The 43,660-nt window shown below is 76.8% G+C and carries 45 protein-coding genes (1 of these 45 only partly in view); 29 read left to right on the top strand and 16 right to left on the bottom strand.

What is annotated here, in order from left to right; all coding sequences use genetic code 11:
- The first annotated feature begins 344 nt into the window (after positions 1 to 344).
- The 14 genes from ACI79X_RS15100 to gcvP all read left to right on the top strand — a co-directional run bounded on the left by ACI79X_RS15100 (position 345) and on the right by gcvP (position 14,753).
- Complete coding sequence (locus ACI79X_RS15100) at positions 345 to 1,352, top strand: zinc metalloprotease (RefSeq protein ID WP_457026227.1); 1,008 nt, start codon at positions 345 to 347, stop codon at positions 1,350 to 1,352.
- A gap of 101 nt (positions 1,353 to 1,453) precedes the next feature.
- A complete protein-coding gene (locus ACI79X_RS15095) occupies positions 1,454 to 2,332 on the top strand; it encodes a PP2C family protein-serine/threonine phosphatase (RefSeq protein ID WP_457026226.1) in 879 nt (292 codons plus the stop codon).
- Between the two features lie 125 nt (positions 2,333 to 2,457).
- Positions 2,458 to 4,524, top strand: coding sequence for an elongation factor G-like protein EF-G2 (locus ACI79X_RS15090; RefSeq protein ID WP_457026225.1), 2,067 nt, complete (start codon positions 2,458 to 2,460; stop codon positions 4,522 to 4,524).
- Positions 4,525 to 4,595: 71 nt separating this feature from the next.
- Entirely contained in the window at positions 4,596 to 4,940 is a 345-nt protein-coding gene (locus ACI79X_RS15085; RefSeq protein WP_457026224.1) for a TfoX/Sxy family protein, read from the top strand.
- A 144-nt stretch (positions 4,941 to 5,084) separates the two neighbouring features.
- Complete coding sequence (locus ACI79X_RS15080; protein WP_457026223.1) at positions 5,085 to 5,783, top strand: CDP-alcohol phosphatidyltransferase family protein; 699 nt, start codon at positions 5,085 to 5,087, stop codon at positions 5,781 to 5,783.
- 41 nt (positions 5,784 to 5,824) lie between these two features.
- On the top strand, positions 5,825 to 6,712 hold the full coding sequence (locus ACI79X_RS15075) for a DUF881 domain-containing protein (protein ID WP_457026222.1): 888 nt from the start codon (positions 5,825 to 5,827) through the stop codon (positions 6,710 to 6,712).
- 3 nt (positions 6,713 to 6,715) lie between these two features.
- On the top strand, positions 6,716 to 7,048 hold the full coding sequence (locus ACI79X_RS15070) for a small basic family protein (protein ID WP_073419795.1): 333 nt from the start codon (positions 6,716 to 6,718) through the stop codon (positions 7,046 to 7,048).
- Positions 7,045 to 7,995 (top strand): DUF881 domain-containing protein, encoded by a 951-nt coding sequence (locus ACI79X_RS15065; protein WP_457026221.1) that lies wholly within the window; start codon positions 7,045 to 7,047, stop codon positions 7,993 to 7,995. Before ACI79X_RS15070 ends, ACI79X_RS15065 begins: the two co-directional genes overlap by 4 nt.
- An 85-nt stretch (positions 7,996 to 8,080) precedes the next feature.
- Positions 8,081 to 8,476 carry a glycine cleavage system protein GcvH gene (gcvH, locus tag ACI79X_RS15060; RefSeq protein ID WP_457026220.1) on the top strand — a complete coding sequence of 132 codons (396 nt, stop codon included), beginning with the start codon at positions 8,081 to 8,083 and terminating at the stop codon, positions 8,474 to 8,476.
- Between the two features lie 257 nt (positions 8,477 to 8,733).
- Positions 8,734 to 9,252, top strand: a complete 519-nt coding sequence (gene odhI, locus ACI79X_RS15055) for an oxoglutarate dehydrogenase inhibitor Odhl (protein ID WP_175562821.1) — start codon at positions 8,734 to 8,736, stop codon at positions 9,250 to 9,252.
- 5 nt (positions 9,253 to 9,257) lie between these two features.
- Positions 9,258 to 10,043, top strand: a complete 786-nt coding sequence (gene ftsR / locus ACI79X_RS15050) for a transcriptional regulator FtsR (protein ID WP_457026219.1) — start codon at positions 9,258 to 9,260, stop codon at positions 10,041 to 10,043.
- A gap of 89 nt (positions 10,044 to 10,132) precedes the next feature.
- Positions 10,133 to 10,612, top strand: coding sequence for a bifunctional nuclease family protein (locus ACI79X_RS15045; RefSeq protein ID WP_073419798.1), 480 nt, complete (start codon positions 10,133 to 10,135; stop codon positions 10,610 to 10,612).
- A 256-nt stretch (positions 10,613 to 10,868) separates the two neighbouring features.
- Positions 10,869 to 11,444 carry a MerR family transcriptional regulator gene (locus tag ACI79X_RS15040; RefSeq protein WP_457026218.1) on the top strand — a complete coding sequence of 192 codons (576 nt, stop codon included), beginning with the start codon at positions 10,869 to 10,871 and terminating at the stop codon, positions 11,442 to 11,444.
- A 306-nt stretch (positions 11,445 to 11,750) separates the two neighbouring features.
- On the top strand, positions 11,751 to 14,753 hold the full coding sequence (gene gcvP / locus ACI79X_RS15035; protein WP_457026217.1) for an aminomethyl-transferring glycine dehydrogenase: 3,003 nt from the start codon (positions 11,751 to 11,753) through the stop codon (positions 14,751 to 14,753).
- 82 nt (positions 14,754 to 14,835) lie between these two features.
- Here gcvP and ACI79X_RS15030 read toward each other — a convergent pair whose 3' ends face one another.
- Positions 14,836 to 15,477 (bottom strand): DUF5701 family protein, encoded by a 642-nt coding sequence (locus tag ACI79X_RS15030; RefSeq protein ID WP_457026216.1) that lies wholly within the window; start codon positions 15,475 to 15,477, stop codon positions 14,836 to 14,838.
- A 112-nt stretch (positions 15,478 to 15,589) separates the two neighbouring features.
- Here ACI79X_RS15030 and ACI79X_RS15025 point away from each other — a divergent pair, with 112 nt between their 5' ends.
- The gene (locus ACI79X_RS15025) at positions 15,590 to 16,501 is read left to right on the top strand and encodes a hypothetical protein (protein WP_457026215.1); all 912 of its coding nucleotides are present in this window, start codon (positions 15,590 to 15,592) and stop codon (positions 16,499 to 16,501) included.
- Positions 16,502 to 16,527: 26 nt separating this feature from the next.
- On the opposite strand, the gene ACI79X_RS15020 is transcribed toward ACI79X_RS15025, so the two are convergent.
- On the bottom strand, positions 16,528 to 16,731 hold the full coding sequence (locus ACI79X_RS15020; RefSeq protein WP_457026214.1) for a DUF5999 family protein: 204 nt from the start codon (positions 16,729 to 16,731) through the stop codon (positions 16,528 to 16,530).
- A 246-nt stretch (positions 16,732 to 16,977) separates the two neighbouring features.
- Positions 16,978 to 17,940, bottom strand: a complete 963-nt coding sequence (gene coaA / locus ACI79X_RS15015; RefSeq protein WP_457026213.1) for a type I pantothenate kinase — start codon at positions 17,938 to 17,940, stop codon at positions 16,978 to 16,980.
- Positions 17,941 to 18,053: 113 nt separating this feature from the next.
- On the opposite strand from coaA, the gene ACI79X_RS15010 reads away from it, so the two are divergent.
- Positions 18,054 to 18,851 carry a GNAT family N-acetyltransferase gene (locus ACI79X_RS15010; RefSeq protein WP_457026212.1) on the top strand — a complete coding sequence of 266 codons (798 nt, stop codon included), beginning with the start codon at positions 18,054 to 18,056 and terminating at the stop codon, positions 18,849 to 18,851.
- 38 nt (positions 18,852 to 18,889) lie between these two features.
- On the opposite strand, the gene ACI79X_RS15005 is transcribed toward ACI79X_RS15010, so the two are convergent.
- On the bottom strand, positions 18,890 to 19,786 hold the full coding sequence (locus ACI79X_RS15005; RefSeq protein WP_457026211.1) for a serine hydrolase: 897 nt from the start codon (positions 19,784 to 19,786) through the stop codon (positions 18,890 to 18,892).
- Between the two features lie 73 nt (positions 19,787 to 19,859).
- Positions 19,860 to 20,405 (bottom strand): YbhB/YbcL family Raf kinase inhibitor-like protein, encoded by a 546-nt coding sequence (locus ACI79X_RS15000; protein ID WP_457026210.1) that lies wholly within the window; start codon positions 20,403 to 20,405, stop codon positions 19,860 to 19,862.
- Positions 20,406 to 20,568: 163 nt separating this feature from the next.
- Between ACI79X_RS15000 and ACI79X_RS14995 the strand changes: the two genes are divergently transcribed.
- Both ACI79X_RS14995 and ACI79X_RS14990 read left to right on the top strand, forming a co-directional pair.
- The gene (locus ACI79X_RS14995; RefSeq protein ID WP_457026209.1) at positions 20,569 to 21,300 is read left to right on the top strand and encodes a beta-phosphoglucomutase family hydrolase; all 732 of its coding nucleotides are present in this window, start codon (positions 20,569 to 20,571) and stop codon (positions 21,298 to 21,300) included.
- Positions 21,297 to 23,669: a glycoside hydrolase family 65 protein gene (locus ACI79X_RS14990; protein ID WP_457026208.1), complete on the top strand. Its 2,373-nt coding sequence runs from the start codon at positions 21,297 to 21,299 to the stop codon at positions 23,667 to 23,669. Before ACI79X_RS14995 ends, ACI79X_RS14990 begins: the two co-directional genes overlap by 4 nt.
- 81 nt (positions 23,670 to 23,750) lie before the next feature.
- Here the strand turns inward: ACI79X_RS14990 and pdxR are convergent, their stop codons facing one another.
- Entirely contained in the window at positions 23,751 to 25,196 is a 1,446-nt protein-coding gene (gene pdxR / locus ACI79X_RS14985) for a MocR-like pyridoxine biosynthesis transcription factor PdxR (protein WP_457026207.1), read from the bottom strand.
- A 57-nt stretch (positions 25,197 to 25,253) separates the two neighbouring features.
- Here pdxR and ACI79X_RS14980 point away from each other — a divergent pair, with 57 nt between their 5' ends.
- Positions 25,254 to 26,249, top strand: coding sequence for an EamA family transporter (locus tag ACI79X_RS14980; protein ID WP_457026206.1), 996 nt, complete (start codon positions 25,254 to 25,256; stop codon positions 26,247 to 26,249).
- Here ACI79X_RS14980 and ACI79X_RS14975 read toward each other — a convergent pair.
- Positions 26,155 to 26,859, bottom strand: coding sequence for a M50 family metallopeptidase (locus ACI79X_RS14975; protein ID WP_457026205.1), 705 nt, complete (start codon positions 26,857 to 26,859; stop codon positions 26,155 to 26,157). The two genes, ACI79X_RS14980 and ACI79X_RS14975, sit on opposite strands and share 95 nt — an antisense overlap.
- A 188-nt stretch (positions 26,860 to 27,047) precedes the next feature.
- Between ACI79X_RS14975 and ACI79X_RS14970 the strand changes: the two genes are divergently transcribed.
- Positions 27,048 to 27,653, top strand: coding sequence for an antibiotic biosynthesis monooxygenase (locus tag ACI79X_RS14970; protein WP_457026204.1), 606 nt, complete (start codon positions 27,048 to 27,050; stop codon positions 27,651 to 27,653).
- Between the two features lie 245 nt (positions 27,654 to 27,898).
- Here ACI79X_RS14970 and ACI79X_RS14965 read toward each other — a convergent pair whose 3' ends face one another.
- Both ACI79X_RS14965 and ACI79X_RS14960 read right to left on the bottom strand, forming a co-directional pair.
- Positions 27,899 to 28,687: an ABC transporter permease gene (locus tag ACI79X_RS14965; protein WP_457026203.1), complete on the bottom strand. Its 789-nt coding sequence runs from the start codon at positions 28,685 to 28,687 to the stop codon at positions 27,899 to 27,901.
- 25 nt (positions 28,688 to 28,712) lie between these two features.
- Entirely contained in the window at positions 28,713 to 29,672 is a 960-nt protein-coding gene (locus tag ACI79X_RS14960; RefSeq protein WP_457026202.1) for an ATP-binding cassette domain-containing protein, read from the bottom strand.
- A 120-nt stretch (positions 29,673 to 29,792) separates the two neighbouring features.
- Between ACI79X_RS14960 and ACI79X_RS14955 the strand changes: the two genes are divergently transcribed.
- Positions 29,793 to 30,563, top strand: coding sequence for a TetR/AcrR family transcriptional regulator (locus tag ACI79X_RS14955; RefSeq protein WP_457026201.1), 771 nt, complete (start codon positions 29,793 to 29,795; stop codon positions 30,561 to 30,563).
- Positions 30,564 to 30,665: 102 nt separating this feature from the next.
- Here the strand turns inward: ACI79X_RS14955 and ACI79X_RS14950 are convergent, their stop codons facing one another.
- Entirely contained in the window at positions 30,666 to 31,028 is a 363-nt protein-coding gene (locus tag ACI79X_RS14950) for a VOC family protein (protein WP_457026200.1), read from the bottom strand.
- Between the two features lie 54 nt (positions 31,029 to 31,082).
- Positions 31,083 to 31,937: an ABC transporter permease gene (locus tag ACI79X_RS14945; protein WP_457026199.1), complete on the bottom strand. Its 855-nt coding sequence runs from the start codon at positions 31,935 to 31,937 to the stop codon at positions 31,083 to 31,085.
- Positions 31,938 to 32,007: 70 nt separating this feature from the next.
- Between ACI79X_RS14945 and ACI79X_RS14940 the strand changes: the two genes are divergently transcribed.
- Both ACI79X_RS14940 and ACI79X_RS14935 read left to right on the top strand, forming a co-directional pair.
- Positions 32,008 to 32,955 carry an ABC transporter permease gene (locus ACI79X_RS14940; protein ID WP_457026198.1) on the top strand — a complete coding sequence of 316 codons (948 nt, stop codon included), beginning with the start codon at positions 32,008 to 32,010 and terminating at the stop codon, positions 32,953 to 32,955.
- Between the two features lie 593 nt (positions 32,956 to 33,548).
- Positions 33,549 to 33,788 (top strand): hypothetical protein, encoded by a 240-nt coding sequence (locus ACI79X_RS14935; protein ID WP_457026197.1) that lies wholly within the window; start codon positions 33,549 to 33,551, stop codon positions 33,786 to 33,788.
- A 73-nt stretch (positions 33,789 to 33,861) separates the two neighbouring features.
- Here ACI79X_RS14935 and ACI79X_RS14930 read toward each other — a convergent pair whose 3' ends face one another.
- Complete coding sequence (locus ACI79X_RS14930) at positions 33,862 to 34,293, bottom strand: hypothetical protein (RefSeq protein ID WP_457026196.1); 432 nt, start codon at positions 34,291 to 34,293, stop codon at positions 33,862 to 33,864.
- A 107-nt stretch (positions 34,294 to 34,400) separates the two neighbouring features.
- Here ACI79X_RS14930 and ACI79X_RS14925 point away from each other — a divergent pair, with 107 nt between their 5' ends.
- From ACI79X_RS14925 to ACI79X_RS14905, 5 genes are all read left to right on the top strand, one after another.
- Positions 34,401 to 35,177: a glycerophosphodiester phosphodiesterase gene (locus ACI79X_RS14925; protein ID WP_457026195.1), complete on the top strand. Its 777-nt coding sequence runs from the start codon at positions 34,401 to 34,403 to the stop codon at positions 35,175 to 35,177.
- Positions 35,174 to 36,082, top strand: a complete 909-nt coding sequence (locus ACI79X_RS14920) for a lysophospholipid acyltransferase family protein (protein WP_457026194.1) — start codon at positions 35,174 to 35,176, stop codon at positions 36,080 to 36,082. Before ACI79X_RS14925 ends, ACI79X_RS14920 begins: the two co-directional genes overlap by 4 nt.
- Before the next feature lie 46 nt (positions 36,083 to 36,128).
- A complete protein-coding gene (locus ACI79X_RS14915) occupies positions 36,129 to 37,481 on the top strand; it encodes an MFS transporter (protein ID WP_457026193.1) in 1,353 nt (450 codons plus the stop codon).
- Entirely contained in the window at positions 37,478 to 38,224 is a 747-nt protein-coding gene (locus tag ACI79X_RS14910; protein ID WP_457026192.1) for a thymidine kinase, read from the top strand. The genes ACI79X_RS14915 and ACI79X_RS14910 overlap by 4 nt, the downstream gene beginning before the upstream one ends.
- Positions 38,225 to 38,423: 199 nt before the next feature.
- Positions 38,424 to 38,768: an RNA polymerase-binding protein RbpA gene (locus ACI79X_RS14905; protein ID WP_456873244.1), complete on the top strand. Its 345-nt coding sequence runs from the start codon at positions 38,424 to 38,426 to the stop codon at positions 38,766 to 38,768.
- 89 nt (positions 38,769 to 38,857) lie between these two features.
- On the opposite strand, the gene ACI79X_RS14900 is transcribed toward ACI79X_RS14905, so the two are convergent.
- The 4 genes from ACI79X_RS14900 to ACI79X_RS14885 form a co-directional block, all read right to left on the bottom strand.
- Entirely contained in the window at positions 38,858 to 39,358 is a 501-nt protein-coding gene (locus ACI79X_RS14900) for an FxsA family protein (protein WP_457026191.1), read from the bottom strand.
- Between the two features lie 64 nt (positions 39,359 to 39,422).
- Positions 39,423 to 40,217 carry a polyprenol monophosphomannose synthase gene (locus ACI79X_RS14895; RefSeq protein WP_457026190.1) on the bottom strand — a complete coding sequence of 265 codons (795 nt, stop codon included), beginning with the start codon at positions 40,215 to 40,217 and terminating at the stop codon, positions 39,423 to 39,425.
- Positions 40,214 to 41,851 (bottom strand): apolipoprotein N-acyltransferase, encoded by a 1,638-nt coding sequence (gene lnt, locus ACI79X_RS14890; RefSeq protein ID WP_457026189.1) that lies wholly within the window; start codon positions 41,849 to 41,851, stop codon positions 40,214 to 40,216. Before lnt ends, ACI79X_RS14895 begins: the two co-directional genes overlap by 4 nt.
- Before the next feature lie 186 nt (positions 41,852 to 42,037).
- On the bottom strand, positions 42,038 to 43,546 hold the full coding sequence (locus ACI79X_RS14885) for an amidohydrolase (protein ID WP_457026188.1): 1,509 nt from the start codon (positions 43,544 to 43,546) through the stop codon (positions 42,038 to 42,040).
- 88 nt (positions 43,547 to 43,634) lie between these two features.
- On the opposite strand from ACI79X_RS14885, the gene ACI79X_RS14880 reads away from it, so the two are divergent.
- Positions 43,635 to 43,660 carry the 5' end (the start) of a GNAT family N-acetyltransferase gene (locus ACI79X_RS14880; RefSeq protein WP_457026187.1) on the top strand. 502 nt of this gene lie beyond the right edge of the window, so only the first 26 of its 528 coding nucleotides appear in the window; its start codon is at positions 43,635 to 43,637; the stop codon falls past the right edge of the window.

The raw sequence follows: 43,660 nt of genomic DNA, 5'->3' as shown, positions 1-43,660 counted from the left end.
CCCCCCCCCCCCCCCCCCCCCCCCCCCCCCCCCCCCCCCCCCCCCCCCCCCCCCCCCCCCCCCCCCCCCCCCCCCCCCCCCCCCCCCCCCCCCCCCCCCCCCCCCCCCCCCCCCCCCCCCCCCACGGCGAGGTCGGCGGACCGGGCCGGCGCCACTCCCCTACCGTTATCCCCAACTCAATGCACTGACGTGTCACGCAGCTGTTCACGCCGGCTCGGCGGGGGAGCGGCGCCCGTCACGGTCGGTGACCGGGCGGGTGAGCTGTGACACGCCCGGCGGAACCGGCCGGTTCCGCCTGTGGTTGGCTCCGCGCACCCGTCCCGCCCCTCCCTGGAGGAGAACCCATGACCCGGTTGCGCCGGACCGCCCTCACCCTCGGCGCCGCGGTGGCGCTGGCCCTGACGACCGCCCCGGCGGCCGGCACGGTCGCCGCCCTGCCCGCCGACGCCGCGGCCTGCACCGACGCGCACGGCGCCGACGCGCACGCCGGAGACCTGCACGCCGACGGCGTCTCGCACGGCACCGAGGAGGCGCGGGTCCGCCCCGGCGCCACCCGCGGTGAGCCCAACGCCGTCTCCGCCGACCAGGCCGCCGCCCTGGGCAGGCCGAAGGTCCGCCCGGTCCTCCCGGCCGCGTCGGTGACGATCGAGACCGTCTTCCACGTCATCACCGCCGCGCCGCTCACCGAGGCGCAGCGGGCGCAGCGCCTGCAGCAGATCGCCGCCCAGGTCGAGGTCCTCAACGACGCCTACTCCGGCGAGGGTGCGGCCGCCGAGTCGCCCGACACCCCGTTCCGGTTCGCGTACGACCCCGCCGACACCGACTTCGTCGCGAACCCGGCCTGGGCGGCGCTCGAGCCGGGCAGCCGGGAGGAGCGGGCCGCGAAGTCTGCGCTGCGCGAGGGCGGCCCGGCCACCCTCAACGTCTACGTCGCCCCGATCGGCGGTGGCCTGCTCGGCTACGCGACGTTCCCGCAGTCGGCCAAGGGCGGCCAGCTGTGGCGCGACGGCGTCGTCGTCCTCGACGAGTCGATGCCCGGCGGCACCGCGGCGCCCTACAACGAGGGCGACACCGGCACCCACGAGGTCGGCCACTGGCTCGGGCTGTTCCACACCTTCCAGGGTGGCTGCACCGGCCCCGGCGACCACGTGCCCGACACCCCGGCCGAGGCGGGCCCGGCGTTCGAGTGCGAGGCCGACGCCGGTCGCGACAGCTGCCCCCGCGACCCGGGCCTCGACCCGATCTCCAACTTCATGGACTACACCGAGGACTTCTGCATGGACCGGTTCTCGGCCGGCCAGGTCGCCCGCATGAGCAACGCGTGGGAGGCCTACCGGGTCCCGGTGGTCTGACCCGCCGTCCGTCGTCGCGCCGCCCGCGGGGGACGCCCTCCCCGCGGGCGGCGCGCGCCGTTCCCCTCCTCGTGCAGCCGCGGCGGTCCATGCTGTCGCCCGTGACCGCCCCCTCCGTGCCGCTGCCGTGGTTCCCCGCGGCGCAGGCGCCGGGCGGCCCGCCCGCGCCGCGGCCCGCGGGCACCGGGCTCGGCCGGCTCGTCCTCGACCCCGCCGCCGCGTCCCTGGCCGGGCCCCGGGGTGAGGACCAGGACGCCGGCTACGCCGGCGCCGACCTGCTGGTGGTGGCCGACGGCGTCGGCGGCGGCAACGGCGGGGCCACCGCCGCGCGGCTGGCCGTCGCCGAGGTCACCGCGCACCTGGCCGCCGCCCGGACGGCCGGTGGGGACGCGCTGCCCGACGCCGGCCTCGCCGCCGCGCTCGCCGCGGCCGACGCCGCCGTGCGCGCCGCCGCCGCGGCCGACGCGGCGCTGCGCGGCATGGCCACCACCTGCACCGCCGCGGTGCTCACCCGCGACGGCCGGGTCGTCGTCGCGCACGTCGGCGACAGTCGCGCCCACCTGCACCGCGACGGCGTGCTCACCCGGCTCACCACCGACCACAGCCTCGTGCAGTCGCTGGTGGACTCCGGGGACCTGACGCCGGAGGAGGCCCGGGCCTCGCCGATGCGGTCGATCCTGCTGCGCGCCCTCGGCGGCTCGCAGGACCCCGGCCCCGCCGACCTGATCGCCGTCGCCGCCCGGCCCGGCGACCGGCTGCTGGTGTGCTCCGACGGCCTGTCCGGCGTCGTCCCCGCCGACACGCTCGCCCGCGTGCTGTCGGCCGAGCGGCGCCCGGCGGCCGCCGCGTCCCGCCTCGTGCTCGCCGCCCTGGCCGCCGGCACCCGCGACGACGTCACCGCCGCCGTCGCCGACGTCACCCCCGCCGGCTGGGCCACCACCGCCGGGCCCGTCCTGGTCGGGGCCGCCGGCCGCGGCTGAGCGACGGGGGTCTTGCCCGGCAGCGCCTCGCCGGGGCAGGGTTGTGACCCAGACCACACCCTGTCGACCCCGGGAGGTCACCGTGCCCGACACCGACCAGGACGGCGACCGGCCCGGAGGCCCCCGTGGGTAGGGACGTCCCCGCGGCGCCCGCCCCGCGCGAGGCCGCCCGGGTGCGCAACGTGGCGCTCGTCGGCCACGCAGGCGCCGGCAAGACCACCCTCGCCGAGGCCCTGCTCGCCGCCACCGGCGCGATCCCGCGCGCCGGCCGGATCGAGGACGGGACCACCTGCCTCGACAGCGACGAGGTCGAGGTGCGGCAGCAGCGCTCGGTCACCCTCGGGGTGGCCACCGTCGAGCACGACGGCACCCGCATCACGCTGCTCGACACCCCGGGCAGCCCCGACTTCGTCGGCGAGCTGCGGGCGGGCCTGCGCGCCGCCGACTCCGCCCTGTTCGTCGTCTCCGCCGTCGGCGGCGTGGACGCCACCACCGTGCAGCTGTGGGAGGAGTGCGCCGCCGTCGGCATGCCCCGCGCGGTCGTCATCACCCAGCTCGACCGGGCGCGCGCCGACGTCGAGGAGACCGTCCGGCTGTGCCAGACGCTGCTCGGCGACGGCGTGTACCCCGTGCACCTCGTCGACCGCGGCCCCGACGGCGCCGTGCAGGGCGTGGTCAACCTCCTGCAACCCGGCGCCCAGGCCCCCGACGCCGACCGCCTCCGCGGCGAGCTGATCGAGGGGATCATCGGCGAGAGCGAGGACGAGGCGCTCATGGAGCGCTACCTCGCCGGCGACGAGCTCGTGCAGGGCGACCTGATCAGCGACCTCGAGACCGCCGTCGCCCGCGCCCACTTCCACCCCGTGCTCTGCGCGGCACCCCTGCAGGGCATCGGCCTCGACGCGCTGCTCTACCTGCTGGTCAACGCCTTCCCGTGCCCGTTCGAGCACGGCTGCCCGCCGGTCACCCGGCCCGACGGCTCCCCGGCGCCCGCGCTGGCCTGCGACCCCGGCGGCCCGCTGGTGGCCGAGGTGGTCAAGACGACGACCGACCCCTACCTCGGCCGGGTCTCCCTGCTGCGGGTGTTCTCCGGGACGCTCACCCCCGACACCCCGGTGCACGTCTCCGGTCACGGCGGCGCCGACCGCGGGCACCCCGACCACGACGCCGACGAGCGGGTCGGCGCGATCTCCTCCCCGCTGGGCGCGGCGCTGCGCCCGGTGGCCTCCTGCCCGGCCGGCGACGTCTGCGCGGTCACCCGGCTGGCCTCGGCCGAGACCGGCGACACCTTGTCCTCGCCCGGCGACCCCCGCCTGGTGCCGCCGTGGACGCTGCCGGTGCCGCAGCACCCGGTCGCCGTCGAGGCCGCCTCCCGCGCCGACGAGGACCGGCTCGGCCCGGCGCTGGCCCGGCTGGCCGCCGAGGACCCGACGCTGCGGGTGGAGCGCTCCCGCGACACCGGGCAGCTGCTGCTGTGGTGCGTGGGCGAGGCGCACGGCGAGGTGCTGCTCGAGCGGCTGCGCACCCGGCACGGCGTCGCGGTCACCACCGTCCCGGTGCGCGTGCCGATGGTCGAGACCCTCGCCGGGCCGGCGCGGGCCACCGGGCGGCTGGTCAAGCAGTCCGGCGGGCACGGGCAGTACGCCGTCGTCGTGGTCGAGGCCGAGCCGGGGGAGCCCGGCTCCGGCATCTCCTTCGAGCAGCGCGTCGTCGGCGGGGCGGTGCCGAACCAGTACCACGGCAGCGTGGAGAAGGGCATCCGCGCGCAGTGCGCCAAGGGCATCGAGGGCGACCGGCCGCTGGTCGACGTCCGGTTCGTGCTCGTCGACGGGAAGGCGCACTCGGTCGACTCCTCCGACGCGGCGTTCCAGTCCGCCGGCGCGCTGGCCGTGCGCGAGCTCGCCGCCGCGGCCGGCACCCGGGTGCTCGAGCCGTGGTGCGAGGTGGCCGTCGTCGTCCCCGGCGAGCACGTCGGCGCGGTGATGAGCGACCTGTCCTCCCGGCGGGCCCGGGTCACCGGCAGCGACGCCGACCCCGACCGGGACCGCACCACCGTCCGCGCCGAGGTCCCCGAGATCGAGCTGCTCGGCTACGCCGGCGCCCTGCGCTCGGTCAGCCACGGCACGGGCTCGTTCACCCGACGGCCGCTGGGCCACGAGCCCGCCCCGGCCTCGCTGCTCGTCCCGGCATGACCCCTCCCCGCGCGGGGGCGGGCCGTGCCAGGATCGGCCGCGGACCCGGTCCCGCACGGAGGAGACGGTGCATGCCCCACGACGCCGAGCTGGCCCAGCGCGTCCGCCGGGCCCTCCCCGGGGGACGGGAGGTCCGGGAAGTGGCGATGTTCGGCGGGCTCGCGTTCATGGTCGACGGGGCGATGGCCGTCTGCGTCTCGACCGGCGGGGGCGCTCTGCTCGCCCGGGTGTCCCCGGAGCGCGACGCCGACTACCTGGCGCGGCCGGGAGCCCGGCGGGCGGAGATGGGGGAGGGGCGGTCGATGGGCGCGGGCTGGATCGCCGTCGACGACGCCGCCCTCGCCCGGGACGCGGACCTGCGCTCCTGGCTCGACGCCGCCCTGCAGCGCGACGCCGGGCGGAGCCGGCGCCGCTGACCCGGGGCGTCGACCGGGGCCGCGACCGCGACCGCCGCGCTGCCCGGGGACGGCCCGGGCGGCGGGGCCGCCGGTGCGCCGCGCCCGGGGATGTCGCCGCGGGACACTAGCCTCGGCAACGGTGTGCAGCGGGGTGGAGGAGCAGTGACGTCGTCGCAGGGTCCGTCGGCCGCCGTCCCGGCGTCCGCGGGCCGTCCCGTCCCGGACGCCGGGGCGGGCTCCACCGTGTCCGACCGCAACGAGCTGCCCGACCGGGTGTGGACCGTCCCGAACGCGCTGTCGGTGCTGCGGCTGCTCGGCGTGCCGCTGTTCCTGTGGCTGCTGCTCGGGCCGGAGGAGGACGGCTGGGCGGTCGTCGTCCTCATGGTCTCGGGCGTCACCGACTGGGCCGACGGCAAGCTCGCCCGGCTGCTCGGCCAGTCCAGCCGGCTCGGCGCGCTGCTCGACCCGGCCGCCGACCGCCTCTACATCGTCGCCACGCTGGTCGCCTTCGTGCTGCGCGACGTCGTCCCGCTGTGGCTGGTCGCGGTGCTCGTGGGCCGCGAGTTCGTCCTCGGGCTGATGCTGCTGCTCCTGCGCCGCGCCGGCTACCCGCCGCTGCAGGTGCACTACCTCGGCAAGGCGGCCACCTTCCTGCTGCTCTACGCCTTCCCGCTGCTGCTGCTCGCCAGCGGCGGCGGCGGGTGGTCGTGGGTGGCGCCGTTCGCCTGGGCCCTGACGATCTGGGGCAGCGCCCTGTACGTGCTCGCGGGGCTGCTCTACGTCGTCCAGGTCCTCGGCCTGCTGCGCGCCGAGCGCGCCGGCGCGGCCCCCGCGGGCACCGGACCCCGCCCGGGGCCGTGACCGCGCCCGGGCCCCGGCCCCGCGGGAGCGGGCCGCGGTCGATGGGCGCCTCGCTGCTCGACCAGGTCCTCGCCGAGACCCTCGACCCCGCGTACGCGCAGGCCGCCGCGGCGCGGGCCGCCCGCGCCGCCGAGGGCGCGCCCGGGTCGCCGCCGTGGCGGCGCCGGCTCGGGCCGGTCGCCGTCGCCGCGACCATGGCCGCGGCCGGCCTGCTGTTCGCCGTCACCTACGACCAGGCCGCCTCCGGCGCCGAGGGCCGGGAGGAGCGGCGGGCCGTGCTCATCGAGGACATCCAGGCCCGCTCGGCGACCACCGACGACCTCGCCGCCGAGCTCGAGCGCCTGCGCCGGGAGGTCACCGGCGCCCGCGACGACGCGCTGGCCGCCAGCGCCGTCGGCCAGCGGGCCCTCGACGACCTCGACGCCGCCGAGCTCGCCGCCGGCCTGGACGCGGTCAGCGGGCCGGGCCTGGTGGTCACCCTGGCCAACGCCGAGCCCGACGCCGACGCCGACCCGGTCGGCGGCTCGGCCACCGAGGACGAGCGCGGCCGCGTCCAGGACGGCGACCTGCAGCTGGTGGTCAACGCCCTGTGGGCCGCCGGCGCGGAGGCGGTCAGCATCAACGGCCAGCGGCTCGGCCCCACCACCGCGATCCGCTTCGCCGGGGAGGCGGTCCTCGTCGACTTCCGCCCCGTCACCAACCCCTACCTCGTCAGCGCGATCGGCGACCCGGACGAGCTCCGGTCCCGGTTCCTGGCCAGCCCGGAGGTGAACGCCCTGGCGGTCATCTCCGAGTCGTTCGGCCTGCGTTTCGAGTTCGCCCAGGAGGACGAGCTGTCCGTGCCCGCCGGGGGAGTCCCCGAACTGCGATCCGCCGAGCCCTACTCCGGGGTGCCGGCCGAGGCCGCCGCCGGCGGCGCGGGGGGCTGAGCCGTGATCCCCGTGATCGGCCTGGCCGTCGGCATCGCGCTCGGCCTCGTCCTCGACCCGACCGTCCCGCTGTGGCTGCAGCCCTACCTGCCGATCGCCGTCGTCGCGGCGCTCGACGCGGTGTTCGGCGGCGCCCGCGCCCGGCTCGACGGCGTCTTCGACGCGAAGGTCTTCGTGATCTCGTTCGTGTCCAACGTCGTCGTCGCCGGGCTGATCGTCTTCCTGGGCGACCAGCTCGGCGTCGGCGCGCAGCTGTCCACGGCCGTCGTCGTGGTGCTCGGCATCCGCATCTTCGGCAACGCCGCGGCCATCCGCCGGCACCTGTTCCGGGCATGACCGGCGACGGGCGTCCCGAGCGCGAGCCGGAGGGCGCGGTGCCGGAGGGCGCGGTGCCGGAGGGCGCGGTGCCGGAGGAGACCGTGCCGGAGGAGACGGCGGTGGAGCCCGTGGGGCCACCGCCGGACGACGCCCGCGACGGGACGACGGAGCGGCCCGCCGGCGCGGCGGAGGAGGAGGCGGTGGCGCACCCGTCCCCGGAGTCCACCCCGGAGCCTGCTGAGGAGCCCACCGCGGCACCGGCGGCCCCGCCCCGGCGACGGCGGCAATCACTGGTCGCCGCCTCCCTCATCGCCGTCCTCACCGTGCTGCTCGGCTTCGCCATCGCCGTGCAGGTGCGCAGCACCGACACCGGCGAGGCGCTCGAGGGCGTGCGCGAAGAGGACCTCATCGGCATCCTCGACGACCTCGACGCGCAGGAGGAGCGGCTGCGCGCCCAGATCGCCGACCAGCGCGCCGCCCTGCGCGAGCTGTCCGACAGCGACAGCCAGGCCGCCGCCGCGCTCGAGGACGCCACCTCCCGCGCCGACGCGCTCGCCATCCTCAACGGCACCGTCGCCGCCGAGGGCCCCGGGCTGGTGATCACCATCCGCGACCCCGAGAGCCAGGTGCGCGTCGCGGACCTGCTCGACGCGGTCCAGGAGCTGCGCGGCGCCGGCGCGGAGACCATGCAGATCGACGGCGTCCGGATCGGCGTGTCCACCGCCGTCACCGGCACCCCGGGCGCCCTGCGCGTCGACGGGCGGCCCGTGGAGGCCCCCTACGAGGTCGTCGTGATCGGCTCCGCGCAGGACCTGCGGACGGCGATGAGCATCCCCGGCGGCGTCGTCGACCGGGTCGGCCGGCAGGGCGGCAGCGTCGACATCGAGCAGCGCGACCGGGTCGTGGTGGACGCGTTGCGGCCGCTCGACGAGCCTCAATACGCTCAGCCGGACCCCGGCGACTGATGAAGGACCTCCCTGCCTCCCACCGCTCGCAGGCTCGCGGCGGGCCCCTGCAGGCAGGCCGAGCGACCCCCTGGAGACTTGCCGCATGACGACCACCCCGGACGACCGCCGCTACACCGACCAGCACGAGTGGGCGCTGGTCCAGGACGGCAGCGTCGTCCGCGTGGGCATCACCGACCACGCCCAGGACGCGCTCGGCGACATCGTGTTCGTCCAGCTGCCCGAGGTGGGGGAGGAGGTCGGCCCCGGCAACCCGATCGGCGAGGTGGAGTCGACCAAGTCGGTCTCCGACGTCTACTCGCCGGTCCCGGGCACCGTCTCCGCGGTCAACGAGGCGCTCGGCGACGCGCCCGAGACCATCAACGCCGACCCCTACGGGGACGGCTGGCTGGTCGAGATCACCGTGTCCGGCGACGCCGCCGAGGCGACCGCCGGCCTGCTCGACGCGGCCGCCTACCAGGCCCTGGTCGACGCGTCCTGACCGCCCCCGCCGAGGCCGGCCCCCCCGGGACGATCACTATGCTGCCCCCGGGAACCGGCCCTCGGCCGGGCCGCTGGGACAGGTGTGACGTCGCCCCGACGTCCGGTTGACCCTCGGTCCGACCGCTGGTTCCATGACCAACGGCCCGCCGTGCGCCGCACGGCAGCCGACCCACGACGGCACCGACCGGACCGTCGTCCGCCGGCCGCCCGCGGACTCGCTCGCGGCGGTGCCCCCTGCACCGGAGGAGAACAGACGTGCACTGCACTCGCTGTGGCCACGACAACCCCGAGGGCAGTCGCTTCTGCGCGCAGTGCGGCGCCGCCCTCTCCCAGGAGCGCGTGGGCGAGTCGACCAGCGTGATCCCGAAGGTCGGCGGCGAGGACACCACCGACGTGCCCGAGGTGAGCGAGCCCGCCGCGGACGCCCACGCCGGCGCCGTCGAGTCGCTGCCCGCCGGGTCGGCCCTGTTGGTCGTCAAGCGCGGCCCCAACGCCGGCAGCCGGTTCCTGCTCGACCAGGACGTCACCACCGCCGGCCGGCACCCCGACAGCGACATCTTCCTCGACGACGTGACCGTCAGCCGCCGGCACGTGGAGTTCCACCGCGAGGGCGGCGGCTTCTCGGTGCACGACGTCGGCAGCCTCAACGGCACCTACGTCAACCGCGAGCCGGTCGACGTCGCGACCCTGGCCGGGGGTGACGAGGTGCAGATCGGCAAGTTCCGCCTCGTCTACCTCACCGGCCCGCGCACCGGCGAGCCCGCGGCCCGCTGACCCGCGTGCCCGGAGCGCCCGCCGGTGCGTCCGGGGACGGCGCCGACGCGCGCACGCCGCGCCTGGCCATCGGGGCGGTGCTGACCGCGCTGCGCGACGACTTCCCCGACGTCACCATCAGCAAGATCCGGTTCCTCGAGGCGGAGGGCCTGGTGTCCCCGGAGCGCACCGCCTCGGGGTACCGGAAGTTCTCCCGGGCCGACGTCGAGCGGCTGCGGTACGTGCTCACCGCCCAGCGGGACCACTACCTGCCGCTCAAGGTCATCAAGGAGCACCTCGAGGCGCTCGACCGCGGGCTGCCGGCACCCGGTGCCGGCAGCCCGCCGCCGGCCGCCCCGGAGGTGGCGGCCGCGCCCGCGGGGCCGCGGACGGGGGAGCCGGCGGGGATGCCGACCGGGATGCCGACCGGCGGCGCCGCGTCGGGCCCCATGGACGCCGCGGAGTTCGCCGCCGCGGCCGGCCTGGACCCCGGCCAGCTGGCCGACTGCGTCCAGTACGGCCTGCTGGTCCCCGACGCCGACGGCCGCCACCCGGCGGCCGACCTGCCGGTCGCGCGCGCCGCCGCGGGCCTGGCCCGGCACGGCATCGAGGCCCGGCACCTGCGCTTCTTCCGCACCGCCGCAGAGCGCGAGGCCGACCTCGTCGAGCAGCTGCTCGCGCCGGTGCTGCGGTCGCGCGCGGAGGGCGCGCGGGACCGCGCGGCGGAGAAGCTGGCGGAGCTCTCGGCGCTGTCGGTGCAGCTGCACCGGGGGCTGCTGGAGGCACGCCTCCGGGGTCTCCTGCGCCCCTGAGTCCGGCGTACGGTGGACAGGCCCGGGAGGCCCGCCGTCCGTGCCGCACCGGTGACCACCCGTACCGCCGCAGCTGAGGGAGCCCCACCGTGCAGGAACTCAGAGTCGTCGGGGTCCGGGTCGAGCTGCCCGGCAACCAGCCGATCCTGCTGCTCAAGGAGACGCAGGGCGAGCGTTACCTGCCCATCTGGATCGGCGCCGTCGAGGCCGCCGCGATCGCGTTCGAGCAGCAGGGTGTCCGCCCGGCACGGCCGATGACCCACGACCTGCTCCGCGAGGTCGTCCGCACGCTCGGCGCCACCCTGGAGGCCGTGAACATCACCGAGATGCGCGACGGCATCTACATCGCCGAGCTCGTCTTCGGCGACGACCGGGTCGTCAGCGCCCGCCCGTCGGACGCGGTCGCCCTCGCCGTCCGCACCGGCGCGCCCATCTACGGGGCCGAGGACCTGCTCGACGAGGTGGGGATCGAGATCCCCGACGAGCAGGAGGACGAGGTCGAGAAGTTCCGCGAGTTCCTCGACCAGATCTCGCCGGAGGACTTCGGCGCCGGCTCCGGCTCGGCCTGAGCCCGCGGGACGGGTGGGACCCCGTCCGCCTCGTCCGTCACACGAGCCCCACCCGGCACGCGCCGGCTACAGCAGCCGCACGGAGCTGCCGATACCCCCCGACCGGGGTGAGTGCGGCGACACGCCGCTCCCGTCAGTTGACCGCCCTGGTGGCCCGGCTTACGGTCGCGGACGACACCGGTGTGATCCGAGGGGAAGCGGATCGGACCGGAGTGGCCGTCGCGCCCGCGACGGCACGCGAAGGAGGACCGCTGTCGTGAGCGACCAGAGCGAGGGCTCCCAGGGTCAGCTCTTCAGCGACGCCGCCGTGGGGGCGACGGACTACGACGAGGTCGACACCGACCTCGTCGGGTACCGCGGCCCGACGGCGTGTGCCGCCGCCGGGATCACCTACCGCCAGCTGGACTACTGGGCCCGTACCGGCCTGGTCGCCCCGTCGGTCCGCAGTGCGACCGGCTCGGGGACGCAGCGGCTGTACTCGTTCCGGGACATCCTGGTGCTGAAGGTGGTCAAGCGGCTGCTCGACACCGGGGTGTCGCTGCAGAACATCCGCAAGGCCGTCGACCACCTGCGCAACCGCGGCATCAAGGACCTCGCCAACGTCACGCTGTTCAGCGACGGGGCCACGGTCTACGAGTGCACCTCGGCCGAGGAGGTCGTCGACCTGCTCGCCGGCGGGCAGGGCGTGTTCGGCATCGCCGTGTCCGGCGCGCTGCGCGAGCTGTCGGGCGAGCTCGCCGAGCTCCCGGCCGAGCGGCTCGACGGCGCCCCGCTGGTGGCCGCCGACGACGAGCTGGCGATGCGTCGCCGGCGTCGCGCCCAGCCCGCGTAGTCCCGCGCGGTCCTCCGGACCCGCACCGCGCTGACATCGCGGTCCTGCCGGACCGCACCGCGGCCACGTGCCGTGCCCCGGGTGCCCGGAGCCCGTCCGCGACCGCTCCTCGGGGGACCCTCCGGGCCCCGCTCGTCGAGTCACCCCCGCAGGGCGGCTCACGTTCCGGCGTCCCCGTCCTGCGTCCCGTCCCTCCTCGGGGGACCCTCCGGGCCCCCGCTCGGCGGGGCGGGCGCATCCGGCATGCGACATGCGTCCCGTCCGGGCCGGGACGGGTGCCGGGGAGCCGCTGGTAGCGTCGTGACAATGGCGGACGCTGTCGCTGGCCCCCTCCCGTCACTCCGGTCGCTGAGCCCCGCGGGCTCGTTCGCGGCCCGTCACATCGGCCCACGGGCCGACGAGACCGCCGCGATGCTCGAGGTGGTCGGGTACGACTCGCTGCAGTCGCTGGTCGACGCGACCGTGCCCGAGGCCGTCCGCGACCGCGACGCGCTGAGCCTCCCCGCCGCCGCCGACGAGGCCGCCGTCCTCGCCGAGCTGCGCGAGCGGGCGGCGGCCAACCGGGTGACCGTCCCGATGATCGGCCTCGGCTACTCCGGCACCGTCACCCCGGCGGTCATCCAGCGGAACGTCCTCGAGAACCCCGCCTGGTACACCGCCTACACGCCCTACCAGCCCGAGATCAGCCAGGGCCGGCTCGAGGCCCTGCTGAACTTCCAGACGATGGTCGCCGACCTCACCGGCCTGCCCGTCGCCGGCGCCTCCATGCTCGACGAGGCGACCGCTGCCGCCGAGGCCATGACGCTGGTCCGCCGGGCCGGGCGGGCCAGGCCCGGCGCGGTGTTCGTCGTCGACGCCGACACGCTGCCGCAGACCCTCGCGGTGCTGCACACCCGCGCCGAGCCGCTGGGCATCCCCCTGCACGTCGCCGACCTGAGCGGCGGCTGGCCCACCGACCTGCCCGAGGCCGGCGCGTTCGGCGTGCTGCTGTCCTACCCCGGCGCGAGCGGCGCCGTCCGCGACCACCGCGCCCTCGCCGAGGCCGCGCACGCCGCCGGTGCGTCGGTCGTCGTCGCCGCCGACGTCCTGGCCCTCACCCTGCTCGAGGCACCCGGCGAGTGGGGCGCCGACGTCGCCTGCGGCAGCACCCAGCGCTTCGGCGTCCCCCTCGGCTACGGCGGCCCGCACGCCGGCTACCTGTCGGTCCGCGAGGGCCTGGCCCGCCAGCTGCCGGGCCGGCTGGTCGGCGTCTCGGTCGACGCCGACGGCGACGTCGCCTACCGGCTGGCCCTGCAGACCCGCGAGCAGCACATCCGCCGCGAGAAGGCGACCAGCAACATCTGCACCGCCCAGGTGCTGCTCGCCGTGATGGCCGGCGCCTACGCCGTCTACCACGGTCCCGAGGGGCTCACCGCGATCGCCGCCCGCGTGCACCGCAGCGCCCTGGCGCTGGCCGGGTGGCTGCGCGCCGGCGGCGTCGAGGTCGTGCACGACTCGTTCTTCGACACCGTGCAGGCCCGCGTCCCCGGGCGGGCGGCCGAGGTGGTCGCCGCGGCCGCCGAACGGGACGTGGACCTGCGGCTGGTCGACGCCGACACCGTCGCGGTCGCCTGCGACGAGACGACGACCCCGGCCGTGCTGCGGCTGGTCGCCGACGCCTTCGGGGTGGCGGTGGACCTCGTCGACGTGCATGCCGCGCTCGACGACGACGGCCCCGACGCGCTGCCCGACGAGCTGCGCCGGCGCACCCCGTTCCTCACCCACCCGGTCTTCTCCGCGCACCGCTCGGAGACGGCGATGATGCGCTACCTGCGCTCGCTGTCGGACAAGGACCTGGCGCTGGACCGCACGATGATCCCGCTGGGCTCGTGCACCATGAAGCTCAACTCCGCGGTCGAGATGGCCGCCATCACCTGGCCGGAGTTCGCCGGGCTGCACCCCTTCGCCCCAGCCGACCGGGCCCGCGGCTACCGGCAGCTGATCGACGAGCTGTGCACCTGGCTCGCCGAGATCACCGGCTACGCCGCGGTGAGCGTGCAGCCCAACGCCGGCTCGCAGGGCGAGTTCGCCGGGCTGCTGGCCATCCGCGGTTACCACGCCTCCCGCGGCGAGTCGCACCGCGACGTCTGCCTCATCCCGAGCTCGGCGCACGGCACGAACGCCGCCAGCGCCGTCATGGCCGGCATGCGGGTGGTCGTGGTGGCCTGCGACGAGGCCGGCAACGTCGACGTCGCCGACCTGCGCGCCAAGATCGACCAGCACGCCGAGCGGCTCGCGGCGATCATGATCACCTACCCGTCGACGCACGGGGTGTTCGAGACCGAGATCCGCGAGATCTGCGCCGCGGTGCACGACGCCGGCGGTCAGGTCTACGTCGACGGCGCGAACCTCAACGCGATGGTGGGGCTGGCGCGGCCGGGCCGGTTCGGCTCCGACGTCAGCCACCTCAACCTCCACAAGACGTTCTGCATCCCGCACGGCGGCGGCGGCCCCGGCGTGGGCCCGATCGGCGTCCGCGAGCACCTGGTGCCGTTCCTGCCGGGGCACCCGCTGGTCGACACCGGCGGGCAGGGCCCGGCGGTGTCGGGGGCGCCGTTCGGCTCGGCCGGCATCCTGCCGATCTCCTGGGCCTACCTGCGGCTCATGGGCCCCGACGGGCTGCAGCGGGCCACCGAGCACGCGGTGCTGGGTGCCAACTACCTCGCCGCCCGGCTGCGCGAGCACTTCCCGGTGCTCTACGCGGGGGAGCACGGGCTGGTCGCCCACGAGTGCATCCTCGACATCCGGCCGCTCACCCGGGCCACCGGCATCACCAACGACGACATCGCCAAGCGGCTCGTCGACTTCGGGTTCCACGCCCCGACGATGAGCTTCCCGGTGGCCGGCACGCTGATGGTCGAGCCGACCGAGAGCGAGGACAGGGACGAGCTCGACCGGTTCGTCGAGGCGATGGTGGCGATCCGCGGCGAGATCGAGAAGGTCGCGTCGGGCGAGTACGACCGCGAGGACAACCCGCTGCGCAACGCCCCGCACACGCTCAAGATGCTCGCCGGCGAGTGGGAGCGGCCCTACCCGCGGTCGGCGGCGGTGTTCCCGGTGTCCTCGCTGACCACCCGCGGCTACCTGTCGCCGGTGCGCCGGATCGACCAGGCCTTCGGCGACCGCAACCTGGTGTGCTCCTGCCCGCCGCCGGAGGCCTTCGCCGAGCCGGAGCCCGCGCACGCGCCGCAGACCCACGTCCCCGGCCGCGGCGAGGGCGCCCCCGACGACCTCGGCACCACCGCCGACGTGGTGGGGGCCTCCGCCTGACGTCCCGCGAGACGTCCCGCGAGATCTGCACACTCGGGGGTATCCGCCCCTGGACCGCCCCGAGTGTGCAGATCTCGCGCGGTCAGGACAACGGGAGCCGGCCGGACGCCGAGGCGATGCCGAGCCAGGTGTGCCGGTTCCCTGCCCAGCACCAGCCGACCTTGGGCGCGTTGCGGCGCTCCCGGCCGTCGCGTCCGGTGCCGTTGCTGATCCACAGCGCCGGGGTGCGCGCGTCCAGCGACCCGTTCGCCCGCCACAGCCGCGAGCCGACGGTCATCGTGCAGGCGTTGCGCTCCAGCACCTCCGGGCACTGCAGCAGCCAGGTGAGCCCCTCGGCCAGCGTCAGCGGGACGCGGCCGGCCGCCCGGATCCGCGGTAGCGCCTCGTCCGGCGTCGCGTTCAGGTACTCGTCGCCGCGGTCGGGGCCGCACAGCAGGTAGGCCCGGCCCGGCGGTGGTTCGGCGCCCGGGACGGGTGCGAAGTCGTCGAGGTCGGTCATGTCGACGACGACGAACGCCGGCCGGTCCTGCCACCGGACGAACGGCACCAGCGCCGACGGCGGCACGAGCGCCGGGTCGAGCACCAGCAGCCCGTCGTCGCCGGCCGCCCCGGCCGCGGACCGCAGCTCCGCGGCCGCGAGCCCGGCCCGCTCGTGCAGGCCGAGGGAGACCAGCCGGTCGGCCTGGACGGCGGCCGGGGGGAGGGTGAGCGAGGTGGTCGGCACGGGGACCTCCGGGAGGGAGCGACGGCGGACCGTCCGGCAACGACCAGAGGAGCGGTCCGGTTCCGACCTGTGGCCGGTGACGCGGATCACTGCCCGGAGGACCATCGGGGCCATGGGAGTGTCGCGGTCGAGCAGCAGGCGGCGGGTCCGGACGGCGGGAGCGGCGCTGGCCGCGGGCGCCCTGCTGACGGCGGGCTGCGCCGGCGTCGGCGCGCAGGACCCCGGCCCGCTGGCGCCTGCCGCGGCCACCGAGGAGCCGACGACGTCCGCGACCACGCCGGCCCCGACGCCGTCCCCCTCGACGACGGCGCCCCCGCCGCCGTCCCCCTCGGGCCCGGCGCCCGACCCGGCCGAGGAGCCGGCCGGCGGCGGGGACCTGCGCGACCGGCTGCTCCCGGCCGAGGCGTTCGGCCCCGACGCCACCGTCGTCACCGTCACCACCGAGCAGCTCGGCAGCGCCGGCGGCGGCTGGGGCTGGGGTGGCTGGGGCTGGGGCGGCCACTGGCACGACCACGACGGGGACGGGGACGGCGACCACGACCGCTGGGACGAGTGGTCCGACGCGGTGACCGTGGAGCCCCCGGAGTGCGCCGCCGCCCTCGACGCGCTGCCCGACCTCGAGGGGCTGGAGGACTCCCTGAGCGTGGCCGCCCAGGTCGCCCGGACGCCCTCGACGCAGACGGTGGAGGCGGTCGGGGAGTCCCCGGCGCTGGCGGACCTGCAGCTGCCCCTGGACCAGCTGCTGGCCGACTGCGCGTCGGTGACCACCAGCGGGCCGTGGGGCTGGAGCGCGACGGCGGAGGTGACGGCGCTCGACGCGCCCGCGCTGGGGGAGCAGAGCGCGGCCGTCCGGGTGACGGTCGACGCCGAGGGCCGGGACCCGCGCAGCGTGCTCGTCGGCGTCGTCCTCGACGGCACGCGGTCGCTGCTGCTGGCGCAGTCGGCGGCGCCGGACGCGGCCGACCCCGACCCGGCGGCGTTCACCGCCCTGCTGACCGACGCGGCCGGCGCGGCGTTCGACTGACCTCCCGCGCCGGCCCGGGGGAGCGGCTAGGCGCTGACGAGGCCCGCCGTCCGCCACTGGTGGTGGTCGGCCACGGCGCGGCCGTCGGGCAGCAGCTCGCCGTCGTCGTCGAAGAGGACGACGCCGTTGCACAGCAGGTTCCAGCCCTGCTCGGGGTGGCTGCGCACGACGGCCGCGAGGTCACGGGCGTCGCTGCTCGCGTCGGGGCAGGGGGTGGGGTGTACGCACATCGGAGGCTCCCGGTCTGTCCGCCGCGGACGGCGGCGGTGTGACGGTTCGTGGTCGTCCGGTGACCGGACGTCTCCGAGTGTGCGCCCGGACTCCCCGCCCGTCAGGTGACGGAACTCACGACGTCACCCGCCCGGGTCGTCACACCTCGCCATGCCGGCACGCCGCGCCGTTCCGCCCGTCCAGCCGTTATCCCCAACTCAGCCGCGCAACCGACGGGGAAGGGGGACAGCGACGAGGGGGAGGGGTCAGAGCTTGCGGAGCAGGATCCGGCGCACCGAGTGGTCAGCGGACTTCTGCAGCACCAGCCGCGCCCGCGACCGGGTGGGGGCGATGTTCTGCCGCAGGTTCGGCCCGTTCACCGCCGCCCAGATCGACAGCGCGGTGGCGCGGGCGTCGTCGTCGCTCAGGTCGGCGTAGCGGTGGAAGTAGGCGGAGGTGTCGGCGAAGGCGGTGCGCCGCAGGGCGAGGAAGCGCTCGACGTACCACTGCTGGATGTCGGACTCGCCGGCGTCGACGTAGACGGAGAAGTCGAAGAAGTCCGAGAGGAACACCTCGGGCACCCGGCCGTCGTCGCGGCGGCCCGCCTGCAGCACGTTGAGGCCCTCGAGCACGAGGATGTCGGGGCGGTCGACCACCTGCCGCTGGCCGGGCAGCACGTCGTAGGACTGGTGGCTGTACACCGGGGCGCTCACCTCGCCGCGTCCGGACTTGAGGTCGGCGAGGAAGCGGATGAGCGCCCGCCGGTCGTAGCTCTCCGGGAAGCCCTTGCGCGACATGAGCCCGCGCTGCTCGAGGACGGCGTTGGGCCACAGGAACCCGTCGGTGGTGACCAGGTCCACTCGGGGGGAGTCCGGTCCGGCGGCGAGCAGGGTCTGCAGCAGCCGGGCGGTGGTGGACTTGCCGACGGCGACGCTGCCGGCGACGGCGATGACGTAGGGGACCTTGGCCGTGGTGTCGCCGAGGAAGCGGCTCTGCGCGGCCCACAGCCGCTGGCTAGCGGTGACGTGCAGGCGCAGCAGCTCGGCCAGCGGCAGGTAGACGGTGGCGACCTCGTCGAGGTCGATGCGGTCGCCGAGGCTGCGCAGCGCGCGTAGGTCGGCCTCGTCGAGCGGGAGGGTGCCGGAGCCGGCGAGGGCGCGCCACGCGTCGCGGTCGAACGCCGCGTAGGGCGAGATCTGGGGCCGGGTCCCTGCCGTCACGCCGCCCATCGTGCCGCCCGGGTCCCGGCGCCCTCCCCGGCGGGTCACCCGGGCGGGGGCACCGGGCCCGGTCCCGGGGTCCGCCGGGGGCCGGCGGGGACGGCCGCGTCTAGGGTGCCGGTGTGCCGACCCGCCGAGGGCTGCTCGACTGCGTCGAGCGGTACGCCGCCGCCGCGCCGCTGCCCGACACGCGGGTCGTCCCGGTCGGCGGGCTCGACGTGCCGCTGGGCTCGGCGGCCTGGCCCTACCCGGCCCGTCCGCGCCCCGGCGCCGACCGGGTGACCGCCGCCGACGTGCGCGCCGCCGTCGAGCTGCAGGAGGAGGCCGGGCTGCCGGCCGCCGTCGAGTGGGTGACGCAGCGGACGCCGTCGCTGGGGGCCGCCGCCCGCGAGGCCGGCCTGGTGGTGTCGGAGTTCCCCCTGCTGGTGGTCGACGACCCGGTGGAGCTGCTGCTGCCCGCCGGGGTGCGGCTGTACCTCGTGGGGTCGGAGGACCCGGCCCTGCCGCACTACTGGCACCTGCTGGAGACCGGCTTCGCCCCGCACGCCGACGACGCGCACCCCGACGACCTCGAGGGCCCCTCGGCCGCGCGCGCGGAGGTGCTGCGCGAGCGGGTGGCCACCGGCCGCACCGTGGTGATGGTGGCGCTGGAGGACGGGCAGCCGGTGGGCGTGGGGTCGCACTCGCCGGTCGACGTCGACGGCGCCGAGATCACCGAGATCGTCGGGGTGGCCAGCTCCCCGCGCCGCCGCGGCCGGGGCGTGGGGGCCGCGCTCGCCTCCGCGCTGGTCGCGCAGGCCCGGGAGACCGCCGAGCTGGTGTTCCTCACCGCGGGGGACGACGACGTCGCGCGGGTCTACGAGCGGGTCGGCTTCGCCTGGCTCGGCGCCACCGGCGTCGCGGCCCGCCCGCCGGCCTGAGCCGCGGCAGGGCGCCCCGGGTGCGGCTCGGGTGCGGCTCAGGTGCGCGGCGGCGGGAGGGCGGCCGCCGCGGCCGACAGCGCGGCGCGGGCCTGGTCGTAGGACACCGAGCGCGGCACCTCGCTGAGCAGCACCACCACCCGGTCGCCGGCCACCGCCACCGAGTGCAGGTGCCGGTTGCCGCCCACGCAGCACATCCAGCCCTGCTTGACCGCCGGCATGCCGGGCAGGGTGCCGAAGGCGCCGAAGCGCTGGTCGAAGCCGTCGGCGGCCAGCGGCGTCGCGGTGCGCATCCAGGCGAGCAGGGTGGCGGCGTCGGCGGGGGCGGCCACCCGCGGGAGCTCGGCGAGGAACCGGGCGAGGTCGCGGGCGTTGGTCGTCGTCTCGCCCCACTGCGACGGGTCGGCCGGGGGCGCGGTGCCGGTCAGCCCGTAGCGGGCGGCGACGTCGCGGACCATCCGCGGGCCGTCGAAGCGCACCCACAGCTCGGAGGCGGCGGGGTCGTCGGAGCTGCGGATCATCGCCTGCAGCAGCCGCCAGTCGCGGCCGTCGAGCGCGACGGTGCCGGCCCGGGCGCGGTGCAGCAGGTCCTCGGCGAGGAACAGCTTGACCATCGAGGCGGTGGGGAAGGGGCGGGTCGCGGCCGCGCCGTTGTCGGCGGTGCGCCGGCCGATCCGGGCGTCGCCGGCGTCCAGGGCCCGCCGGGTCAGTCCCGCCGTCGGCTCGGACCGCGCGGTCAGCGCGACCGCCAGCGTGCCCGGCACTTTCCACGCGCCGGCGACCGCCGGGACGACCTCGGCCGCCGGCGGCCCGGCCACCGCCCGCCCCGGCACCCCCAGGAGGCAGCCGAGGAGCAGCAGCAGGACGGCCGCCGCGCCCGGCCGGGCGTGCGCCGGCCGGCCGGCGCGGGGTGGCGCCACTGCTTGAGCGCTCATGCACCGGGGGTACCCGGCGCCGGGCCCCGGCGCACGCGCCGGCCGGGACGGTGTCGTTCCGCGTCCTCCGCGGCTACTCCTGCGTGTAGGTGACCACCAGCGTCGCCCGGGCGAGGGTGTGCCCGAAGAGGTTGAAGCCGTGGAAGGCGGGGCTGGCGTCGGCCGGCACGCCCATGTCCTCGGTGTCGAGGGCGTGCACCACGACGAAGTAGCGGTGCGGGCCGTGCCCGGCGGGGGGTGCGGCGCCGACGTAGCCGGGGAAGCCGGCGTCGTTGCGCAGCTGGCGGGCGCCCTCGGGCAGGCCCGACCCCGACCGGTCGCCGGCGCCCGCGGGCAGCTCGGTGACCGAGGCGGGGACGCCCGTGACGACCCAGTGCCAGAAGCCGCTCACGGTGGGGGCGTCGGGGTCGTAGACGGTGACGGCGTAGCCCTTGGTCCCCTCGGGGGCGCCCGACCACGACAGCTGCGGCGAGCGGTCCTCGCCGCCGGCGCCCAGGACACCGCTGACGTGCGGCATCGGCATGACCTCGCCGTCGGTGAGGTCGGTGCTCGTCACCGTGAACGACGGCACGGGCGGCAGGAAGTCGTACGGGTTCGGCGGGACGGGCCGGTCGGCCATGGCGGTCCTCTCCTCGGGCGCTCGGGCTGGTGAGGCGCGCCGTCGGCCGCCCCGGGCCGACCCTAGGCAGCCGCGGTCCGGTGCGCGCTGCGACCACCGGACGGGGGACGGCGGCGGTGATCTCGACGCGCCGGTCCGCCGCTGCCGTGGGTAGCGTCGTCGCGTGCTCGGACTCCCGGACCGCATCCGCGCCTGCCTCTTCGACATGGACGGCGTCCTCACCCGGACGGCGACGGTCCACATGGCCGCCTGGAAGCGCACCTTCGACGAGTACCTGCGCGCCACCGACCCGCGGGCGGTCGAGTTCACCCAGCTCGACTACAACCGCTACGTCGACGGCAAGCCCCGGGCCGACGGCGTCCGCGACTTCCTCGCCAGCCGCGGCATCACGCTGCCCGAGGGCACGCCGGACGACCCACCCGACGCGCGGACCGTGCACGGCATCGGCAGCCGCAAGAACGAGCTGCTGCTCGCCGAGCTGGCCGAGCACGGCGTCGAGGTCTACCCGGCGTCGATGACCTACCTGCGCGCGGTGAAGGAGGCGGGCCTGGCCACCGCCGTCGTCACCGCCTCGGCCAACGGCGAGCAGGTGATCGCCGCCGGCGGGTTCGCCGACCTCATCGACGCCCGCGTCGACGGCGTGGTCACCGCGCGGGAGGGGCTGCGCGGCAAGCCCGCGCCCGACACCTTCCTCGCCGGCGCCCGCGCGCTCGGCGTGGAGCCGGGCGAGGCCGCCGTCTTCGAGGACGCGCTGGCCGGGGTCGCGGCCGGCCGGGCGGGCGCCTTCGGCCTGGTCGTCGGCGTGGACCGGGTGGGACAGGCCGACGCGCTGCGCGAGAACGGCGCCGACGTCGTGGTCACCGAGCTCGACCAGCTGCTCGGGGGACCCCGGTGACCGAGGGCCGGCCGGACTTCCCGGTCGAGCCGTGGGCGCTCACCGAGATCGGCATGGACCACGCCTCCCTGGGCGTGCACGAGTCGGTGTTCGCCCTGGCCAACGGGCACATCGGCATGCGCGGCTCGTTCGAGGAGGGCGAGCCGATCGTCGTCCCGGGCACCTACCTCAACGGCTTCTTCGAGGAGCGGCCGCTGCCCTACGCCGAGGCCGGCTACGGGTTCCCCGAGCAGGGGCAGACGGTCGTCAACGTCACCGACGGCAAGCTGGTGCGGCTGCTGGTCGGCGACACCCCCCTCGACCTCGACTACGGCGAGATCGTCGAGCACCGGCGCACCCTCGACCTGCGCCGCGGGGTGCTGCGGCGGGTCACCGAGTGGCGCTCGCCCAACGGCCGCACGGTGAAGGTGACCAGCACCCGGCTGGTGTCGCTGCGCCGCCGCTCGATCGCCGCGATCGAGTACTCGGTGGAGTGCACCGACAACCGCGGCGACCTCTACGTGGCGCTGCAGTCGGACCTGCTGGCCAACGAGCCGGTCGACAGCGGCAGCGAGAGCGACGACCCCCGCGCCGCCGCCGCGCTGCGCCGCCCGCTGGTCAACGAGCTCGCCGTCGGCCGGGGCCAGCGCGCGGTGCTGGTGCACCGCACCCGCCGCAGCAGGCTGCTCATGGCCGCCGGCATGGACCACGTCGTCGACGTGCCCGACAGCGCCACCGAGGACATGGAGGCCGGCGAGGACCTCGCCCGCTTCACCCTCGCCGCCCGCCTGCCGCAGGGCTCCTCCCTGAAGCTGGTCAAGTACCTCGCCTACGGGTGGAGCTCCCGCCGCTCGGCCGCGGCGCTGCGCGACCAGGTGGAGGGGGCCCTGGCGACGGCGAAGCTCGCGGGCTTCGAGCGGCTCATGCGCGAGCAGAAGGAGGTCCTGGACGCGCACTGGGCGCTGGCCGACGTCGAGATCGAGGGCGACGACGAGCTGCAGCAGGCCGTGCGGGTCGGGGTCTTCCACGTGCTGCAGGCCTCGCTGCGCGCCGAGCGCCAGCCGATCCCGGCCAAGGGGCTCACCGGCCCGGGCTACGACGGGCACACCTTCTGGGACACCGAGACCTACGTGCTGCCCGTGCTCACCTACATCGCGCCCGACGCGGTGCGCGACGCGCTGCGCTGGCGGCACTCCACGCTCGACCTGGCCCGCTCGCGCGCCCGCGAGCTCGGCCGCCAGGGCGCGGCGTTCCCGTGGCGGACCATCCGCGGCGAGGAGACCAGCGGCTACTGGCCGGCGGGCACGGCGGCCTTCCACATCAACGCCGACATCGCCGACGCCGTCGTCCGCTACTGGCACGCCACCGGCGACGACGAGTTCGACCGCGACTTCGGCACCGAGCTGCTCATCGAGACCGCCCGGCTGTGGGCCTCGCTCGGGCACTTCGACGCCGAGGACGGCTTCCGCATCGACGGGGTGACCGGCCCCGACGAGTACACGGCGGTGGTCGACAACAACGTCTACACGAACCTCATGGCGCAGCGGAACCTGCGCGAGGCGGCGCGGGCGGTCGAGCGGCAGCCCGACGTCGCCGGGCGGCTGCAGGTCACCGAGGAGGAGGTCGCGTACTGGCACCGCGCCGCGCGGCTCATGCGGGTGCCGTGGGACTCCCGGCTCGGCGTGCACATGCAGTCGGAGGCGTTCACCCACCACGAGGAGTGGGACTTCGCGGCCACCCCGCCGTCGCACTACCCGCTGCTGCTGCACTACCCGTACTTCGAAATCTACCGCAAGCAGGTGGTCAAGCAGGCCGACCTGGTGATGGCGCTGCACCTGCGCGGCGACGCCTTCACCCACGAGGAGAAGGTCGCCGACTTCGCCTACTACGAGGCCCGCACGGTGCGGGACTCCTCGCTGTCGGCGGCGCAGCAGGCCGTCGTCGCCGCCGAGACCGGGCACCTCGAGCTCGCCTACGACTACTGGGGCGAGGCCGCGCTCACCGACCTGCAGAACCTGCACGGCAACGCCGGCCACGGGCTGCACATCGCCTCGCTGGCCGGCGGGTGGACCGTCGCCGTCGCCGGGTTCGGCGGCATGCGCGACCACGACGGCCGGCTGCTGTTCGCCCCGCGGCTGCCCTCGCGGATCACCCTCCTGCGGTTCCGGCTCGCCTACCAGGGGCGCACCGTGGAGGTGGGCATCGAGAAGGAGCGGACCACCTACCGGCTGCTCGACGGCGAGCCGCTCGACGTGCACCACCACGGCCGCCGGGTCACCGTCGACGAGACGGAGCTGACCCTGGACAACCCGCCGGCGCCGCAGGTGGAGCCGGTGAGCCAGCCCCCGGGCGCCGCGCCGCGCCGCCGCGGCAACGGCCGGCGCGACTAGCGGAAGGACCCCTCTGCCCCCCACGCCTCGCAGGCTCGGCGCGGGACCCCGCGGAGGGGCCGTCCACGGCGTCGTCCCGGTTCAGCCCACCACCCGGGCGAGGCGGGCGACCGCCTCCTGCAGCCGGCCGGGTGGGGAGGCGGCGTAGCCGAGCACCAGCCCGGCCGGGCCGGGGCGCACCCGGTGCCAGGACAGGGGGTGCACCAGCACCCCCGCCTCCCGCGCCCGCCGGGCCAGCACGGTGTCGTCGAGCCCCGGCAGCCCGGGGAAGGTGAGCAGCAGGTGCAGGCCGGCCGCCACCCCCTCGACCCGGGCGCCGGGCAGGTGCGCGCGCACGGCGGCGACGACGGCGTCGCGGCGGGCCCGCTGGCGGGTGCGCACCCGCCGCAGGTGCCGGTCGTGCGCGCCGGAGGCCAGCAGCTCGGCCAGCACCAGCTGGGGCAGCACCGCGCCGCCGAGGTCTGCGGCGTGGCGGGCGGCGACCAGCTCGGCGTGCAGGTGCGGCGGCGGCACCGCCCACCCCAGCCGCAGGCCGGGCGCCAGGCTCTTGGAGACGCTGCCGGTGTGCAGCACCGACCCGGGCGCGGCGGACTGCAGCGCGGCCACCGGCGGCCGGTCGTACCGGTGCTCGGCGTCGTAGTCGTCCTCCACCACCAGCCCACCGGTGTCCCGCGCCCAGGCCAGCACCGCGCGGCGGCGGGCGGGGGAGAGGACGACACCGGTGGGGAACTGGTGCGCCGGGGTGAGCAGCACCGCCCCGGCGTCCGTGGCGGCGAGCGCGCCGGCCACCAGGCCCTCGCCGTCGACCGGGACCGCGACGGTCGGCACGCCCCGGTACGCCAGCGCCTCCCGTGCCCCGCGCGAGCCGGGGTCCTCGACGGCGACCGCGGTGCCGGCGCCGGCAGCGCCCAGCAGCGGCCCGAGCAGCGCCAGCGTCTGGGCCACCCCCGCCACGACCACCAGGGCGTCGGCGTCGGCGCGCAACCCGCGGGTGCGCGCCAGCCACGCCGCGAGCACCGCCCGCAGCCTCGGGTGGCCGCGCGGGTCGCCGTAGCCGAGGTCGGCGTCGCTCGCGCCGGCCAGCACCGCCCGCTCGGCCCGCAGCCACCCCGACCGCGGGAACGCCGCGAGGTCGGGCACGCCGGGGGACAGGTCGAGGTCGACGCCCTCGGGCGCCGGTGCGGGGAGCCGGGGGACGTCGGCCGGCGGGAGGGGGCCCGCCGCCACCGGCGGTGCCGGGCGCGCGGCGGGGGCGGCCACCCCGGGGCCGGCGACCACCGTGCCCGCGCCGGTGCGGGCCACCACCAGCCCCTCGTCGGCCAGCCGGCGCCACGCCTCGACGACGACACCCCGCGAGGCGCCGAGGTCGCGGGCCAGTACCCGGGTCGGGGGCAGCGCCGCCCCGGGCGCCAGGCGGCCGTCGGCCACCGCCGCGCGCACCCGCTCCACCAGCCAGGTGGTCAGGCCCTGCGGCGGCGCCTCGTCGCGGCGCAGCTGCAGGAAGTCGGCTCCCGCGGATCGGTCCACTCCATCTGCTCCTCATCGGACCTGTCCACCGGTCCGCTCGCCGGTCAGGGTCGCACCGTGACCGCCGGACCCGACACCCCCGTCCACCGTGCCGCGCCGCCTCCCGGGCTCCGGGCCGCGCTGCCCGGAGCCCTCGCGATGGCCTTCGTCGGCGGGAGCGTCGCCGTCTCCGGCCTGCTCCCCGGCGACGCGGACGCGACGGCACAGGCGCTGCGCTACGCCGCCGCCTGCGCCGTCCTGGTGCTGCTGGCGCGGGCCGGCGGACGGCCGGTGCACCGCCCCCGCGGCGCCGAGTGGGGCTGGCTCGCCGGGGTGGCCGGCGCCGGGCTGGTGCTGTTCAACGTGGCCCTGGTGGAGGGCGCCGCGCACGCCGAGCCCGCCGTCCTGGGCGTCGCCGTGGCCGGCGTGCCGCTGCTGCTCGCCACCGCCGGCCCGCTGCTGCAGGGGCAGCGGCCTGCGCCGCGGCTGCTGCTGGCGGCGGCCGTGGTCACCGCGGGCGCCGTGGCGGTGCAGGGCCTCGGGCGCACCGACGGCACCGGGCTGCTGTGGGCGCTCGTGGTCCTGCTCGGCGAGGCGGCGTTCACCCTGCTCGCCGTCCCCGTGCTGGGCCGGCACGGGGCGTGGGGCGTCTCGGTGCACGCCACCTGGCTGGCCGCCGCCGGCTTCGCCGTCCTCGGGGTCACCACCGAGGGAGGGGGCGCGGCGCTGCGCCTGGACGCCGGCGACCTGCTCGCCGTCGCCTACCTGGCCCTGGCGGTCACCGCCGCCGCGTTCGTGCTCTGGTACGCCACCGTGGGCCGGCTGGGGCCCGGGCGGGCCGGCCTGCTCACCGGCCTCGCGCCGGTGGCGGCGGCCGTGGCCGGCGTCGCGCTGGGCGGCCCGCCGCCGGCAGCCGGGGTCTGGGCCGGCATCGCGCTGGTGGCCGCGGGCCTGGCGTGCGGGAAGGGCGGTGCCGCGCTCAGGGGAGCAGCAGCCAGGACGCGGCGAGGACCAGCGCGCCGGCGTCGAGCAGCAGGAACAGCCCGACCCAGCCGAGCGCCGGCAGGCCGGTGAGCCGGGCGAGCTGGTCGGCGTCGGAGTCCGGTGCCGCGCGCCGGCGGCGGGCCCGCTGGAGCTCGAGCGCCGTCCGCGGGGCGGCGAGCAGCAGGAACCAGGTGACCGTGGCGGCGAACGCGGCCTGCCCGGCCGGCGGGAGCCAGGCGGTTCCCCCGGCGACCAGCGCGCCGGTGACCAGCACCGCCCACAGGCCGTAGAAGTTGCGGATCTGCAGCAGCAGGAGCGCGAGCAGGGCGAGCACCGCCCACAGCACCCCGGCGGCGTGCCCGGTGGCCAGCAGCGCCGCCGCGCCCAGCCCGAACAGCGCGGGTCCGGGGTAGCCGGCCGCGCAGGTGAGGACCATCCCGGGCCCGGTCGGGCGGCCCCGGGAGACCGTCAGGCCGGAGGTGTCCGAGTGCAGCCGGATCCCCGACAGCCGGCGTCCCGCGGCGAGTGCGGCGAGGCCGTGGGCCCCCTCGTGGGCGATGGTCACCACCGTGCGGGCCGGGCGCCAGAGCGCGGGGGTGGCCACCACGAGCAGGGCGACGGCGGCGGCGCCGGCGACGACGCCCGGCGGCAGCGGGGCCTCGGCGGTGGCCCGGGTCCACAGGCGCTCGACGACGTCCATCGCGCCGAGTCAACCGCACGCGCCTGGGAGCCGCCCGGACGTGCCGTCGGACGCCGTGTCGCCCGTTATCCCCAACTTTCAGCGGATCGGGCCGCTGGTGACGTCCGGGGGAAGGGGGCAGCGAGAGCGGAAGAGATCACGCTCCCCGCGGCTGCGGCGAGCCGGGTGGCCTGCTCATCCTGGACGGCGTGACGACGACGCCCGCCGTCGACGCCCGGGAGCTGCCGGTCACGGTCTCCTTCACCCGGCGCGCCGACCCCGCGCACACCCGCGAGATGACCGCCTGGATCCGCGCCGGCCTGACGATGGCCGAGTCGTTCCCCGGCTTCCTCGGCGCCGGGTGGGTGCGCCCGCGCGGCGGCTCCGACGAGTGGCACATGCTCTGCCGGTTCACCGACCAGCGGGCGCTCGAGGCGTGGGAGGCCTCGGCGGAGCGGGCCTGGTGGCTGCGCTCGGCCGAGGGCCTGGCGGAGGTGACCCGCACCGAGCGGCGCACCGGGATCGAGGGCTGGTTCGACCAGCCGGCCGCGACCGAGGTGGTCACCCCGGCGGGCCCGGCGGCGCCGCCGCGGTGGAAGCAGGCGACGACGATCTGGCTGGTCTTCTACCCGCTCAACCTGCTGGCCACGGTGACGCTGGGCGTCTGGCTGGCCGACCTGCCCGTGGCCCTGCGGGTGGCGGTGGTGACCCTCACCCTCACGCCGCTGATGACCTACCTGTTGCTGCCCTGGATCACCCGCCGCCTGCAGTGGTGGCTGGCCGGCCGGTCCTGGCGCGACCGTCGCCGGCCGTGACCCGGGTGGGCCGGAGGGACGCCCCCGGCCCACCCGGCCTGCTCAGGCGGACGTGCGCTCGAGCGCGGCGAGCTCCCGCGCCACCATCTCCTCGTGTGCCCGCTCGTCCTCGCGGGCCCGGCGGGGCTCCACCGGCCGGCCATCACGAACCCGGTCATGACGTCACCGGCCAACCCGTTATCCCGAACAAACGTGCGAACAACAACCCAACGACAAGAACCACGGCAACGAGGAGCCGGCCCCGGTCAGGGGTGCCGACGGTGGACGCGGACGGCGGCCGCCGCGGCCACGAGCAGCAGGCCCACGCTCCACACCGCGGCCTGCCAGGCGCCGGAGCCGATCGGGGTCCCGGTGAGCAGCCCGCGCACCGTCTCGATGACCGGCGTGATCGGCTGGTGCTCGGCCACCGCGCGCAGCCCGGCCGGCAGCGTCTCCGGCGGCACGAAGGCGCTGCTCAGGTAGGGCACGAAGAGCATGACGAAGCTCATCGCGCCCGCCGACTCGACGCCGGACGCCAGCACGCCGAGGAACGCCGCCAGCCACGACAGCGCCAGCACGTACAGCAGCACGACGCCTGCGGCGGCGACCCACTCGACGGCCGTCGCGTCGGGGCGGAACCCCATCAGCACCGCGGCGAGGACCACCACGGCGGTGGAGACGGCGTTGCGCGCCACGCTGGCGACGACGTGTCCGCTGAGCACCGCCGAGCTGCGCACCGGCATGGACCGGAGGCGGTCGACCATGCCGCTGGTGGCGTCGGCGGCGACCGCCACCGCGGTGGTCGCCGCGCCGTAGCCGGCGCACAGCAGGACGATGCCCGGCACGACGTAGTCGACGTAGGCGGCCCGGCCGCTGATGGCGCCGCCGAAGACGTAGACGAACAGGGCCATCTGCAGCACCGGCAGCACGACGGCCATCACCAGGGTGTCGACGTTCCGGCGGGTCAGCCGCAGGCTCCGGCCGGCCATGACCGCGTGGTCGGTGACGGCGGCGCGCAGGCCCGCGTGCACGGGGGTGGTGGCGAGGGTGGTCACGGGGTCCTCCTCGGGGACGACGCGATCAGGCAGGGACGGGGACGCGGTCCGGCGAGGGAGCCGGCGCTGTGGCGGGCGAGCCGGTCAGGGACAGGAAGACGTCGTCGAGCGTCGGCCGGGCCGCGGCCACCCGTTCGGCCGCCAGGCCGGCGTCCCGCAGCCGGTCGAGCACGGCGTGCAGGTGAGCCGCCCCGCCGTCGGAGGGGAGGGTGAGCAGCCCGCGAGCGGGGTCGACGACGGCGCCGGGCAGCACGGCGGCCGCGCGCGGGAGGCCCGCCGGGTCGGCGAGACGCACCTCGAGCCGGTCCCCGCCGACGAGCGCCTTGAGCTGGTCGGGCGTGCCGGACGCCGCGACCCGGCCGCCGTCGACCAGCACGACCGTGGAGGCGAGCCGGTCGGCCTCCTCCAGGTACTGCGTGGTGAGCACGACCGTCGTCCCCGCGGCGACCAGGTCCCCGATCGCGGCCCACATGGTCGCCCGGCTGGCCGGGTCGAGCCCGGTCGTGGGCTCGTCGAGGAACAGCACCCTCGGCCGGCTCACGAGGCTCATCGCGAGGTCGAGCCGGCGGCGCATCCCTCCGGAGTACGTGGCGACGAAGCGGTCGGCTGCGTCGTCCAGGCCGAACGTGCCGAGCAGGCCATCCGCGCGGCGACGGGCCTCGCGGCGGCCGAGGTGGGCCAGCCGGCCGAGCATCACCAGGTTCTCCCGGCCGGTCTGCCGCTCGTCGACGGCCACGGCCTGGCCGGTGAGGCTGAGCTGCGCCCGTGCCCGTGCCGGCTCGCGGACGACGTCGTGCCCGGCGATCCGCACGGTGCCGGCGTCGGGCCGCAGCAGCGTGGTGAGGATGCGGACGGTGGTGGTCTTGCCCGCGCCGTTCGGCCCGAGGAGGGCGAGGACCTCGCCCTCGGCGGCCGCGAGGTGCACCCCGTCGAGCACGAGGGTGGGTCCGAAGGACTTGCGCAGGCCGGTGGCCTCGACGATCACGGCTGCCTCCCAGGGATGAGACGCTGATTGCGTATGGCGTACGCGTCCCAGCGTATGGCCTACGCTGAGGTGGTGACAAGGGCCCGGATACGCTGGGCGCCCCGCGGGGGAGGGGAGGACATGGAGCAGCCCGACGGGCCCGGCCTGCCCCGGCAGGTCGCCCTGCTGTGGGGACGCCGCCCACCCGCCCGCCGCGGCTCGGCGCTGAGCATCGACGCGATCACCGCGGCGGCGATCCGCGTGGCGGACGCCGACGGGCTCGCCGCCGTCTCCATGGCCCGGGTGGCCGCCGAGCTCGGCAGCGCCCCCATGTCGCTCTACCGGCACGTCGACAGCAAGGACGACCTGCTGCAGCTGATGGGCGACGCCGCCCTGGGGTCGCCGCCGGAGCTCGCCGGCGCGACGTGGCGGGAGCGGCTGAGCTCCTGGGCGTTCGCCGTCCTCGGCGTGTTCCGCGCCCACCCCTGGTACCGCGAGATCCCGCTGGTCGGGCCGCCCATCGGCCCGCGCAACCTCGAGTGGTTCGACCGGGCGCTCGGCGCGCTGGAGGGCTCCGGCCTGGCCGAGGAGGACGAGGTGCTCGTCGTCCTCGGGCTCATGCCCGTCGTGCACGGGCAGGCCCGGCTGTCGATGGACCTCTCCGCCGGGTACGCCGCCGACCCCGACGCCTTCGGCGAGGGCTTCGCGCGCTCGCTGGCCTCGGTGGTCGACCCGGCCCGCTACCCGTCCCTGAGTCGGGTGATGGCGTCGGGCGCCTTCGGCCCGGCCGGCGGGCCGGAGGAGGTGCCGGAGGGCTACGACGACTTCGGCCCCGAGTTCGCCTTCGCGCTGGGCTGCTACCTCGACGGCGTGGCGGCCTTCATCCAGCGTGGCGGGCACGGTACGAACTGACCCCGGGTGGCCCGGAGCCGCCGCCGCACGTGACCTCCTGTGTCCGTTATCCCCAACGAATCTGGGGCCAGCGCCGTGACCGGCTCCCGCGGTCGAGAGCAGTTACCGGGTACGGGTCAGGTTCACCGCGTTGCCGTCCGGGTCCTGGACGTGGGCCACCCGCTGACCCCAGGGCATGTCGGCCGGCGGGCCGGCCACCGCGCCGCCCAGCTCTCCGACCCGGGGGAGGGCGACGTCGACGTCGTCCACCTCGATGCTCACCAGTACGCGGCCGGGGGAGCCGGGTGCGACGCCGTCGTCGGCGACGATGCCGAGGTCGGAGTCGCCGATCCGCAGTCCCTGGTAGAAGACGGGACCGTCGTCGGGCACCCGCACGGTCGGGACGGCGCCCGCGACGCCCGCGTAGAAGCGCACCAGGCGCGCGACGTCGCGGGTGGCCAGGATCGGCTGGACGGTGCTCGGCACGGGGACCTCCGGGGTTCGACGCGGCTCACTGCTGACCGGCCCGGCGGCCGGGACTCATCGGCGCCCGTCGTCGCGGCCGGTGGCGCGCAGGCCCTCGCCGAGGAGGACGAAGGCGGCCACGGCCACGACCAGCACGACGCTCGGCGCCACCAGTGCGTGCGGCGCCCGCGACGCCGCCTCGCCGCCCTGCTCGAGCAGGATGCCCCAGGAGTCGGTGGGCCGCTGCAGGCCGACGCCGGCGAAGGTCAGGATCGCCTCGGCGGACACGAGGAAGCCCGCGTAGGCGCTGGTGAACACGAGCAGCGGCCGCACCGCGGACGGCAGCACGTGCCGCCACAGCAGCCGCACGGGGCCGGCGCCGAGGGCGCGGGCCGCCGTCACGTGGTCGAGCGCCAGCACCTGGCGGGTGCTCGCCCGCACGATCCGCACCATGGGCGGCCAGCTGAACGCGGCCAGGACGACGACCACCTGCGCGACGCCGCGTCGGTCGGTGGCGCTGAGCAGGATGACCCCGCCCAGGACCAGCGGGATGCCCGACCAGACGTCGGTGACCCGGGTGACCAGCGCGTCCACCCAGCCGCCGGCGTAGGCCGCCAGCGTGCCGAGCAGCAGCGCGGCCGGCCCGGCGATCGCCACGACGGCCACCACCAGCAGCAGCGACGTCCGGGCGCCGTACACCACCTTCGCGGCCAGGTCGCAGCCGAAGAGGTCGAAGCCCAGGGGGTGCGCCCACGACGGCGGGACGAGCGAGTCGGCCAGGTCGCAGGACCGGGGGTCGGCCGGGGCGAGGGCCGCCGGCGCCAGCGCCATCGCCGCGAACACGGTGAGCAGCAGCGTGGCCACCACCAGCGGGGCGTTCCACCGGCGCCGACCGGTCGGGGTGTCCGCGGACGGCAGGGACGGCGGCACGCGCGGAGTCTGCCCGAGGCGGAGCGGCGCCGTCGACCGTGGTGATCACCGTCCTGCCACGATGGGCGGCGTGCTCGCCTTCGCCGTCCGCCGGTCCGGGCAGGCACTGGTCAGCCTCTGGGCGGCGGTGACCCTCGTCTTCGTCGCCGTGACGCAACTGCCGGGGGACCCGGTGCGCGCACTGTTCGGCTTCCGCCCGCCGCCGCCCGAGCTCTACGCCCGCATCCGCAGCGACTACTCCCTCGACGAGCCCGTGGCCGTCCAGTACGGGCGGTACCTGCGCGACCTGCTCAGCGGCGACTGGGGGCGTGGCCTGCCGAGCCTGCGCGGCGACGCGGTGGTGCCCGGCCCGGCCGTGCTGGACGTCGTCGCGGTCACCGCACCGGTCAGCGCGGTCCTGCTGGGCGGTGCGGTGCTGGTGCAGCTCGTCGTCGGTGTGGTGGCCGGCGCGCTGGCCACGGGCGGGCGGTGGACCGGCACGGGTGTGTACGCCGTCGCGACGCTGCTCGTGGGCACCCCGGTCGTGGTGGCCGCCTACCTGCTGCGGTTCGTCTTCGTCTCCGAGCTCGGGTGGGCGCCGGTGAACGGGCGCACCGGCGACCCGGCGGCCTACCTGCTGCCCGTGCTCGCCCTGGCGGCGCTGTCGACCGGGTACGTCGCACTCATCTCGCGGGTCGAGGTGGGGGAGACGCTGCGCTCGCCGTTCGTGCTGGCCGCCCGGGGCCGCGGCCTGCCTCCGTGGCGGGTGGTCGGCGTGCACGCGCTGCGGCCGGCGCTGACGCCGGTGGTGACCTACGTGGCGGCGAATCTGGGGCAGCTGTTCGTCGGGCTGATCGTCGTCGAGGGTGTGTTCGGCATGCCGGGGGTCGGCGGTGCGATCCTCGTGGCGATCCAGGGACGGGACCGGGCGATGCTCGTCGGCCTGACGACGGTCGTGATCGCGGCGGTCATCGTGGCCAACGCACTGGCCGACGTCGCCGCAGCGGCGGTCGACCCGCGGGTCCGGGTGCGGGCATGACGGTGCGGTCAGGGGTGTGGGGAGCGGGTCCCCTCCGGACTAGTTGACATAATGTGCATTATCGGCGTGAAGGGCACAGGCTCCGAGGGGGGGCTGATCCGGCTCGCCACCGGGCCCCTCGGGTCGACACCCGAGGACCGACCACCGACGACCGGGCCAGCCCGGTGCACGCCCTCCCGTCGACGTCGGGTCGCTGCGGCCGGGCGCCGCCGTCGGGCCCGGTCCGGGTCCCGCCGGTCGAGGTGCCGACCCGGACTCCGGACACCGCGCCGCGGCCGCCGGTCCGGTGCGCCCGGCGGCCGGCCGTCGGCCGACCGACTCCTGAGCTCCTGGGCGCCCGGTCGGCACCCCGGCCACCTCACTCCCGACCCGGGCCGGTCGCCGGCTCGCGTGCCGACCGCTCACTGCGGCCCCGTCCGACGGCCCCCGCACCGCCCGGTGATCATCTCGACGGCGACATCCCGCTCCTGCCGCCGTCCACCAGCCCCTCCCCGGGTCCCGCGACATCACCGTCCTTCCGTCACTGTGACGCAAGGACGGTGATGTCGGTGCTTCGACGGGCGGCCCGCCCGCTGCCTGCCTAGGGTCGACGCATGGAACTCCGACGTCCGATCGCAGCACTCATGACCGCGCTGGCGCTGTTCGGAGGCGGCGCCACGCTCACGGCCTGCAACGCGGCCGGCGACACCCAGAACGACGGCACCACCGACGACAGCGAGAACACCAGCGGCGACGACCCCTCGGAGGAGTCGCAGGACAACCTGCCGGACAACAGCAACCCGGACCCGGGCGCGCCCGAGGACCAGGACGACGACACGCAGGACCCGGACTGACGTCCCGTCCCGGGGCCGGACAGTACGAGCCGGACGCCGGGACCCGGTACGGCGACCGGGCCCGGCGCACGCGTCAGCCGGCGCGCTCGGTGACCCAGAGCCGGTCGAGCCGCCCCGTCGAGCGCACCACGTCGGCCAGCGACTGCTCGAGTTCGGCCTTGGTGTGCCGCTCGCCCAGGAGCGTCTGCACGTCCTCGAGGGCGCAGCGCAGCTGGAACAGCCGGTCCTGCAGGCCGTCGAGCTCGGCGCGCTTGACGAGCACCACGTCGTCGGACAGGCCGGCCTTGGCCGTCGCCGACCGTTGCTCGTAGGCACGCTGCCGGCACGCCTGCCCGCAGTACAGGCGCGGCCGGCCGACGGACCCGGCCTGCGGGAGCACCCGCCGGCACCAGCCGCACCGGCGCTCGGTGCCGCTCCCCTGCTCGCCGGTGTCCCGCTCCGCCGACGTCCTGACCGCCTTCCCGACCGTTCCCGCGGCGGCGCCGCGGACCTGCTGCTCTGCCACGGCCGCGACGCTAGACGGCCCCACCGACAGTCCGGCGTGACACGCCCGGGAGGCACCTCGTGATGGGGCCGGTCGGCGTGTCGGGGGCCCGCACTAGCGTGTCGCCCGTGCCTCCCGCCCGGTTCGCCTTCCTCGAGGGGCCGACCCCCCTGGCGATGGCCCACCGGGGTGGCGCGATCGAGCACCTGGAGAACACCATGCCGGCCTTCGCGGCCTGCGTGGCGATGGGCTACCGGTACCTGGAGACCGACGTGCGGGTGACCTCCGACGGCGTGCCGGTCGTCTTCCACGACCCCGCGCTCGACCGGGTCACCGACCGCTCGGGCCGCGTCGAGCAGCTGCCGTGGGCGGAGGTCGGCGAGGCCCGCATCGGCGGCCGGGAGCCGATCCTGCGGCTGGAGGAGCTGCTCGGCGCCTGGCCCGACGTCCGGTTCAACCTGGACATCAAGGCCGCCGGGGTCCTGGCGCCGCTGGTGCGGGTGCTGCGCCGCATGGACGTGCTCGACCGGGTCTGCCTCGGCTCGTTCTCCGACGCCCGGGTGGCGGCCGCCCGCCGGCTGCTCGGCCCGACGGTGTGCACGTCACTGGGTCCGCGCGGGGTGGCCGCGCTGCGCCTGTCGTCGTACTCGCCGCGCGCGGCCGGGCTGGTCCGGATGCAGGCCGGCTGCGCGCAGGTGCCGCTGCAGTTGGGCGGGCGGGCGCTGGTGGACGAGCGGTTCGTCGCCGCCGCGCACGCCCGCGGCCTGCAGGTGCACGTGTGGACCGTCGACACGGTCGAGGAGGCCACGGCGATGCTCGACCTCGGCGTCGACGGCATCATGACCGACCGCCCGGCGATGCTGAAGGAGCTGCTGGAGGCGCGGGGGCAGTGGGTGGGCCGGTGAGCGGCTCGCGCGAGCGGCCGCCGGCGGGGTGGCGGCAGTGGCGGCAGTGGCGGCCGGCTCCCCCGCCGCTGCCCGACCACCTCGAGGGCATCCTGCGCGACGGCGACCCCGAGTGGTTCGCCCGCGAGCTGGCGATCGCCGCGGCGCCGCCGTGGTGGTTCTGGCTGTTCCTGCTGCGGCGGTTCTCGTGGCTGGTCGACCTGTTCGGGCGGGTGGAGGTCACCGGGGGGATCCCCGAGGAGCTGCGCCGCGGGCCCCTGCTGCTCGCGGCCAACCACGTCGGCGACTTCGACCCGTTCCTGATCGCCGTCGCCCTGCACCGCCTCGGCGTCGTCCCGCGGATCATGGCCACCGGCGGGATCATCTCCGCGCCGGTCGCCGGGCCGCTGCTCGAGCGCGCCGGCGGCATCCGCGTCGACCGCGGCACCGAGGACGCCCGGCACGCGGCCCGGGTCACCGAGGTGGCGCTGGTGCACGGCGGGCACGTCGTCGCCTATCCCGAGGGCCGGGTGGGTCTCGACCCCGACGGCTGGCCCGAGCGCGGGCGCACCGGCATGGCCCGGCTGGCCCTCGGGGTGCGTGTGCCCGTCCTGCCGGTGAGCCAGTGGGGCGCCCAGGAGGTGCTGCAGTACGGCAACGACTGGGGGAAGCTGCGCACGCTGGCCCGGTCGCTGGTGCGGCGGCCGGTGCTGCGGGTGCACGTCGGCCCGCCGGTCTTCATGGAGGACCTCGAGGTGGGCCGCGTGGGCGACGCCAACCGGGCGCGGATGCGCATCGCCGCGGCGATCACCCGCGGCCTGGTGCCGCTGCGCGCGGCGAGCCGGCCGCTGCGCCCGGACCCGACCCGGCCCACGACGGGGAGGGCGGCCTTCCCGGGCGGCGTGGTGCCCGAGGACATCCCGTGACGGGCCGGTGCTGGAAGTGCCGTCCCGCGGCTGGCACCCTGCGGCCGTGACCGCGCCCGACCTCCAGGCCGCTCCCGGCCCCGCCGACCGCGCGCTGCGCCGCGAGCGCTTCGGCTGGTACTCCTACGACTGGGCGATGTCGGTGTTCAACACCAGCGTCACCACGGTCTTCCTCGGGCCCTACCTGACCGGCGTGGCCGAGCAGGCCGCCGGCGCCGACGGCCGGCTGCCGTTCCTCGGCCTGTCCATCCCGCCGGGCAGCTGGTTCTCCTACGTGCTGTCGTTCTCCGTCGTCCTGCAGGTCGTGGTGCTGCCGCTCACCGGCGCCGTCGCCGACCGCAGCGGGCGCAAGCGGCAGCTGCTCGGCGCGCTCGCGCTGCTCGGCGCGCTGGCCGCCACCTGCCTGTTCTTCGTCGCCGACGGCCGGTACCTGCTGGGCGCGGCGCTGTTCGTCGTCGCCAACGTCGCCTTCGGCGCGGCCACCGTCGTGTACTACTCGTGGCTGCCCGACCTCGCCGGGCCCGACGAGCGCGACGCCGTCTCCAGCCGCGGGTGGGCGTTCGGCTACGTCGGCGGCGCGCTGCTGCTCGCCGTCCACCTCGGGCTGTTCCTCGGGGCGGGGTCGCTCGGGCTCACCGAGGGCGAGGCGGTGCGCATCTGCCTGGCGACGGCGGGCCTGTGGTGGGGCCTGTTCACCCTCGTCACGGTCACGCTGCTGCGCGACCGGCCGCCGGTCGCGGCGCACGGCGGCGTCGGCAGCAGCGGCTTCCGGCAGCTGTGGGCGACGCTCAAGGGGATGCGGGCGTTCCCGCTGACGCTGTGGTTCCTCGGCGCGTACCTGCTGTTCAACGACGGCGTGCAGACCGTCATCTCGCTGTCGGCCACGTACGCCAGCGAGGAGCTGGGGTTGTCGCAGTCGGTGCTCACCGGGGCGATCCTCATGGTCCAGGTGGTCGCCGTCTTCGGGGCGCTGGGCCTGGGCCGGGTGGCCGCCCGCTACGGAGCCAAGCGCACCGTGCTCGGCTGCCTGGTGGCATGGACGGCGGTGCTCGTGGCGGCCTACTGGCTGCAGGAGGGCGCGGTGGCGCAGTTCTACGCGCTGGCCGCCGTCATCGGGCTGGTGCAGGGCGGCACCCAGGCGCTGTCCCGGTCGCTGTTCAGCCACCTCATCCCGGCCGGCCGGGAGGCGGAGTACTACAGCTTCTACGAGATCAGCGACCGCGGGACCAGCTGGCTCGGGCCGCTGGCCTTCGGCCTGACCTACCAGCTCACCGGCTCCTACCGGTACGCGATCATCAGCCTGGTCGTGTTCTTCGTCGCCGGGTTCCTGCTGCTGCTGCGCCTGCCCGTGCGGCGGGCGGTGGTCGCGGCCGGCAACACCCCGCCGGAGCGGCTGTGAGCGACCCGGAGGCGTCGCCGGCGGTGTCGCCGGCGGTGTCGCCGGCGGTGGTGCCCGCGGCCGGGAACCGGCGCCGCGCCCCGGCCCCGGCGCACCTGCGCTTCTTCCACGGCCCGATGGACTGCGGCAAGTCCACGCTGGCGCTGCAGGTCGACCACAACCAGAGCCGGCAGGGCCGCTCGGGGCTGCTGCTCACCCAGGGCGACCGCTCGGCCCGGCCGCGGATCACCTCCCGCGTCGGGCTGGCGCGCGAGGCGGTCGAGGTGGACGCCGGGACCGACCTGCTGCTGCTGGTGCGCAGCCGGTGGGCCGACGGCACCCGGGTGGACTACCTGATCGTCGACGAGGCGCAGTTCCTCACCCCGGGGCAGGTCGACCAGCTCGCCGAGCTCGTCGACGCCTCGCACGTCGACGTCTACGCCTTCGGCCTGACCACCGACTTCCGCGCCCGGCTGTTCCCCGGCACCCAGCGGCTGCTCGAGGTGGCCGACGACGTGCAGCGGATCCAGGTCGAGGTGCTGTGCTGGTGCGGCGCGCCGGGGCTGCTCAACGCCCGCGTCGTCGACGGGCAGATGGTGCGCGAGGGCGCCACCGTCGTCGTCGCCGACACCGCGCCCACCCCGGCCCCGGAGGCGTCGGCGTCGGAGCCGGAGGTGCACTACCAGGTGCTGTGCCGCCGGCACCACGTGCTGGGTCTGCTGGGCCCCGGGGCGGCCGGGCCGGGGCAGCTCGCCCTGCCCTGATCCCCCGGCGGGGTGCCCTCGCTCACCCCTCGGAGGGGCGGTGGGTGCCCCGATACCACTCCATGCGATGATGGGGAACCGACTCAGCGGAATCTCTCCGCGAAATCCGCCGTTGGTCTCCTTGACTCCCTCCTGCAGTGGGTACCCCCTGCAGCGAGGAGTCCTGACCGACACCACCAGCACGAGAGGACGGTGTGCCATGGGCGAGCGTTCCCTGCGCGGCAGCCGACTGGGCAGCGTGAGCTACGAGACCGAGCGGAACACCGCGCCGATCGAGCGGCAGTACGTCGAGTACAAGTGCCCCTCGGGTCACCAGTTCACCGTGCCGTTCGCGGACGACGCCGAGGTGCCCGACACCTGGGAGTGCAAGTTCGACGGCTCGGCGGCCAAGCTGGTCGGCGGCGCGGAGCCGGCTCCCAAGAAGGTCAAGCCGCCGCGGACGCACTGGGACATGCTCCTGGAGCGCCGCTCCGTCGAGGACCTCGAGGAGGTCCTGGCCGAGCGTCTCGAGGTACTGCGCGGCCGGCGGACCCGCGCCAGCTGACCCCAGCACGCAGCGGAACGGCCCCGGTGGGACTCCCCACCGGGGCCGTTCCGCGTCCCGGGCCGGTGGCGGCCGGCGGGCCCGCGGCCTCAGGGCCGGTGGCCGGCGTCGACCACGTCGCCGGCCACCTCGCCCTCGATCACCCGCACCCGGGCCCCCGAGGCGGTCGCACCGGACGCGCCGGGCACCCGGGTGCTGCGCACCCGCACGGGGCCGGCGGCCGACAGCCCCAGCCGGGCGGCCAGCCCGCGGCCCACGGCGGCGCGCACCAGCGGGCGGGTGGGCGGCAGCAGGCACAGCAGCCCGACGACGTCGGACAGGAACCCCGGCAGCACCATCAGCCCGCCGCCGACGGCGACCAGGCCCGCGTCGGAGGCGGCACGCCCCGGCGGCCGGTGCGCCACGGCCCGCTCGCGCAGCGCCTCCAGCGCGCGGGTGCCCTGGCGCGCCAGCAGCGCCCAGCCCAGCACGGTGGTGGCCAGCGCCGCGAGCACGGTGGCGCCCACCCCGATCCAGCTGGCGATCAGCACGAAGACGGCGACCTCGGCGAGGGCCCACAGCCCCGCCAGCACCCGTACGCGTCGTCCCACAGCCCGTCCCACAGCCCGTCCCACGGCTCTCCTCGGTCCGGCCTCGCGGGCGGCCCGGGTCCGCCTACCGGACCTCGCTGGACCGCCCGCCGTCGCGGACCCGTCCTGGCACGGCGCGGGGGACCCGGCCCGGCAGGCGGTCGGCCAGCCGGTCCTGCAGGCCCCACCACGTGACCCGCACCAACGCCTCTTCAACGATCGAGGCGGTCATCTTGCTCCTGCCGAACTCGCGTTCGCTGAAGGTGATCGGCACCTCGGCCACCCGGGCGCCGGCGCGGACCGCCCGCCACGCCCAGTCGACCTGGAAGCAGTAGCCCTGGCTGGCCACCTCGTCGAAGGGCAGCCGGTCCACCAGCTCCCCGCGGACGGCGCGGAACCCGCCGGTGGCGTCGGCCAGGGGCAGGCGCAGCGCCCAGCGGGTGTAGCGGTTGCCCAGGCGGGACAGCAGCAGCCGACGCCGCGGCCAGTCCTCCACCCGCCCGCCGGGCACCCACCGCGACCCGAGCACCAGGTCGGCGTCCGCCAGCCGCGCCAGCAGCAGCGGCAGCTGCTCGGGGTGGTGCGAGCCGTCGGCGTCCATCTCCACCAGCACGTCGTAGCCGTGCGCGCGGCCCCAGCGGAACCCGGCCACGTAGGCCGGGCCCAGGCCCGACTTCTCCGTGCGCCGCAGCACGTGCACCCGCGGGTCCTGCGCGGCGATCTTCTCGGCCAGCTCGCCGGTGCCGTCCGGGGAGCCGTCGTCGACCACCAGGGCGTGCGCGTCGGGGACGGCGGCGTGCAGCCGGTCGAGGATCGGCTCGAGGTTCTCCACCTCGTCGTAGGTGGGGATGACGACGAGGACCCGCTGCCCCGCGCTCACCGCCGGCTCCGGCGGGCGCGCAGGGCCGGGACGGCGACGGCGAGCACCGCGCCGGCGCCCAGGGCGCTCAGGGCCCACTCGGGGGCGGCGCCCAGCCGCTGGGCCAGGGTGGCGCCGTCGCGGCGGGCGATCTCCTCGACGAACACCGCGGAGGTGAACAGCTGCGAGGAGCGCACCAGCGAGCCGTCGGGCGCGATGACGGCGGAGATGCCGCTGGTGGAGGCGAGCGCCACCGACCGGCCGAACTCGACCGCGCGCACCTGGGCGGCGGCCACCTGCTGGGCGCTCTCGTCGGTGTAGCCGAAGGTGGCGTTGTTGGTCTGCACCACGAGCAGCTCGGCACCGGCGTCGACGGTGTCGGCCACCAGGGAGTCGTAGACCACCTCGAAGCAGATGACGTCGCCCACCCGGGCGCCGCCCATGTCGAGGACGCCGACCTCGGTGCCCTTGGTGAAGTCCCGGCGGACCAGGTCGACCTTGTCGCTGAAGAACCGGAAGAACGCGCGCGCCGGGACGTACTCGGCCAGCGGCACCGGGTGGCGCTTGACGTAGGTGTCACCAGGCCCGTCCTCGGGCTCCCAGACGATGCCGGTGTTGCTCAGGTACTCCCCCGGGCCCTCGACGACGGCGCCGACCAGGATCGGCGCGCCGACCGCCCCGGCGGCCCGGCTGATCGCCCGGGCGGCGTCGTCGTTGGTGTAGGGGTCGATGTCGGAGCTGTTCTCCGGCCACACCACCAGGTCCGGCTGCGCCTCGTCGCCGGCCGCCACCCGGGTGGCGAGGTCCATCGTCTGCTGCACGTGGTTGTCCAGGACCGCCCGGCGGCGGGCGTTGAACTCCAGGCCCGCCTCGGGGACGTCGCCCTGCACGACGGCGACGGTCACGGTCGGCCCGCCGTCGGTGAGCGAGCGCCCCGGCAGCGGCAACCACGCCACCGCACCCACCAGGGGGACGGCGAGCACGCCGGCGACCAGCGCGGCCGCGGCCCGCACCGCAGGCGCCCGCCCGGCCGGGTCCCCGCCGGCCGCCCGCCACGCCCGCGCGAGCGCCAGGACGGCGGCGGCCAGCAGCGCCCCGGTGAGGGCGACGGCGAAGCCGACCAGCGGCACCCCGCCGTAGGCGGCCAGGGACAGGAACGGCCCGTCGGTCTGGCTGAACCCCAGCCGTCCCCACGGGAAGCCGCCCAGGGGCAGCCGGCCGCGCAGCGCCTCGTCGAGCACCCACAGCGCCGCGGTCCACAGCGGCCACAGCCGGGAGCGCGAGACCGCCGCGGTGGCCGCGCCGAGCGCGGCGAGGAACAGCGCCTGGGAGACCGCCAGCGCCAGCCAGGGGAACGCCCCGACGTAGGTGCCGCTCCACGACAGCAGGGGCACGAAGAACGCCAGGCCGGACACCAGGCCCAGCCACGCGCCGGCGCGGGCCCGCTGCCCGTGGACGGCCAGGGCCAGGGCGGCGGGGCCCAGCACGGCCAGCCCGGTCAGCGACCAGCCGGGGAAGGCGAACAGCAGCGCGACCCCGCCCGCTGCGGCCAGCGCCGTCCGCCAGGGCCACCGCCGTGCGGGCCGGCGCCCCGCCGGCTGCCCGGACGCGCCGGGAGCCGCGTCGAGCGTGTCCGTCGCGGCTGCTGGTGGCACCGCCGGCCTCCCCGCGACATCGCGCCGCGGACCGGGTCCGGGCTGCACCGTGCGCCCGCCGCTGCGCGGGCGCGGACCACGGCGTGGCCCGCCGGACAGTCTCCCACCCCGGCGGGCGGGACCGGCCGCCCCGCCTGCGGTGTCCCCCGCCGGTGCGGCGACCGCACCCGCGCGGGCGTCGCCCCGTTACAGCGGCGGCACCCGCCCGGCCACCACCAGGCCGGAGCAGCGGGGGCGGGCGCGCCCGGCCAGCACGGCGGAGAGGGTGCCCTCGGTGGCCCACAGGGCGAGGTCGGCCGGGGCGCCGACCGCCAGCGGACCGGCCGGGTGCTCGGCCCGGACGGCGTGCCAGCCGCCGTGGGTGGCCGCGTCGAAGGCGTCGAACGGGCGCAGGCCCGAGGCGCGCTCGTGGTGGTCGACGGCGGCGTGCACCCCGCCCCACGGGTCCATCGGCGTCACCGGGGCGTCGCTGCCCAGCGCCAGGGCCACCCCGGCGTCGGCGAGGTCGGCGAACGGGTTGGTGCCCAGCGCCCGCTCGACGCCGAGGCGCTCGGCGTACATCCCGGCGTCCCCGCCCCACGCGGCGTCGAAGGCCGGCTGCACGCTGGCCACCATCCCCCAGGCGCGCATCCGCTCGACCGCCTCGGGTGAGGTCATCTCCACGTGCTCCAGGCGGTGCCGGCAGGCCCGCACGGTGGCGAGGCCGAGCTCGTCGACGACCGCGCCGACGGCGTCGAGCACCTGGTCGACGGCGGCGTCGCCGATGACGTGGAACCCGGCCTGGACGCCGGCGGCGGTGCAGGCGCGCACGTGGTCGACCAGCTGCGCGGTCTCGAAGCGCAGGACCCCGGTCGTGTCGGGCCGGTCGCGGTAGGGCGCCGACAGGGCGGCGGTGTGCGAGCCGAGGGCGCCGTCGCAGAACAGGTCCCCGCCGGCGCCGGCCAGCCCGAGCTCGCGCACCAGGTCCAGCCCGCCCCGCTCGGCGAGTTCCCCCCAGTAGCCGAGCACCCGGGGACCGGGCCGCCCGGCGGCCAGCGCCAGCAGCGCGCGCAGGTCGTCGGCGCCGGACACCTCGGGCCCGGCCATCTCGTGCACCGTGCCGATGCCCAGGCGGGAGGCCGCGTCCAGGGTGGCGGCCTGCGCGACCTCCCGCTGCGCCGCCGTGACCGCCCCGTAGGCGGCCTGCCGGGCGGCGTGGTGGGCGTCGAGGCGCAGCTGCCCGTCGGCGGAGAACCCGGGCAGCTCGCGGATCCCGGGCACCCGGTCGAGCAGCGCCGTGGAGACGGTCGCCGAGTGGACGTCGACCCGCGCCAGGTAGACCGGGCGGTCCCCGACGACGGCGTCCAGGTCGGCGCGCGTGAGCCCCCGGCCCTCCGGCCAGCCGGTCTCGTCCCACCCGGTGCCCAGCAGCACCCCGGCCGGAGCGGTGCGGTGCGCGGCGGCGACGGCGTCCACCGCCTCGGCGACGCTCGACCTCGAGTGGAGGTCGAGACCGGTCAGCGCCAGGCCCGTCGCCGTCGCGTGCACGTGCGCGTCGACGAACGCCGGGGTCAGCAGCGCGCCGTCCCCCGCGACCGTGCGGCCGGCCCGCGGCGCGTCGCCCGCGTCGCCGAGCCAGGCGATCGCGCCGTCGGCGACGGCCACCGCGCGGCCGGGGCGGTCGCCGACGGTGACGTCGGTGATCAGCAGGTCCACGGCAGCAGCATGGCAACGGCCTCCGGCCGGCCTCCCCCCGGCCCGCTCCCGGGTGGCCGCGGGCCGACCGCGGCGGTAGGCAGGAGCGGTGCCGGACGGGGAGCTGCTCACCCC

It is taken from the genome of Geodermatophilus sp. SYSU D01119 (assembly GCF_054049975.1).
Note: the sequence above shows the minus strand (reverse complement) of the source record. Positions and strands in the feature narration are given on the sequence as shown.

Coding starts and splice junctions, on each gene's coding strand:
- ACI79X_RS15100 (WP_457026227.1), top strand. CDS start 345: ATGACCCGGTTGCGCCGGACCGCCCTCACCCTCGGCGCCGCGGTGGCG.
- ACI79X_RS15085 (WP_457026224.1), top strand. CDS start 4,596: ATGCCCCACGACGCCGAGCTGGCCCAGCGCGTCCGCCGGGCCCTCCCC.
- ACI79X_RS15075 (WP_457026222.1), top strand. CDS start 5,825: ATGGGCGCCTCGCTGCTCGACCAGGTCCTCGCCGAGACCCTCGACCCC.
- ACI79X_RS15065 (WP_457026221.1), top strand. CDS start 7,045: ATGACCGGCGACGGGCGTCCCGAGCGCGAGCCGGAGGGCGCGGTGCCG.
- gcvH (WP_457026220.1), top strand. CDS start 8,081: ATGACGACCACCCCGGACGACCGCCGCTACACCGACCAGCACGAGTGG.
- gcvP (WP_457026217.1), top strand. CDS start 11,751: ATGGCGGACGCTGTCGCTGGCCCCCTCCCGTCACTCCGGTCGCTGAGC.
- ACI79X_RS15025 (WP_457026215.1), top strand. CDS start 15,590: ATGGGAGTGTCGCGGTCGAGCAGCAGGCGGCGGGTCCGGACGGCGGGA.
- ACI79X_RS15020 (WP_457026214.1), bottom strand. CDS start 16,731: ATGTGCGTACACCCCACCCCCTGCCCCGACGCGAGCAGCGACGCCCGT.
- coaA (WP_457026213.1), bottom strand. CDS start 17,940: ATGGGCGGCGTGACGGCAGGGACCCGGCCCCAGATCTCGCCCTACGCG.
- ACI79X_RS15005 (WP_457026211.1), bottom strand. CDS start 19,786: ATGAGCGCTCAAGCAGTGGCGCCACCCCGCGCCGGCCGGCCGGCGCAC.
- ACI79X_RS15000 (WP_457026210.1), bottom strand. CDS start 20,405: ATGGCCGACCGGCCCGTCCCGCCGAACCCGTACGACTTCCTGCCGCCC.
- ACI79X_RS14975 (WP_457026205.1), bottom strand. CDS start 26,859: ATGGACGTCGTCGAGCGCCTGTGGACCCGGGCCACCGCCGAGGCCCCG.
- ACI79X_RS14955 (WP_457026201.1), top strand. CDS start 29,793: ATGGAGCAGCCCGACGGGCCCGGCCTGCCCCGGCAGGTCGCCCTGCTG.
- ACI79X_RS14935 (WP_457026197.1), top strand. CDS start 33,549: ATGGAACTCCGACGTCCGATCGCAGCACTCATGACCGCGCTGGCGCTG.
- ACI79X_RS14905 (WP_456873244.1), top strand. CDS start 38,424: ATGGGCGAGCGTTCCCTGCGCGGCAGCCGACTGGGCAGCGTGAGCTAC.